This is a genomic window from Lentibacillus sp. L22 (assembly GCF_040812445.1).
In the GTDB taxonomy this organism is placed as follows: Bacteria; Bacillota; Bacilli; order Bacillales; family Amphibacillaceae; genus Lentibacillus_C; species Lentibacillus_C daqui.
Genome location: NZ_JBFNXI010000031.1, coordinates 1 through 40891, shown reverse-complemented (window position 1 = coordinate 40891; position 40891 = coordinate 1). Strand labels below are relative to the sequence as shown.

At 40.7% G+C, this 40891-nt stretch carries 39 protein-coding genes, 2 riboswitches and 1 other annotated feature; of the genes, 21 read left to right on the top strand and 18 right to left on the bottom strand.

The genetic code is table 11. The features are described 5' to 3' along the window. Nucleotides 1-327 precede the first annotated feature (327 nt). Both ABRT01_RS13030 and ABRT01_RS13025 read left to right on the top strand, forming a co-directional pair. Complete coding sequence (locus ABRT01_RS13030; protein WP_269411941.1) at nt 328-1095, top strand: hypothetical protein; 768 nt, start codon at nt 328-330, stop codon at nt 1093-1095. A gap of 121 nt (nt 1096-1216) precedes the next feature. Beyond that, nucleotides 1217-2332, top strand: coding sequence for an NAD(P)/FAD-dependent oxidoreductase (locus tag ABRT01_RS13025; RefSeq protein ID WP_367747704.1), 1116 nt, complete (start codon nt 1217-1219; stop codon nt 2330-2332). 310 nt (nt 2333-2642) lie between these two features. On the opposite strand, the gene leuS is transcribed toward ABRT01_RS13025, so the two are convergent. Continuing rightward, nucleotides 2643-5060, bottom strand: a complete 2418-nt coding sequence (gene leuS, locus ABRT01_RS13020) for a leucine--tRNA ligase (RefSeq protein ID WP_269411939.1) — start codon at nt 5058-5060, stop codon at nt 2643-2645. Between the two features lie 59 nt (nt 5061-5119). Then, nucleotides 5120-5336: a binding site (T-box leader), on the bottom strand. Nucleotides 5337-5674: 338 nt separating this feature from the next. Between leuS and mnmM the strand changes: the two genes are divergently transcribed. Further along, nucleotides 5675-6232 (top strand): tRNA 5-(aminomethyl)-2-thiouridylate-methyltransferase MnmM, encoded by a 558-nt coding sequence (mnmM, locus tag ABRT01_RS13015; protein WP_269411938.1) that lies wholly within the window; start codon nt 5675-5677, stop codon nt 6230-6232. A 51-nt stretch (nt 6233-6283) separates the two neighbouring features. Here mnmM and ABRT01_RS13010 read toward each other — a convergent pair whose 3' ends face one another. After that, complete coding sequence (locus ABRT01_RS13010) at nt 6284-7348, bottom strand: tetraprenyl-beta-curcumene synthase family protein (protein WP_367747700.1); 1065 nt, start codon at nt 7346-7348, stop codon at nt 6284-6286. A gap of 121 nt (nt 7349-7469) precedes the next feature. Here ABRT01_RS13010 and ABRT01_RS13005 point away from each other — a divergent pair, with 121 nt between their 5' ends. Together ABRT01_RS13005 and ABRT01_RS13000 are read left to right on the top strand one after the other, a co-directional pair. After that, the gene (locus tag ABRT01_RS13005) at nt 7470-7997 is read left to right on the top strand and encodes a gamma carbonic anhydrase (protein WP_269411936.1); all 528 of its coding nucleotides are present in this window, start codon (nt 7470-7472) and stop codon (nt 7995-7997) included. A 70-nt stretch (nt 7998-8067) separates the two neighbouring features. Further along, the gene (locus tag ABRT01_RS13000) at nt 8068-8916 is read left to right on the top strand and encodes a C39 family peptidase (protein WP_269412502.1); all 849 of its coding nucleotides are present in this window, start codon (nt 8068-8070) and stop codon (nt 8914-8916) included. A 25-nt stretch (nt 8917-8941) separates the two neighbouring features. On the opposite strand, the gene asnB is transcribed toward ABRT01_RS13000, so the two are convergent. From asnB to ABRT01_RS12985, 3 genes are all read right to left on the bottom strand, one after another. Continuing rightward, a complete protein-coding gene (gene asnB, locus ABRT01_RS12995) occupies nt 8942-10852 on the bottom strand; it encodes an asparagine synthase (glutamine-hydrolyzing) (protein WP_269411935.1) in 1911 nt (636 codons plus the stop codon). 129 nt (nt 10853-10981) lie between these two features. After that, entirely contained in the window at nt 10982-12181 is a 1200-nt protein-coding gene (gene metK, locus ABRT01_RS12990; RefSeq protein ID WP_269411934.1) for a methionine adenosyltransferase, read from the bottom strand. Between the two features lie 162 nt (nt 12182-12343). After that, nucleotides 12344-12452, bottom strand: a riboswitch (SAM riboswitch). A gap of 179 nt (nt 12453-12631) precedes the next feature. Beyond that, nucleotides 12632-14017 (bottom strand): hypothetical protein, encoded by a 1386-nt coding sequence (locus tag ABRT01_RS12985; protein ID WP_269411933.1) that lies wholly within the window; start codon nt 14015-14017, stop codon nt 12632-12634. Between the two features lie 887 nt (nt 14018-14904). Between ABRT01_RS12985 and pckA the strand changes: the two genes are divergently transcribed. The 4 genes from pckA (at nt 14905) to ABRT01_RS12965 (ending at nt 19367) form a co-directional block, all read left to right on the top strand. Continuing rightward, nucleotides 14905-16500 (top strand): phosphoenolpyruvate carboxykinase (ATP), encoded by a 1596-nt coding sequence (gene pckA, locus ABRT01_RS12980; protein WP_269411932.1) that lies wholly within the window; start codon nt 14905-14907, stop codon nt 16498-16500. Nucleotides 16501-16752: 252 nt separating this feature from the next. Next, the gene (locus ABRT01_RS12975) at nt 16753-17751 is read left to right on the top strand and encodes an ABC transporter substrate-binding protein (protein ID WP_269411931.1); all 999 of its coding nucleotides are present in this window, start codon (nt 16753-16755) and stop codon (nt 17749-17751) included. A gap of 13 nt (nt 17752-17764) precedes the next feature. After that, on the top strand, nt 17765-18571 hold the full coding sequence (locus ABRT01_RS12970; protein ID WP_269412501.1) for an ABC transporter ATP-binding protein: 807 nt from the start codon (nt 17765-17767) through the stop codon (nt 18569-18571). Further along, nucleotides 18561-19367 carry an ABC transporter permease gene (locus tag ABRT01_RS12965; RefSeq protein ID WP_269411930.1) on the top strand — a complete coding sequence of 269 codons (807 nt, stop codon included), beginning with the start codon at nt 18561-18563 and terminating at the stop codon, nt 19365-19367. Before ABRT01_RS12970 ends, ABRT01_RS12965 begins: the two co-directional genes overlap by 11 nt. A gap of 66 nt (nt 19368-19433) precedes the next feature. Here ABRT01_RS12965 and ytkD read toward each other — a convergent pair whose 3' ends face one another. The 7 genes from ytkD to ABRT01_RS12930 all read right to left on the bottom strand — a co-directional run bounded on the left by ytkD (nt 19434) and on the right by ABRT01_RS12930 (nt 27012). Next, the gene (ytkD, locus tag ABRT01_RS12960) at nt 19434-19907 is read right to left on the bottom strand and encodes an RNA deprotection pyrophosphohydrolase (protein ID WP_269411929.1); all 474 of its coding nucleotides are present in this window, start codon (nt 19905-19907) and stop codon (nt 19434-19436) included. Nucleotides 19908-20208: 301 nt separating this feature from the next. After that, the gene (locus ABRT01_RS12955) at nt 20209-20529 is read right to left on the bottom strand and encodes a hydrolase (protein WP_269411928.1); all 321 of its coding nucleotides are present in this window, start codon (nt 20527-20529) and stop codon (nt 20209-20211) included. A gap of 107 nt (nt 20530-20636) precedes the next feature. Continuing rightward, on the bottom strand, nt 20637-22088 hold the full coding sequence (locus ABRT01_RS12950; protein ID WP_269411927.1) for an o-succinylbenzoate--CoA ligase: 1452 nt from the start codon (nt 22086-22088) through the stop codon (nt 20637-20639). A 124-nt stretch (nt 22089-22212) separates the two neighbouring features. After that, nucleotides 22213-23031 (bottom strand): 1,4-dihydroxy-2-naphthoyl-CoA synthase, encoded by an 819-nt coding sequence (menB, locus tag ABRT01_RS12945; protein ID WP_269411926.1) that lies wholly within the window; start codon nt 23029-23031, stop codon nt 22213-22215. Between the two features lie 39 nt (nt 23032-23070). Continuing rightward, a complete protein-coding gene (gene menH, locus ABRT01_RS12940) occupies nt 23071-23877 on the bottom strand; it encodes a 2-succinyl-6-hydroxy-2,4-cyclohexadiene-1-carboxylate synthase (RefSeq protein ID WP_367747691.1) in 807 nt (268 codons plus the stop codon). A 4-nt stretch (nt 23878-23881) separates the two neighbouring features. Continuing rightward, nucleotides 23882-25624, bottom strand: a complete 1743-nt coding sequence (menD, locus tag ABRT01_RS12935) for a 2-succinyl-5-enolpyruvyl-6-hydroxy-3-cyclohexene-1-carboxylic-acid synthase (RefSeq protein WP_367747688.1) — start codon at nt 25622-25624, stop codon at nt 23882-23884. Beyond that, the gene (locus tag ABRT01_RS12930) at nt 25624-27012 is read right to left on the bottom strand and encodes an isochorismate synthase (RefSeq protein ID WP_269411923.1); all 1389 of its coding nucleotides are present in this window, start codon (nt 27010-27012) and stop codon (nt 25624-25626) included. Before ABRT01_RS12930 ends, menD begins: the two co-directional genes overlap by 1 nt. A 170-nt stretch (nt 27013-27182) precedes the next feature. Between ABRT01_RS12930 and ABRT01_RS12925 the strand changes: the two genes are divergently transcribed. The 9 genes from ABRT01_RS12925 to ABRT01_RS12885 all read left to right on the top strand — a co-directional run bounded on the left by ABRT01_RS12925 (nt 27183) and on the right by ABRT01_RS12885 (nt 35066). Next, nucleotides 27183-28118 (top strand): 1,4-dihydroxy-2-naphthoate polyprenyltransferase, encoded by a 936-nt coding sequence (locus ABRT01_RS12925; RefSeq protein WP_269411922.1) that lies wholly within the window; start codon nt 27183-27185, stop codon nt 28116-28118. A gap of 17 nt (nt 28119-28135) precedes the next feature. Next, nucleotides 28136-28555 (top strand): hotdog fold thioesterase, encoded by a 420-nt coding sequence (locus ABRT01_RS12920; protein ID WP_269411921.1) that lies wholly within the window; start codon nt 28136-28138, stop codon nt 28553-28555. Then, nucleotides 28530-28889 carry a TraR/DksA C4-type zinc finger protein gene (locus ABRT01_RS12915; protein ID WP_269411920.1) on the top strand — a complete coding sequence of 120 codons (360 nt, stop codon included), beginning with the start codon at nt 28530-28532 and terminating at the stop codon, nt 28887-28889. Before ABRT01_RS12920 ends, ABRT01_RS12915 begins: the two co-directional genes overlap by 26 nt. Nucleotides 28890-29031: 142 nt before the next feature. Further along, a riboswitch (FMN riboswitch) is annotated at nt 29032-29182 on the top strand. A gap of 165 nt (nt 29183-29347) precedes the next feature. Beyond that, nucleotides 29348-29935, top strand: a complete 588-nt coding sequence (locus tag ABRT01_RS12910; RefSeq protein WP_269412500.1) for an ECF transporter S component — start codon at nt 29348-29350, stop codon at nt 29933-29935. A gap of 144 nt (nt 29936-30079) precedes the next feature. After that, a complete protein-coding gene (locus ABRT01_RS12905; protein WP_269411919.1) occupies nt 30080-30652 on the top strand; it encodes a thioredoxin family protein in 573 nt (190 codons plus the stop codon). A 96-nt stretch (nt 30653-30748) separates the two neighbouring features. Then, on the top strand, nt 30749-31750 hold the full coding sequence (locus ABRT01_RS12900; protein WP_269411918.1) for a potassium channel family protein: 1002 nt from the start codon (nt 30749-30751) through the stop codon (nt 31748-31750). 104 nt (nt 31751-31854) lie between these two features. After that, nucleotides 31855-32250: a S1 domain-containing post-transcriptional regulator GSP13 gene (gene yugI / locus ABRT01_RS12895; RefSeq protein WP_269411917.1), complete on the top strand. Its 396-nt coding sequence runs from the start codon at nt 31855-31857 to the stop codon at nt 32248-32250. Nucleotides 32251-32366: 116 nt separating this feature from the next. Next, the gene (locus tag ABRT01_RS12890; RefSeq protein WP_269411916.1) at nt 32367-33710 is read left to right on the top strand and encodes a glucose-6-phosphate isomerase; all 1344 of its coding nucleotides are present in this window, start codon (nt 32367-32369) and stop codon (nt 33708-33710) included. A gap of 186 nt (nt 33711-33896) precedes the next feature. Beyond that, the gene (locus tag ABRT01_RS12885; RefSeq protein WP_269411915.1) at nt 33897-35066 is read left to right on the top strand and encodes a MalY/PatB family protein; all 1170 of its coding nucleotides are present in this window, start codon (nt 33897-33899) and stop codon (nt 35064-35066) included. 86 nt (nt 35067-35152) lie between these two features. Here the strand turns inward: ABRT01_RS12885 and ABRT01_RS12880 are convergent, their stop codons facing one another. Further along, nucleotides 35153-35719: a superoxide dismutase family protein gene (locus tag ABRT01_RS12880; protein ID WP_269411914.1), complete on the bottom strand. Its 567-nt coding sequence runs from the start codon at nt 35717-35719 to the stop codon at nt 35153-35155. 77 nt (nt 35720-35796) lie between these two features. Next, a complete protein-coding gene (locus ABRT01_RS12875) occupies nt 35797-35985 on the bottom strand; it encodes a hypothetical protein (RefSeq protein WP_269411913.1) in 189 nt (62 codons plus the stop codon). Between the two features lie 153 nt (nt 35986-36138). Between ABRT01_RS12875 and kapB the strand changes: the two genes are divergently transcribed. Then, nucleotides 36139-36534, top strand: a complete 396-nt coding sequence (gene kapB / locus ABRT01_RS12870; RefSeq protein ID WP_367747678.1) for a kinase-associated lipoprotein KapB — start codon at nt 36139-36141, stop codon at nt 36532-36534. Nucleotides 36535-36641: 107 nt separating this feature from the next. Here the strand turns inward: kapB and ABRT01_RS12865 are convergent, their stop codons facing one another. The 3 genes from ABRT01_RS12865 to ABRT01_RS12855 all read right to left on the bottom strand — a co-directional run bounded on the left by ABRT01_RS12865 (nt 36642) and on the right by ABRT01_RS12855 (nt 38776). Next, on the bottom strand, nt 36642-37820 hold the full coding sequence (locus ABRT01_RS12865; protein WP_269411912.1) for a cation:proton antiporter: 1179 nt from the start codon (nt 37818-37820) through the stop codon (nt 36642-36644). A 6-nt stretch (nt 37821-37826) separates the two neighbouring features. Then, on the bottom strand, nt 37827-38315 hold the full coding sequence (locus tag ABRT01_RS12860; protein WP_269411911.1) for a cation:proton antiporter regulatory subunit: 489 nt from the start codon (nt 38313-38315) through the stop codon (nt 37827-37829). A gap of 197 nt (nt 38316-38512) precedes the next feature. Further along, nucleotides 38513-38776, bottom strand: a complete 264-nt coding sequence (locus ABRT01_RS12855; protein WP_269411910.1) for a phosphocarrier protein HPr — start codon at nt 38774-38776, stop codon at nt 38513-38515. 237 nt (nt 38777-39013) lie between these two features. On the opposite strand from ABRT01_RS12855, the gene deoD reads away from it, so the two are divergent. Then, a complete protein-coding gene (gene deoD / locus ABRT01_RS12850) occupies nt 39014-39721 on the top strand; it encodes a purine-nucleoside phosphorylase (RefSeq protein ID WP_367747673.1) in 708 nt (235 codons plus the stop codon). 146 nt (nt 39722-39867) lie between these two features. Next, the gene (locus ABRT01_RS12845; RefSeq protein ID WP_367747670.1) at nt 39868-40476 is read left to right on the top strand and encodes a biotin transporter BioY; all 609 of its coding nucleotides are present in this window, start codon (nt 39868-39870) and stop codon (nt 40474-40476) included. Between the two features lie 41 nt (nt 40477-40517). Here ABRT01_RS12845 and ABRT01_RS12840 read toward each other — a convergent pair whose 3' ends face one another. Beyond that, entirely contained in the window at nt 40518-40712 is a 195-nt protein-coding gene (locus ABRT01_RS12840; RefSeq protein WP_269411907.1) for a hypothetical protein, read from the bottom strand. Between the last annotated feature and the right edge of the window lie 179 nt (nt 40713-40891).

Sequence of the window (40891 nt, the reverse complement as noted above, 5' to 3'; positions counted from 1 at the left end):
CATAAAAAATACCACAGTAACACTCACTGCGGTAGACCCAAATTTTATACTTTCCTATCTTTTTATAAAAAATATACATCCTTTCAAAAAAAATATTCCATCCATAAAACATAAACATATTATCAGTCAGTTTCTGAAAGCCTTTATACTTCTCCACACAACGATAGCACGCTAATTTCCAGTCCAACACACTAATTTGCCCCGAATCCTACACAAAAAAATCACAACCTTACCCAAATATGCCCTTGAACGATCTGCATAAGATAACAACCTGTATCGCACACTAAACATAGTTCAACCACTTACGATAAGGAATGGAGATATATCATGAAAGGATTTTTCCAGCTTCTGATCCTGTTAACATTAACTCTGACGTTTGCAATACCTCTTTCGGCAGCAAGCGAGCCAGACAACCAAAAGACAATAGAAATTGCCACTTATCATGAAGATGTAACAGGTGATGGTCAGAAAGAGGAAATAAAACTCAAAGGAATTCGTTTTGGCCAAGATAGTAATTACTTCCACAATGTTTGGGCAGACATAAAAGGACCGCAAACAAAGCAGTGGAAAATCGTATACGAGGGCGGTTATAATCCTAGCCTTCAATTTAAGGATTTAAATCATGATGGAGTTAACGATGTGCTGTATCAAAATACAGAGAATGAAACAAAAGCATTACATCATTATCAGTTCAATACGTTAAAAGATGAAAAGCTTGAAAAAATAGAGGTTCCTGAATCTTACACTATCACAGGGGAGTTCAAACAAAACTTTAAAGCATCATTACTGCTAGACCCAAGCAAGGATCCCATTATCATTGATATAAAGGATCATGCAGCAACACATATACAACAGGGAATATACGACAAAAGTGGAAAGTTGTTACGCCAAAAACAATTAACTGTTGATCCGATTACTTATTTTGAACCAACATTTATTAGTAAAAGTAAAGGGTTTGGATTAAAGAGTTACCAACAAGTTAACGGATATAATCACCAGGACAAATTGGGATCCATTCGCGCACTTTGGTATTATGAGGATGGAAAGTGGATTAAATTGAAACAAGAATTTAAATCAAGCAGCGAACCAAAATAAAAAGTCAGCGGAATTTACGCTGGCTTTTTTCTATCCTTTCGTCAACCCGCTTCATTTTACAACATGCACTATCTCCTCTATATTAAACCTTGTAAATCATTGAACCAAAGAAGGATTGAGTATGAGCAAATTTATTATTATTGGTGCAGGGATTCTTGGTGCGACAACCGCATATCAACTTGCCAGAGCAAATGTCGAGGTAATAGTTATTGATCGAAATGATGATGGTCAGGCAACGGATGCAGCAGCAGGGATTGTTTGTCCTTGGCTATCCCAACGCCGTAACAAAGTCTGGTACCGATTAGCAAAAGGCGGTGCCCGTTTTTATCCGGAATTAATCAATCTGCTGGCGGAAGATGGGGAGACGAATACAGGTTATGATAAGGTTGGGGCAATCTCGATCCATCATGATGAGGATAAACTAGCTGCTATGGAAAAAAGAGCTATTAAGCGACGAGAGGATGCACCGGAGATCGGTGAAATTCGCATGTTGGATGCTGAACAGACACATGCATTGTTTCCCCTTCTAGCAGATGGATACCGCTCTGTTCATGTAAGCGGTGCTGCCCGTGTTAATGGCCGTCAATTGCGAAATGCTTTATTGAATGGTGCTATAAAACATGGTGCAATCATACGTCATGGTGATGCGCAATTAATTCATGAAGGGAAGCATGTTACCGGCGTTATGGTAAATCGCAAAACTATTTATGCTGGCACGGTTATTGCAGCAAATGGCGTTTGGATGAGTGAGCTGCTTGAACCATTGGGTGTTAAATTTGCAGTCACTTCACAGAAAGCACAAATTATGCATTTTCAAGTTCCCGATTTCACTACGGCTGGCCGTCCTGTTGTGATGCCACCAAATGACCAATATTTGGTACCGCTTGATAACAATCGCATTATCGCTGGTGCGACCCATGAAAACGAGGCTGGCTTCGACTACCGGATAACGGCGGGTGGAATCAATGAAATCTTAACAAAAGCACTTGATGTTTCCCCAGGTTTGACGAATGCAACCGTATTGGAAACAAGGATTGGCTTTCGTCCGTTCACACCTGGATTTTTGCCTGTGATTGGCCCATTACCTGGTTACCAAGGAATAATTCTGGCAAATGGCTTGGGAGCTTCCGGACTTACCATGGGTCCGTTCATCGGTACAGAGCTGGCCAAAATGGCACTTGGCAAGGCACTTTTAATTGACACCGATGATTATCCCGTATCTGGCGCCATTAAATAAGAACAAAGGCGTAAGCGCCCGGTTAGCGGCGTACAAACTAGAAGGGTTCTGACGAGATAAAGGAAACATGCCCCTTCATAGGGGTATGCCGACGTTGGCCGCAAAGGCCGTTCTTAGTCGGCCTCCCTTTAACTACGAACCGATGTTGACTTATCGTAGGAAGAAACCTGAAGTTTGCTAGCCGCTGGGCGCTGGAGCCGGACGGGACCTATTCCGGCATAAGCTGAACGGAGGATGAATTTTTATACTTTATAACTTTCAAGAAACAAAAAGGATCCCCGCAGAATGAGCGGAGATCCTTTTTGAGCATTTAGTTAGCCACGATATTCACCAGTTTACCAGGTACAACGATAACTTTGCGAATGGTTTTTCCTTCTAGCCATTCCCGAACTTTTTCATCTTCGAGTGCTTGTTTTTCCAGTTCTTCCTTAGAGATGTCTTTGGCAACATTTATCTTTGATCGAACTTTTCCCATCACTTGTACCGCTACTTCAATTTCATCTTCTACCAGTTTTGCTTCATCAAAAGCTGGCCATGCTTCATAACTGATCGTGTCCGTGTGACCCAATTTATTCCACAATTCCTCGGCAATATGTGGTGCCACTGGAGAAAGCAATTTTACGAAGCCTTCCACATATTCTTTTGGTAGCTCATTAACCTTGTAGCCTTCGTTAACAAACACCATCATTTGTGAAATTCCCGTATTAAAATGCAGCTGTTCAAAATCCTCGGTCACTTTTTTCACCGTTTCATGATACACCTTATCCATTGATGTATCATTAGTTGATACGACAATACGTTCAGACAAATTTCCGTCATCATTTACGATTAAACGCCAAACCCGGTCAAGAAATCTACGCGCGCCATCTAATCCATTGGTTGACCAGGCAACTGCTGCATCAAGCGGCCCCATGAACATCTCATACAATCTTAGTGTATCCGCTCCGTGGGAAGTAATAATATCATCAGGATTAACCACATTCCCCTTCGATTTACTCATCTTTTCATTGCCTTCCCCAAGAATCATCCCTTGGTTAAACAGTTTCAAAAATGGCTCTTTGGTTGGTACCACGCCAATATCGTATAAAAATTTGTGCCAGAACCGGGCATACAACAGGTGTAATACTGCATGTTCCGCTCCGCCGATATAAACATTAACCGGCATCCATTCTGCCAATGCTTTTGGATCGGCAAGTTGTTGTGTGTTATTCGGGTCAACAAAGCGAAGGAAATACCAGCAACTTCCTGCCCACTGCGGCATCGTATTTGTCTCTCGGCGTCCTTTCATTCCGGTTTTGGGATCAGTAACATTAACCCATTCCTCACTATTTGCAAGCGGTGATTCACCAGTTCCGGACGGTTTTATTTCAGTCATTTCCGGCAATTCCAGCGGCAGATCCGCTTCAGGTACCGTACTCATGGTACCATCTTCCCAATGAATGATCGGAATCGGCTCACCCCAGTAGCGTTGTCGGGAAAATAGCCAGTCACGTAGACGATAGGTCACTTTTTTCGTTCCTAAGCCATTTTCCTCAAGCCAAGCAATCATTTTTGTAATGGCTGTTTCTTTGTCCAGTCCATTCAAAAAGTCAGAGTTTACGTGTTCCCCATCACCGGTGTACGCCTCTTTTGTTACATCTCCACCAGCAACAACCTCGACAATTGGCAATTCAAATTTCGAAGCAAATTCATAGTCACGTTCATCATGTGCCGGCACCGCCATGATTGCCCCCGTTCCGTAAGACATCAGCACATAATCCGCAATCCAAATCGGCATTTTTTGGTTATTTACTGGATTAATGACATAGGCACCGGTAAATACACCTGTTTTATCCTTGGCCAAATCCGTTCGTTCCAAATCTGATTTACTTTGCACATCATCTAAATATTTGCTAACCGCAGCCTGCTGTTCATCAGTGACGATTTTTTTCACTAATGGATGTTCTGGTGCAAGTACGGCATATGTTGCACCGAACAAAGTATCCGGACGGGTCGTAAATACAGTGATTGTTTCATCGTGCCCATCTACTGCAAATGTTACTTCTGCGCCTTCTGATCGGCCAATCCAATTACGCTGCATATCCTTTATGCTTTCTGACCAATCCAATTCTTCCAAATCATCCAGCAGCCGGTCAGCATATGCGGTGATTTTCAGCATCCATTGTTTCATTGGTTTGCGAATGACCGGATGTCCGCCGCGTTCACTCTTTCCATCAATTACTTCTTCATTGGCCAATACAGTGCCAAGCGCCGGACACCAATTCACCGCAACCTCATCCATATAGGCCAAGCCTTTTTCATACAGTTTTGTAAAAATCCATTGGGTCCATTTGTAGTAATTCGGATCGGTTGTATTGATTTCCCGATCCCAATCATAGGAAAAACCCAATTCCTTAATTTGCCGGCGAAATGTGTTGATATTGTGTTCTGTAAATTTGGCCGGACTATTTCCTGTATCAAGTGCATACTGTTCTGCCGGTAACCCAAATGCATCCCAGCCCATTGGGTGCAGAACTTCTTTTCCTTGCATTCGTTTCATACGGGAAAGAATATCTGTTGCGGTATAACCTTCCGGGTGTCCAACATGCAGACCGGCTCCCGATGGATAAGGAAACATATCCAATATGTATACCTTGTCTTTATCCGAAAAAGTGTCTGTTTTAAACGTTTTATGTTCTTGCCAATATGTTTGCCATTTCTTTTCAATTTCCCGATGATTAAAACTCATCTTTACTCCTCCTTCACTCTTGGGCTCAGACCCCCATAAAAAAAGCTGCCCATCCCATGTAAAGGGACGAGAAGCTTCTCCCGCGGTGCCACCCAAATTAACGCTACATTTTAAGCGTTCACTTTATATCCTTAACGCAGATGATACGACAGAACCTACTTGCTTCAATCCTGTAACTTAAAGGTGAGTTCACATAACATTCAGCAACAGTTTGCACCAACCACTGTTTCTCTAAACCCGAAATATTCTGTTACTATTCCTTCGCATTGTCGTTTTCCTATTCTAACGGCCGACCGAACACTGCAGTCCGTCTTCAACCCGCAAACTTGTCAATCTAGACTTCGTAATTACTATTATACCGGTTTGTTTCACCACTTAGGAAGAATATTTTATCATAGTACAGCAATGACTTTAATGGAACTATAGCCTTAACACTACTTTTATACTTATTATCGAATTTTAAGCAATGCTACATGCTTTGTCAAGTAAATTGTCAGACTATCGCGTATTAATGGAGGATTCGTTGTTACGTCCTATCCAAAATGCACCACAAAAACTTACTAAAATGTGCTAAAATAAGGATCGTACTATGACGAAAGGAACGATAAATCCATATGAAATCCGTTGTTGCATTTTCACATCAATTACTACAGGATGCGGTAATACCTGGTGATATCGTGATTGACGCCACTGCCGGTAATGGAAATGATACCATTTTCCTTAGTCAGCTTGTCGGCGAAAATGGTCAAGTTCTGGCTTTTGATATTCAAGATCAGGCAATTGCTGCAACAAACAAAAAATTAACTGAACACGCCATCCATAACACGAAAATCATTCAAGATTCGCATGAGCATGTGGCAGCATACTTAGATACAACTGACCAAATTAGTGGTGCTATTTTTAATTTAGGTTATTTGCCCGGAAGTGATAAAACTGTTATTACCCATGGTGCTTCCACCATTAAGGCCCTGAATTCCATGTTAGCCTTTCTTAGAAAACGTGGCGTTATCGTCTTGGTTATTTATCACGGTCACAAAGGTGGAACCGAAGAAAAAGAGACAATCTTGAATTATGCCAAAGCCCTTGACCAACAATCCTATAACGTATTGCAATATGGTTTTATCAACCAACGAAATCACCCGCCGTTTATCGTTGCCATTGATAAAAAATAACCAATAGAGCTCCCGGTGGCTAACGGGGCAGCTTCTGCTTTTCCTAATCATTTAACCAAACAGGCGGTGATATTGCCTGACATTCCAGTAAAAAAACTTTGCCTGTCTTCCACTTTTTCTTAATAAGACAGATGTCATCATATCCCCGCTATCCAAGCGCCTGACTTTTCCATCGGCAAGATACAACCCAACCAGCCCATGATGAATCATTTCATGAAATTTTCGATTGGGTAAAGACTGAACACAATGATTTGTTTGTTCAATAAAATAAATAAACCGCTCTAACATTTTTTCCCGCGACGGATAGTAACTGCAAAAATTCAAGTCCCCCTCCCGCTCATCCTCTTGTTGATCAATGTAATAATCAAGCAAAATATGTAATGCCTGCATATTAGGAAAGTAGCTGTAAAAAATATCTTTAGATAGAGCCGCTGTCATCTGTCCTCCAAGTGCATAGGATATAAAACAGAAGATACCGAGTGTGGAACCAGATGCAGCTACAAATTCATACCAGCTCAAAGCGTCATCATTACTGTATTTTTGGCTAAACCAGTTCATCAATCTGGGGATGCGCTCGTTTACCGCCACATGTTTATGAACTTGTAAATCTCCGTATAATTGTTCTAACTTTAGCAATTTCGGCTGAATGAAGTGATACGTTGGGATTTGCTTTACAACTTGCTGACAGGTACGAACAAGATCAGCTAGATACGCCCCATCCGCCTGTTCCGTCCGTAGTTTATAATAATTTTTCACTGTGTTATCCGGGGTCAATGCATCCGCCATCGCCTCGTGTAACAGACGAAAATCAGCGGGATCCAATGATGTACTGCGGTCACATAAATTATCCAAATAATCACTAATGGTCTGGTAAGCAACAATAAATCGAATCGCTTCCTTCCAGTTACCAGCTGCAAGTAACGCATAAACTGCCCCACCTTGACAATGAAACCGTTTTGTATGAATACTTGCCAGCGCCTGTGCACGTAATTCTTCATCGGGAATTTGCCGGGCACGTTTTGTCCAGTAAGCCAACTCTTGTTTAACGGCTGGGAATATTTTACGATACACTTTTATCATTAATGTAGCTGCAGTTTGTGGTACATGGTTTCCCAACTTGCTCCCTCCATTTAATGGCCGTGATACCAAACATCCAAAAATATTTGCTATACTAATTATATCATCATATTTTTCCCTTAGATTCAACTTTTAACATGAGTAACTGGAGGTTTTGAAATTGATAAGCCATTATAAAAATATCACTCCAAAAATTGATGAAACAGCCTTTATCGCTAAGGATGCCACTATTATCGGTGATGTAATCATTGGTGAGCAATCAAGCATTTGGTTTCATACAGTTATCCGCGGGGATGTCGCACCAACCCGGATCGGAAAACGAGTTAGCATCCAGGATCTTTCCATGATTCATCAAAGCCCCGGAAATCCAGTTATTGTTGAGGATGATGTAACAATTGGCCATCAGGTGACATTGCATGGGGCAACCATCCGAAAAAATGCGTTAATCGGCATGGGCTCCATTATTCTCGATGGAGCCGAGATTGGAGAACATGCATTTCTTGGAGCTGGAAGTCTGGTACCCCCAGGAAAAACGATCCCGCCGCAAACATTAGCTTTGGGAAGACCTGCCAAAGTGGTGCGAAAACTAACCGATGCCGATTATGCAGAAATGGAGCGTGTGCGTAAATCATATGTAGAGAAAGGTCAATACTATAAATATCATACAGAATTAAACCAGGAATTTTAAACTTAGTGGAATTATGCCGATATTAAGATTACTACAGCTCAGATTTTAGGAGTGTATCATTGTGCACATCATGCTAGCAGTTATTACCTTTGTCATCGCAGTCTATTTTATAATTTTTCGCCGCAGGATTTCCACAAGCTGGATTCGTCGCTCGTTTGTTTTATATAGTGTTATTTTTACTATTACAGCAATCGTCATTAGTGGCATGTACATAAAGGAACACAAAAACTTCATCATCGCATCAATCACACATGTATTGCCCAAATCATTCATTGACTCGGCCATAGCAAAAACGTCCAACCAAGAACAGCCAATAGACGAAAAAGAATCGGTTCAGTTAAAAGCACCCCAAATTAGCCAATTACCGGAATTACCACGCGGTTGTGAAGTGACAAGCCTTGCGATGTTGCTTGCATACCACAATATTCAGGCAGATAAAATGAAACTGGCACAACAAATTAAAATTGATCCGACGCCATACCAAAAGACAAAAGAAGGCATTTATTTCGGTCATCCAAATAATGGTTTTGTTGGTGACATGTATTCCTTTGCCACCCCGGGACTTGGGGTTTATCATCAACCGATTACTGAACTGGCGTCGATTTATGCAGGAAACCGTGTATTTAATTTTACCGGGCAGGATTTTGATGAAATAATCCACCAATTGAATCAGGATCGACCGGTTTTGGTGATTATCAATGCCACATTTAAAAAGCTACCCAAAGAACAATTTATCACATGGCAAACACCAGACGGTCCTATTGAAGTAACCATGAGGGAGCACGCGGTATTGGTAACAGGCTATGATGACAAGTATATTTATTTCAATGATCCACTGGAACAGAATAATAAAGCACCAAGAACGGAATTCAAAGCTGCATGGAAGCAAATGGGAAAGCAGGCGATAACGATTTTATAACGTTACCGCCTGCTTTATTCTATGCTTATTTATTAACTGTCGCTGGTTCCACGGATACATCCGGTTTGCTTAACTCAGTTATATCAAATTTGTTTTCGACAAAAATCTGGTGCCACAGCATGAACATCAACACCGTCCAAATTTTCCGGCTATAGTCGCCTTTACCCTGACAGTGTGCATCAAGCAAATCAAGGATATAACGCTTATGCAGCAAATGGTCCGTTTCACTCTCTTTGATTAATTGTTTGGCCCAGCCATTCAGTTCATTTTTCAACCAATGGCGAATTGGTACAGGAAACCCTAATTTTTTACGGTCAAGTACATGATCAGGAATAATCCCCCGTGATGCTTCACGTAGCAAATTCTTTGTTGTGCCATTGGCAATTTTTAATTCAACTGGAATTTGGCTGGCAACACGGAAGACTTCCTTGTCCAGAAACGGAACTCGTAGCTCCAACGAATTGGCCATTGTCGTCCGGTCTGCTTTGAGTAAAATATCTCCCCGCATCCAAGTATGAATATCGACATATTGCATTTGATTCACCAATTCATCATCTGCTACATGATCAAATAGTTTCTCAGTAATTTGCCGGTATGATAGATTTTCATTGTAGTTTTTCAGGATTTGCCGTTTCTCTTCCTCCTCAAACATTTTCGCATTACCTATATATCGTTCGCGAAGTGGTGTCGTACCACGTTCGAGGAAGCTTTTTCCTTTTACACCTTCTGGCAGTACTTCAGCTACTCGAGCCAACAGATTCTTAGCCGGCTTCGGTATGGAATGGAATAGTTTCAATGATTCTGGTTCACGATAAATATTGTAACCGCCAAATAACTCATCTGAACCTTCACCAGATAGCACAACTGTTACATGTTTTCGTGCCTCCCTGGCGACAAAATACAATGGTACACATGCAGGGTCTGCCAGTGGATCATCCATATGCCACATGATTTTTGGCAGTTTTTCCACATACTCCTCGGGCGAGATAATGTAAGAAATATTTTCCACATTTAGTTTATCTGCTGTTTCTTTAGCAACATCCACTTCAGAAAAACCTTCCCGTTCAAAGCCAACTGAGAATGTTTTAATGTTCGGATTAAACTCCCGTGCCATCGCGACAATTAATGTAGAATCAATGCCACCGGATAAAAACGATCCAACCGGTACATCACTTCGCATATGCACATTCACCGAATCATACATCACATCTTGAACCCGCTTAATCCAATCTTGTTTGTCCATTAAGACAGGGTTAAACGATGCATGCCAATATCTTGTAAAGTTGATTGATTGCCCTGGTTTTTTCACAAAATAATGTCCTGGTTCCGCTTTTTTAATGCCGGCTGTCATCGTATATGGTTCCGGTACAAACTGAAAGCTTAAATAATGTTGCAATGATTCATTATCAACTTGTTCCGTTTCCGACATCAATGAAATACTTTTCTTCTCAGAAGCAAAAATTGTACCTTCTTCTGTTTCTTTATAGAACATTGGTTTAATGCCAAACGGATCACGTGCACCATACAACGTTTCATTTTCCTTATCCCAGATCAATATGGAAAACATGCCACGTAAATATTGAAATGCCTGTTCTTTATGTTTGGTAAATAGTGCGGCAATGACTTCTGTATCTGATTCCGTTGTAAATGTATAGCCTTCTTGACGTAGATCTTCCCGAAGTTCAACATAATTATAGATTTCACCATTGAAAATAAGCCATATTTTTTCATTTTGATAGCTGAGTGGCTGCTGACCACTTTCGATATCGATAATGCTTAAACGTCTAAATCCAAACGATACATAATGATCGTGAAAATAACCCTCGTCATCGGGTCCACGATGGGTTATAATGTTATTTTGCCGCTCAAAGGCCTGTATTGCCGTTTCATTTGGCAACCCCGGCTTATTGCGAATCATTCCGATAAATCCACACATTGGCTTTAGCCTCACTCTCTTGCTCTCGTAATCATATCTTTTTGAGTATATCACAAACGATGACCTATTTCGATAAGAATATCGGCTCAAAAAATATATAATAATAACGAAAAGTCATACCAATTGTTCTTATATCTGTACCAATGCTTTTAATTCCTCAACTTTATCCGTCTTCTCCCATGGGAATAGGATGTCGGTTCGGCCAAAATGTCCGTAGGCAGCTGTTTTTTTGAAAATAGGCCGTTGTAAATCAAGCATACGAATAATGCCGGCTGGGCGTAAATCAAACAATTCTCGAACCGCTTCAACCAATCTTTCTTCATTAACTGTTCCCGTGTCAAACGTGTTAATGGCTATCGATACTGGTTCAGCGACACCAATTGCATACGCAAGCTGTACTTCACATGTTTTGGCAAGCCCGGAAGCAACTATATTTTTGGCAACATAACGGGCGGCATATGCTGCGGAGCGATCCACTTTGGTTGAATCTTTACCACTAAATGCACCGCCGCCATGACGGGCATATCCTCCGTATGTGTCAACAATAATTTTCCGTCCCGTTAATCCGGCATCCCCTTGTGGACCGCCAATAACAAAGCGGCCTGTTGGATTAATGAAATATTTCGTTGTTTCATCCAGCAGGTATGCCGGAACGACTGGGCGAACGACATACTCAAGCAAATCCCTTTCAATTCGTTCAGTTGAAATATCCTGGTGATGCTGGGTGGAAATAACGATTGTATCCACTTTTACCGGATTATCCTGGTCATCATATTCTACTGTTACCTGGGTTTTCCCATCCGGTCTCAAGTAATCAAGTGTGCCATCTTTTCGCACGTCCGCCAAACGTTTTGCCATTTTATGCGCCAACGAAATCGGCATTGGCATGAACTCTTCTGTTTCATCACAGGCAAACCCAAACATCAAGCCTTGGTCCCCGGCACCGATCGCCGCGATTTCCTCATCCGACATTCGGCCTTGCCGTGCTTCCCAGGCGGTATCTACACCCTCGGCAATATCGGGCGATTGTTCATCAATCGCTGTAAGTACAGCACATGTTTCCGCATCAAAACCATATTTTGCTCTGGTATAACCGATATCTTTAATCGTTTGCCTGACTATTGCCGGAATATCCACATATGTGCTCGTCGTTATCTCGCCAGAAACCAATACCAAACCGGTTGTTACAGTGGTTTCACAAGCGACACGGGCGTTTGGATCCTTTGCTAAAATTTCATCCAAAATCGCATCCGAAATCTGATCGCAAATTTTATCAGGATGCCCTTCCGTGACCGATTCGGATGTGAATAAACGTCGATTTGCAGCCATAGGCCAAATCTCTCCCTTTAATTTTGGTACGGAACTCATCATTATTGATTATCATACATGTTGTTCAAACATCTTGGATGATGCATGTTTTTAATTGAATACAATTTCCTTAAAAACAAAAAAAGCCTTTCCCGTATGGAGGAAAGGGTTCGTGGCCTTTCGCTCTTATTGTTCAAGGAATTATCCTTGCATCAGATTAGCACCTTTTCACACGTTTGTGATGGTTGCCGGGTTTCATCGGGCCTGTCCCTCCACCAACTCTGAATAAGAGAGTCCGTTCGTCATTTATCGTAACGAAAACACCTGTTTATGTCAATGTTTTTATCCGTTATTCTGTTGTATCATAGAAGCCCTATGAGCCTTTGGGATCTATTTATATTTAAGTCACCAACAATAATAGTGACAATTAAAAAATCTTACAAAGGGGCTTGATAGTAAAATATACGGTGTTTACATATATTTAATATCTACTGAGTCTAGGAACTCTGCCACTTTATCATCATCTAAAGGGGCTACATCCATCTTTTCAGTATTATCCGTTAAATACTGAGTGTATTCCTGCATATCCATTCCTTCCTCCTCTTGAATAAATTCCTCTGGAGGAAATTGTGAAGGAATTGGGTAAATATTAATGGTTCCATCTCCATTACTTGAATAAGTAATAATACCATTTGCTGTCATGTCTGAAGTTAGAATCACAACATCTTCTGGATAATTAGAACTTTTATCAACGTGAGGATTAATAGGCGTCCCCACTGATACCTTGTTAACATTTAGTTCTGTAATATCCTGTACTTCCATAAACTGCATCCAGACACGAGCATATTCAATTTCTTCTTCTGAATAACTGTCTAAAGAAGCTGTTTCTTTTTTATCGTTTTGATCTAGTTCTGAATCCTCCTCCTTATCATTGGACTTGTTACTATCTTCTTTCTGATCAGTTTCTTCACTAAAGTGCCCTTCTATAGCCTCTTCAACAGTTGAATCCTCCAAATAGTCACTTTCGTCTGCCTCTATCCCACCTACGTAAACTTCTACATGATCTATATTATCCATATTGAATGGGACTGAGTCTAATGCCTCGACATTTTTAACCTTTCCAGATTTAAGAACATGATCATCTTCTAGATCCTCTGTATCTAAAACTGTTCCCAGCAGTTCCCCATCTTCATCGTAAACACCAATACCTGCATAGTACTTGGCGTCTCTGTCATCTTTATTTTCAATATTAAAGGTAATATCTGCATCAGTAACAGGAATGTCTTCCCTCCCCTGAATCGTTCCTTCAGACATATCTTCTTTTTTCCATTCTTCCGGTTCCTGTAATTCTCCCATTGGATTAATAGAATCTTTATCAAGCTCAATGTTTACTAGTTTATCCGCTGATATTGGCTTAGCTTCATAATCAATTTCTACGTGGTCTAATTCTTTGTATTTGTCCTTGTAGTCTAAATATAAATTAATAAAGCTTTTTTCATCAACATCCATAACAACTGGAGCAATAGCCGTACTATTAAAAATATCTTCCTGACCAGTATTTACTTCTATAGCCTTATCTTCATCATTAAACAGTGTAATTTCCACATCAGAGATAATTACAGGTGTTTCACCCTCATTTTTTAAAGTCCCATATACCCCAAGTGCGTCCATACCAAAGCTATCATTGAAAAACTTTTTATGGAATAGATCCGCAGTTACTACTTTAATTTCTTTTTCATCTTCCTGTTTTTCTGTATCTGATTTTGTATCCTCTTTATCTTCTTCACTATTTCCACATGCAACTAATACCATTGACAACAACCCCGCTAACAACATCATCATTAATTTTTTATTCATTTTTCCTATCTCCCTTTATTTTACGCTTCGGTGAAACTCCTCCAGTACAATCCGGTCTTTATACTTTATCCTTATCATTGTAGGGAACATATGTCAATGATCCTGGTTAGAACTTTCAATAAATTATCTAGGCTTTGTTTTTATGTACATGCTTCTAGTTACCCTTGTTCTGGCATTCAATTTAGTAGCTTTTTACAAATGAATATAATCACTTAAACGTTCACAACATTATAGTCATGGCAATAACCAATAAATTCTCCTTACAAACCAATGTAATTTAGATATGGTTTTTCTCCATTGTCTTGTTTAATCTCCCATCTTCCAAAAAGTCTCAATAAGCAAATTTGAACAACAAAAACCAACTCCCTTTTTAATGGAGAATTGGTCTGAAGTTAACTAAATATATGTACGCGTAATTGAAACTAACTCTCAAGGATATTGACATCAAACAGGCATTTTACCTTTACAACCCTTTTTAATCCTGTCCCTCCGCCAAAACCGAAGAAAGGAGTTCATTTACCATTAAACGTTCTTTAACTTTTGGTCGATTCCCATCAGGTTGATATCCGCTTTTTTAGGTTGATACTCCCCCTGTTTTCGGTTGATTCCGTCTTTTTCAGGTTGATACACCCGCACTTTTGGTTGATATCCGCCTTCTGAGGTTGATATCCCACCACTTTTGGTCGATTCCCGCTTTCTAAGGTCGATATCCCTCCGATTCTAACCGACACTTGCTTTTCCTGGTTGATGTTCTTCCGCTAATTCAACATTTCAAAGAAAATTAATACATTAGTATGGACTATATGAATTAATGTGTTATACTAATAATCAAACTTGAAATTTGACATATCGTAAGTATAACTTACACCAAAAGGAAGGTGGCTCACATGAAAGCGATGGAACGATCAACACTGGCCGATAAACTATTGGCAGAAGGAAATATCCTGCAAAACCTGTCTGTTCCAAGACTTGTTGAAAAAATTCTTGCCAGACGTGAAGGTATCTTAACTGAAACCGGTGCCATCCAGGCGACAACCGGCAAATACACCGGGCGTTCTCCACAAGACAAGTTTATTGTAAAAGATGACACATGTAAACAATTTATTGACTGGGGCCTTGTAAACCAGGCAATTGATGAGGATAAATTTGAACAATTATATGAAAAAGTTATTGTCCATTTAAAAAACCGGGATGAATTATATTCTTTTAAAGGCTTTGCTGGTGCCGATAAAAAGTACCGCTTGCCCATTCAAGTGATTAATGAATATGCCTGGCATAACTTATTTTCCAGACAATTATTTATCACACCAACCGAAGAGGAACTTGCCACGCATCATGCTGAATTCACGATCATTTCTGCACCTGAATTCAAAGCGGATCCAGCAGTGGACGGGACAAGTTCGGAGGTGTTTGTTCTGATTTCATTTAAACGGCGTACCATTTTAATTGGTGGAACCGAGTATGCCGGGGAAATTAAAAAATCGGTATTTTCCATTATGAATTATTTGCTTCCTCAAAAGAATATTCTGTCAATGCACTGTTCAGCAAATGTTGGGCAGGAAGGTGATGTAGCCTTGTTCTTTGGGCTATCAGGCACAGGGAAAACCACCCTGTCTGCTGATCCCTATCGCCGGCTGATTGGTGATGATGAACATGGCTGGAGCCCAAATGGTATCTTTAATATCGAGGGCGGATGTTATGCCAAATGCATTAATCTCTCGCAAAAAAAGGAACCACAAATTTATAATGCCATTCGATTTGGAACAGTACTCGAGAATGTGATGGTTGATGCAGAATCAAGGATGCCAGATTATGATAATACGATCTTAACTGAAAATACACGGGCAGCCTATCCATTGGAAAACATCGATAATATTGTCACGCCAAGTGTTGCTGGTCATCCAAATACAATCATTTTTTTAACAGCTGACGCGTCTGGTACATTGCCACCCATTAGCAAATTAACCAAGGAACAGGCTATGTATCATTTTCTGAGCGGTTATACCAGCAAACTAGCTGGTACAGAACGCGGTGTAACCGAACCACAAGCAACATTTTCGGCATGTTTTGGTGCACCATTTTTACCATTGGCACCATCAACCTATGCAGAAATGCTTGGTGAAAAAATTGATCAGTTCCAGTCAAGTGTCTTCTTAATCAATACTGGCTGGACTGGAGGTTCGTACGGTGTCGGACAACGTATGAAGCTTTCTTATACAAGAGCAATGGTTCATTCCGCATTGGAAGGTGAACTGAATACTGTTGAAACAGTAAAGGATGATATTTTTGGTTTGGATATTCCAGTTAATGTCCCTGGAGTACCAGATGATGTACTTGTACCGAAAACGACCTGGACTGATCCATCCGCCTATGATAAAGCAGCAAAAGAGCTCGCCATGAAATTCCATGATAATTTCCGCAAGTTTACGGAGGCAAGTGATGAAATTGTTCAGGCAGGTCCATTATATAAAGCGGACAACTAAAATATTTTTCCCAATCCTGTGGAAGGAAAACTGTTACATTGGTTAGTGATGAACTTCAACTTGGGAGAGAATGAGTGTCATAAAAAGCATTTGTCAGCATGTACTGACAGCCGGTCTATCAATTAGAGACCGGCTTTTTTGTGCAGGACAACCCTCGACCGCGCTCCTTTGCCATCTAGGCATTCACACATTTTTCATTAAAACATACACTATTTTTGTAATACCCCATCTGAGCAGAAAGGAACGATCTGGATGAAAAAAATAATATATTGCCTGCTCTTTTCATGTATCCTATTTGTTTTTCTTTCGGCATGTGGTTCCAATGCTGAACAAGAGCAGACATCCATTAAATTAGGCGAAGTGACCAGATCCATTTTTTATGCACCGCAATATGTAGCAATTGAGAAAGGCTTTTTTGAAGAGGAAGGATTGGATGTTGATTTACAAACAACTTGGGGCGGTGACAAAACGATGACCGCATTATTATCCGACGGTATTGATGTCGCTCTTGTCGGGTCGGAAACATCCATGTATGTCTACGGGCAAGATTCCAAGGACTATGCTGTTAACTTTGCCCAGTTAACCCAAACGGATGGAACGTTTTTAGTCGCCAAAGGAGAACATCCTGATTTTTCCTGGGATGAATTAAAGGATAGTACCTTTTTGGGTCAACGAAAAGGCGGGATGCCACAAATGGTAGGTGAATATGTGTTAAAACAACACAATATTGACCCCCACGCTGATTTGAACCTACTGCAAAATGTTGAATTCGCCAATATACCAGGTGCCTTTACCTCCGGGGATGCGGAATATGTACAGCTATTTGAACCAACCGCAAGTATTTTTGAAAAGGAAGGAAAAGGACATATCATTGGTTCCTTTGGTGAGGAGTCCGGTCATGTTCCATATACCGTGTTTATGGCAAAGCGCGGGTTTATGAATGACAACGAAGAAACAATCCAACACTTTACCAATGCCATTTACAAAGCACAACAATGGGTGCAGGAAAACAGTGCTGAAGATATTGCAAAAGTTATTCAGCCTTATTTCGAGGATACTGACTTGGATATGATTGCTTCATCTGTCGACCGATATAAAAGTCAGGGTTCCTATGCTACTGATCCTTTGCTGGAAGAAGAGGAATGGAATAATTTACAGGAGATTATGGACGAAGCGGGCGAATTACCCGATGAAGTGCCATACAAAGATCTGGTTAATACCGAATTTGCCAAAGATACGATTGGTAAATAAGGAGGTGTAAATGGTGACATTTCTTACATTGGAGCATATCTCTCACCATTATTTTTCAAAAACTGGTTATACAAAAGCATTGGATGATATTTCATTCTCCATGGAAGAAGGCGAATTTGTAGCCTTGCTCGGTCCCAGTGGTTGTGGTAAATCTACACTTCTATCGATTATTGCCGGCATCATTCAACAAACAGCCGGTGACGTTCTTTTAGAAGGAAAGCCGTTACGTCCATCAGCTATGGCTATCGGGTATATGTTGCAACAAGATTACTTATTTCCATGGAAAACCATTATTGAAAACGTCTTGATCGGGCCGAAAATTAGCCGCAAGAATACAAATGAAGCAACAGGGAAGGCATTGGATTTACTAAATGAGGTCGGATTAACAAATGTTGCTAAAAGCTATCCGACTTCTCTCTCCGGTGGAATGCGTCAACGGGTTGCCCTGGTGCGGACATTAATGACCGATCCAAAAATTTTATTACTGGATGAACCTTTTTCCGCACTCGATTATCAAACAAAACTAAAATTGGAAGATATTGTTGCTGATTTACTACGGTCATACAAAAAAACGGCTGTATTGGTAACCCACGATATCGGTGAGGCCATTTCCATGAGTGACCGAATCCTGTTAATGAGGGCAAACCCGGGAGCAGTTGCCAATGTGTTTGAAGTTCCCATTGAATTGCGTAACGAAACACCATTTTATGTTCGCCGTCACCCTAAATACCAGCCATTGTTTGATAAAATTTGGGAGGCATTAAATCAAGGGGAGACTGCCGAAAAGGAAAAGGTGGTGACGAACTACCATGCAACCTAAATCGGATCAGCAACTATTTGCCGCATATAAGAATAAGTTAAAACGTGAAAAAAAGATTGTTTTCACATGGCAACTTATTATCCTGGTTGGTTTCCTCGCGCTATGGGAGGTTGCCAGCCGATTATATTGGATTGATCCACTCTTATTTAGTTCTCCGTCAAAAGTTGTGCACCAGCTGATCAATAAGTTTGCAGATGGATCGATTCTTCCCCATATTCAGGCAACCTTAATTGAAACTGTTCTGGGATTTATCATCGGAACAATTATGGGTATACTTATTGCAACTATCCTCTGGACATCATTACGATTATCCAAAATCATGGATCCCTATTTAGTTATTATGAATGCCATGCCTAAAGTCGCCCTTGGCCCTATTATCATTGTTGCACTCGGGCCAGGATATGTATCAATCATTGCGATGGGCGCGATTATTTCTGTAATTGTCACGGCTCTTGTTGTCTACTCGGGGTTTAGGGAAGTCGATCCGAACTATGAAAAGGTATTAAAAAGTTTTGGCGCCAGTCGCTGGCAATGCTTTAAGGAGGCTATTTTTCCGGCGACCATGCCCATTATGATATCCACGTTAAAGGTCAATGTTGGTCTGTCATGGGTTGGGGTCATTGTAGGTGAATTTCTGGTCTCGAAAGAAGGGCTCGGCTATTTAATTGTCTATGGTTTCCAGGTATTCGATTTCACCCTGGTGATGTCCAGTCTGATCGTCATCGCTATTGTTGCTGGAATTATGTATAAAATTGTCGAACGGATTGAAAAATGGCTTATCAAACATACAGCTTAAAAGAGACAGTTGAAAAAAGATGCATCCAAACGAATAACGCCTGTATACCTATCAAGCGTTATTCGTTCATATATCCGCATTTTTTCGCAAATATGCAAGACAGCATGGTAATACGTCATCTTTCATAATAAAACTATATTGGGCGTTATGTTTGACATCGTCTGGAATACTGTTTAGTAATACAGGACCTTGTGTTTCATAATAAGTGTGCTGCTGTTTTAATTCCTTAATGGTTGCAAAATAAACATTTTTGATAATCGTTTCTGCTTTTCCGGCAACTAGATATTGGCCAATATAGGTCATTTTCTCGACTGTTCCGCCGGTTTCCTCCATCACTTCACGAATGGCTGCCTCTTCGGCTGTTTCCCCTTTTTCCACTTTGCCACCAGGAAATTCGTAACCCCGGTCCTTATGATTGGTCAAAAGCCAATCGTTTTTGAATTTGCAAATCACCCACACATGTTTTGGGTGTTCGGAATAAGGATGGTCCGCAAAAGAAAGTTTTACTTGATTATTGTAATAATCTCTAAAAATATTCATTGTTCAACTGCCTTCATTTCAACATTATATTCAAAATCACTAACAGTCCTAATCGACCTAACTTATGTGCCATGGCCGGTTTATTTGGACTTGTTGTTAATCAATTGTATCACACCAGGGTCGATATTTTCACATGGCTCTATCCGAATCGTGAAGAAATAGTAACTCGAATAATTATTACTATTTCACGCTGGCTTAACGGTAATAAAAAGCCCCGGCCATTCTTTCACGAAGCCGGAGCTGCTTTTATCGTATAGCAATTTAACTTGCATATACTATACCAATTGCACAGTCATTGGTACTATAAAGGTCTGTCGCCTAAAACCCCCATATCTGTTATATGCCGCTTTGTCTCCTCATTACCAAGGTCATAGATCATTTTTAATGCTTCCGTTATTCCGCTATCATAATCATCATTGGCTTGATCGTGATGATAAGGCATTATTGGTACGTGCGCCCGCCAAAACGCACCTATATCCGCATCATTCATCCCTTCCATTTTCCCCCGTAATTCCCTGGCTTCATCCTCCGTGGCATAAATGACCAATTCCTCATTGTTACCATATTTAACTGATGAAATTTCTTGACTGCCCATATTTACAAAATACTTTTTCTTTTCCATACCGCAACACCTCCTGCTATTAATGTGGCTTAACCAATAAATTTTCATGTATTAAAAAAGCAGAAGTGTTGTTTTGTAAGTAAATGAAAGATTCCTATTATCCAGGCTTACTCCAGCAACTTTTTCAATTCACCGCGGACGAGTTTGTTGGATGCATTTCTTGGCAAGGAATCCACAAAATAAATTGCCTTAGGATGCTTATATTTCGCCAGATGCTGTGCCGCATAATCCATAATCTCAGCTTCTGTAATATGTCCTTCTCTAACCACAAACGCGACAGGTACTTGCCCCCATTTGTCATCCCGTTTTCCCACGACACCAATTTCGGCCACTTGTTCCATACCAGACAGAACACTCTCAACTTCGGAAGGATAAACATTCTCACCACCGGAAATAATTAAATCATTTCTTCGGTCCACTACATATAAGAACCCATCTTCATCCAAATAGCCAAGATCTCCGGTCGCAAGCCAGCCATTACGTATCTTCTGTTCGGTTGCGGCTTCATTGTTAAAATACCCATGGGTGACCATTGGACCTTTGACATAAATTTCACCAACAGGATTGTCATCCGGATGATCAATCTGTAATTGCGCAGGAACTAATGGCTTTCCAGCTGAGCCAATCTTCTTCAATGCATCAGGAGGACTTAAGGTCACAATTTGTGATGAAGTTTCTGTCATACCGTACGATTGAAACACCGGCACAGAGGAAGCTTTTGCTTTTTCTAACAGTGGTTTTGGAGCTGGTCCGCCACCAAGCAGCATACAGCGAAATGAATCAGGATACCTTTCCCCTTCCAGCATCTTTACCAGACGTTGCAACATAACCGTAACAACCGAAACAGCAGTTACCCCTCGGTTCATGATCGCATCATGGACAATACTTTCATTAAATTTATCCATAAAGTAGACAGGCATTCCATAGATCACACTTTTTATAAAGATAGACAGCCCACTCACATGAAATATGGGTAATGTACAAAGCCATTTATCATTTTCCTGCAACCCCAAGTTTAAAACCGAACCAATGGCACTCCACCAGTGGTTCCCATATGTATGCATGACACCTTTGGGGAAGCCGGTTGTACCTGATGTGTAAATGATCGTAAATGTATCATCTAAATCAAGCTCCGTTGCAAGGTTAACAGTGGCCTCCGGTAGTTCATCAATTTCCGCAAATGTTTTTGTTGGTACGGAAAATGCTTTCTGTTTTGTTTCAGCTAAATACTCAAGACTTGTTAATACAAGCGTTACCGCGGCATCATCCAATTGAAATGCTAATTCATCTGCAGTTAGACGGGTATTAAGCATAACGGAAACAGCGCCGAGATAACTTAATGCGTGGAGTGCAACAACCATTTTGGTATTATTGTTTGATAAAATTGCTACATGTGATCCCCGTTTAACCCCGGCATGTGCCAGTTGCTTGGCAAAACGTTGACTTTGTTCTTTCAATTGTCGAAAAGTTATTGTATCCCCATTTACTCGTTCGATAGCTGTTTGATCTGGTGCAATATTAGCTTGTTTTGTTAACCAATGTGGGATTGTTTCACTCATACATTAACCACCTTTGTTCAAGGATGTTCAAAAAGTCCAGTAAAATCACCTTTTTTAACGTCTCTATTTTACCGGAAAACCTTTGCCAACAATTGGCAAAGGTTTTCTATACCATTTTCTAAAATTAAGGAAAACGTGGAAATTGATCCCAATCCGGTTTCCTTTTTTCTTTAAATGCATCGCGACCTTCTTTTGCCTCATCGGTTGTATAATAAAGCAGAGTCGCGTCTCCACCCATTTGCTGCAGGCCAGCGAGACCATCTGTTGCAGCATTGAACGATGCTTTCATAAAGCGCAGTGCAGTTGGTGATTTTTCAAGAATTTCCTGACACCACTGCAATGTTTCGGATTCCAATTCTTCCAATGGTACGACCTTGTTAACCATGCCCATTTCATATGCTTCTTCTGCACTATATTGACGGCATAAATACCAAATTTCTCTTGCACGTTTTTGACCGACCATACTTGCCAGTAGTCCGGCACCATAACCGGCGTCAAAGCTGCCTACTTTAGGACCTGTTTGACCAAATCTGGCATTGTCAGCAGCAATGGTCAAATCGCAGCATATATGCAGAACGTGTCCGCCGCCAATCGCATATCCGGCTACCATCGCAATAACCGGTTTCGGAATCGTCCGCATTAACCGTTGTAAATCAAGAACATTTAGGCGTGGTACCTGGTCCTCGCCAACATATCCACCATGTCCGCGAACAGTCTGGTCACCGCCAGAACAAAATGCCTTATCCCCTGCACCGGTTAAAATGATGACACCAATTGATGAATCATCGCGGGCATCTGCAAACGCATCAATCATTTCATTCACTGTTAATGGTGTAAATGCATTGTGAACGCGCGGGCGGTTCATCGTTACTTTTGCGACACCATTATATTTTTCATAGATTATTTCTTTGTACTCTTTTGCTTGTTCCCATTGTACAGTCATGAATTTTCCTCCTTATATTTTTGCTATGATATGTAATTGTTAACGGCTCGTGGTTAACAAAAACTCCACTACTATTTTACCAAAAAAATCAGCTTGTTCCACGTGAATTGCATGTCCAGCTTGTTCAGCAATGACTAAATGGGCATTTTCCATTAGTTGTTCCATCCGCCGATTTAATTTGACAAACTTATCATCCTTGGCTCCTGCCAGCAATAAAACGGGAATGGATAGGTCATGAAGACGATCCCACCAGGACATTTGAGCGCCTGTTCCCATCAAACGAAGCGATTGGGCAAGGCCTGTTTTGTTCTGAGCAAGTCGTTCATTTCGTATTTTCTGTCTCACTTCTACCGGCAGATTTTTTTGCGTTTGAAAAAGTGGAATGTCCTCCCAAAAGTCGACGAATTTCGCGACACCTTCCTGCTCTATTTTTTCGGCCAACTGTTCATCACGGGTGATTCGTGCTTGCCGTTCGCTCTCGGTTGCCAGTCCTGGGGAAGTACTCTCCAACACAAGGGACTTAACCAGTTCCGGATACAGCATCGCAAACGATAGTGCTGTACGCCCCCCCATAGAGTACCCGATAAGCCGGATATCCGTTAACTCTAGCATTGAAAATAAGGCAAATAAGTCGCTGCAACACGTTTCCATGGAACGACCGGTTGCCATTTCGGTTTTTCCATGTCCTGGTAAATCAACGATCAGTACCTGAAATTCTTGCGCTAGGTTTTCGACAAACGGCTCCCATGTCGCTGAACTGCCGGTAAAACCATGCAACAATACAACCGTCGGCCCTTCACCCGTTAATTCATACCAATATGCTGCATCATTGATTGTATAGTACATACCATCATTCCTCATGATCATGAAGGATTTCAGTTTCAATGGCTTGCCATCTCTCACGGTGCCATTGCCTATTTTGCTCCCGATCCGTGTTCACTTCAATAACGGCCAGGCCTTTTTCCTGATAACTCTTCTCAAGTGCTCTTTGCAAATCGGTTTGTTGCGTTACCTGACAATAGTTCCCGCCATACATCTTGATGGCATGTTCAAATTCAATATCAACCGGGGTACCGAATAACGCTTCAAAATGATCTGGATGATTTACTTGTGGTAAAAAAGAAAAAATACCGCCACCATTATTATTGATCAATAAAATGGTAATGTTTACATGATATTGTTTGGCAGCAAGCAAGCCATTTAGATCATGGAAAAACGACAAATCTCCGAGCAATAGTGTAACTGGTGAACCATTGACTGCAGCAGCACCAAGCCCGCTTGACACCACGCCATCAATACCGTTTGCACCGCGATTTGCCAATACCCGGAGCTGTTTTGCCGTCGTCAGAAAAAATGTATCAACATCCCGAATCGCCATGCTATTGCCAACATACACCGTGTTGTTTTCCGGTAATACATCAAATAAACAACGAACGGCCTCCCCTTCTGTTAAACGTCCATTTGTCTTTGCCTGTAAATGCTTCTTGGTTATTTGGTTCATCTTCTCCCATTGCGCGAACCATGTTGCGTCCCGATCTCGATCCTCTAAAGCCAGTAGTAAATCTTCACACAGCAATGCCGGATCAGCATAAATAAATTCGGTCCTGTTCCCCGCTGGCTCCCGATGGCCCATATGTTCTTCGATGACAAATTGCTCCGCATCGTGGTGTTCCTTTGCATAAAATAAATAGGCTTTGGATACCGGCATCGCACCAAAGCGAATAATGTAGTCAGGTTTCAGTTGTTTACGTATGGTGTCATTGCGTAAAAATGCATCGTAGCCTTCAATCACATGTTTTTTACTGTGCATTCCAGATCTTAGTCCAGATAGTGGATCGGCTATAATAGGCATCTTCAATAATGATGCAAGGTGCACAATTCGCTCGGGTAAATCCTCCCGATCTTGCGGACCGCAAACAATAACGCCTTTCCCCTTTCCTTTGAGCCTGTTGCATAACGCTTGTATTTGCTCTGAGTCGAGGCGTTTTTTTCCGTCTGATACGGCATGATAACGTGTTGTTTGGCTTCCCCATAAATCCTTAATCTCAAAATCAGGAATCAGTGGTTCACGTAAAGGGAAATTCAAATGAACCGGACCACTATTCCCTTCCGTTGCCATATGGACAGCACGTGATGCTTTACTACGAACGTAAGCAAGCATGGTTTGGTCTGCTTCTGGTAACGCCATTTCATTAAACCACTTCACATAATCCCCGTACAATTTTAGCTGTTCGATTGCCTGCGGTGCACCAACATCCCTTAATTCGTGTGGTCGATCAGCAGTAAGAACAACCAGTGGTACCCGACTATAATGTGCCTCCACAATCGCCGGAAAATAATTAGCAGCTGCCGTTCCCGACGTACAAACAATAACAACCGGCCGCTTGTTTTTCTTGGCCATACCAAGCGCAAAAAAGGCAGCAGAACGTTCGTCAATAATCACCCATTGCCTGATATCCGGATGTTCCATGAATGTCATAGCCAGTGGTGTCGAACGCGAACCAGGTGAAATGACTACCTCTGTTAAACCACTCTTTACCAATTCATCGACAAAATTCGCAATATAGCGTGTTAGTGTCTCTGTATGTTCCATCAAGATCCCCCCAATACGGAAAGCATTGGTGTGAATTTAATTAACGTTTCTTCATACTCCGCTTCCGGGTCCGAATCTTTAACAACACCGCATCCAGCAAAAATTGATGCCTCATTGCCCTGAACAAGACCTGATCTAATTGCGACTGCAAATTCCCCATTTCGATTGCTGTCCAGCCAGCCGACAGGGGCACCATACCAACCACGTTCCAGTAATTCGTGTTCCCGGATAAATGTCAATGATTTTTCCCTTGGCACTCCACCTAATGCTGGTGTCGGATGAAGTGCTTTTACAATTTCAAAGATGCTGTGTCCCTGTTTCAAGGTTGCTTTTACAGGTGTGTACAGATGTTGCAAATTTTTCAGCGGATAGATAACCGGGTTGTTTGGAATATCGACCCTTGAACAATATGGTTTTATCGCATTTCCAATCATTTTTACGACAAAATCATGCTCCTCACGATTTTTCGTATCTTGAAGCAATGTCCTGCCAATCTCTTTGTCTTGTACTGGTGTTGTCCCTCGTGGTGCAGTGCCGGCCAGACAGGTGGAAAGCAACTGCTCTTGTTCCAGCTTGACCAGCCTTTCAGGCGTTGCCCCAACAAAACAATCATCACCATGTTCGAAAGCAAAGACATAACTGTTTGTTTGCGATGATAACAACTTGTCTAGTACAGGGGTGACCTCTACCTGTTTGGAAAAAGTTAAGCGCATTTCCCGGGCAAGCACAATTTTTTCAGCATGTTGTTGCTTAATTTCTTCCGTTGCTTGTCTCACCTGTTCCTTCCATTGCTGCGGAGCTATTTCCTCCCTTTTCAACAGGGTTGCTTCATCCGGGAATGGTTTAGTGTAATGGAGCAGGTTTTTTTCCGTTTCCTCTAGCATTTGTGCAAGTGTACGGGGACTATCATTCATCGTCACAAACGTGTTTATTGTTACATAGCTGGCTTGTTTTGTTTGCACCAATGTATACCGCGGAACTTGGAATTCACTATTTCTAAACTTGTCCCATAGTCCTGTTGTTTGCTTTTTCGGGTCAAAACACATGCCACCAAGTGCAACCAGCCCCGTACCTGGCACCTGATATGGGTTATGAACAGTAGCATTAGCCGTTAGTTCATTCCATTGCTGTTCTATATCTTTTAACCGATTTTCACCGGCGACGAGCGGATAAACAGTACCAATCCCGACTAAATAAAAGGCATCCGCTGTACTCGCCCAAAATGTCCGATTCATATCACACGTTTTGGCCGCTTCAAAAAATTGGAGCGGATTCACTTGATCTATCTTTTTGGTAAAACTGACAAGCTGCTTTGACTTTGTTTCATTTGCATGGTGAATTGCCTCATCCAACACAACTTCCAGCAGCTTTTCCTTCGTTTCAATCATTACTTGTTACCTCCGTTAAACGAACAATCATCACAACTATCCTCTCTATTTTATTCTCTTTTTATCCTTTTCACAAGGAATGGACTGTTTTAACCTATATTGATGATTGACACCCTATGACGATTTGCCTAAACTAAAGATGATATTGCCGTTGTAGGAGGACTTATATTATGCAAACATCTGATCAAACGAATATAAAACACGTCTTAAATGAAAAGAAAGGGATGCATATCTGGTGGCGTCTATTACGGCCGCATACACTGACAGCCTCCTTTATTCCTGTTTTTGTCGGAACCATGCTTGCTTATATTGATGGTTCGATAAGTATTTCATTGTTTATCGCGATGCTGATTGCTTCAATGTTGATTCAGTCAGCAACCAATATGTTCAATGAATACTACGATTTTGCTCGTGGACTGGATAACGAGGAGTCGGTAGGCATCGGCGGAACTATTGTACGCGATGGGATATCAGCGAAAACAGTATTACGGATGGCCTTATCATTTTTTGGGATCGCCATGTTGCTCGGCGTATACATTTGTATGGTATCAAGCTGGTGGATCGCAGTCATTGGTTTAGGCTGCATGCTTTTCGGTTATTTATATACTGGCGGACCATTACCAATCGCCTATACACCACTTGGCGAGTTATTTTCCGGATTCCTAATGGGCACTGTTATCATCGGAATCAGCTATTTCATTCAAACGTTGACCATAACAGCTTCAACCGTTTTAATATCGATTCCGGTTGCTATCCTTATTGGTTGTATTATGATGTCCAATAATATCCGGGATCTTGATGGGGACAAAGAGAATGGACGAAAAACCATTGCGATCCTGCTGGGAAGAAAGAATGCAATCCGCTTTTTAGGCTTCTTGTTTGTCGTTGCATTTGGATTGACTGCCTATTACATTATTGATGGATTATTACCCGTTTGGTCAATCATTGCGTTTTTCAGTGGCATCAAGGCAATCGATGTAATCAAGAAATTCCAGGGAAAATCCAAACCAATTGAAATGTTGCCGGCAATGGTAGCTACCGGAAAGACAAATACCATTTATGGATTGTTATTAGGGGTTTCGTTACTGTTAAGCAAAATATTTTAATTGAAAAGAGGGCAGCTATGGATTTTTCGCAAACATTAATCGATACGCTTGGGATGAAAGTGATAACACTTGAAAAAAATCTTGTGATCATGACCATGCCAGTTGACTATCGCACACACCAGCCAGCAGGATTTTTGCACGGTGGAGCAAACGTCGCCCTGGCTGAAACTGCTGCTAGTGCAGGTGCCTTTCTTCATGTTGATGGAGAACAATACAATGTATTTGGGATTGAAATTAATGCCAACCATATTAGGAGTAAACGTGAAGGCACAGTGACCGCTAAGGCTGTTCCCAAACATATTGGAAAAACAACTATGGTATGGGAAATTAATATCACAGATGAAGATGAAAAACTTATATGTATTTCTCGCTGCACCATTGGAATCGTCCCTAAGAAGAAAGGTGATGAACATGGGAAATCATACAAATCTGAGTGAAGAACAACTTTACTTTTTTAAAAATCAATTATTGGCAATGAAAAATGAATTGATTGCAAATAAGAAAAAGTACGAAGATCAAAGCCCAAATAATACGATCAGTGAATTGGCCGACTATGATAACCATCCTGCAGAAATGGCAACAGAACAATTTGAACAAGAGCGAGAAGCGGGATTTGAGCAAATGCGACGAGATCACCTGCAAGAGATTAATGATGCCTTGGCCCGCATTGAAAACGGTACTTATGGAGTCAGTGAATTATCTGGCAAACCTATCCCAATAGAACGTTTGGAAGCAAACCCAACTGCCAGGTATCTGGTAGAAGAGGAGTAACTGTTCAAAACGACTGCCTGAAAATGGAGGTAGTCGTTTTTTTTGGTTTAAACAAACTGTCCCTCTACTGCAAAAAAATAAAACAAACTACTTTTCAAATGAGTAAAATCATTGTATACTATATGCAACAATTACATATCGATTCCATCTTCGGGGCAGGGTGCAATTCCCGACCGACGGTAAGAAGCAGGTATATATGCTTTAAGTCCGTGACCCACCTGAGCAGATGTTCAGTGGTTGACCTGGTGTAAATCCGGGACCGACAGTTATAGTCTGGATGGGAGAAGATGTCGAGCCGTTTTCCTTGTGTAGAACATTACACATGTTTATTTCTGTTATAATAAAACACCCTAAAGCCCCGATTAGGCGCTTTAGGGTGTTTTTTGTGTCAAAACGAAAACGGACAGTTCCTTCATCAACGAGATGGGAATCGATAACAGATGAAGGAGGATACGATGATGCAAACAAAAAATCAATCATCATCACAATTGCTTAAACTGATTATTCTGGCCTTATTGGGAACGATCTCCCTTTTATTGCTTTTCCTGAATTTCCCGCTGCCATTTTTACCGGGGTATTTAAAGATTGATTTTAGCGAAGTACCGGCCTTAATTGCTGCACTTATTTTTTCACCAGTGGCTGGAGTTATTGTAGAAGCGATTAAGAATTTACTCTACCTGGTCGTTGGTGGCGGTGAACCTGTTGGCGTTACAGCAAATTTTATTGCAGGTGTTCTGTTTATTGTTCCGACTGCCATCCTTTACCATAAATATAAAGGAGTGAAGAGCATTATCTCGGGACTTGTTGCCGGAACATTGATTTCTGCAATTGCCATGAGTGTTTTAAATTATCTTGTCATTTTGCCTGTTTATGCCTGGTTTATGGGAATGGAAGATATGAAAATCGAAAGTGTTAAACGGTTCACAGCCATGTTCCTGGTTTTTCCATTTAATGTGATTAAAGGTGTCATTATTGGCTTATTATTTGTTCCATTGTTTGTCAAATTAAGAAGCTGGATCGAGCAAAAACAAACGAAGATGATATAAAAAACGTGTCAAATAAAGCGTGTAAAGGAACGATTTGTTCTTCTGCACGCTTTCCTTTTTCCATTCACCCGGAAGCACTTTTGTTTACGGATGCAGGTTTGTTGGGTACATTTAATGTAAATGAGCAAAGGAGTTGGAGTTGTTATGGTAGATTTAAATCAATGGTATGAACAGGGAATGTCACCAGATACATACATTGAATCCATGGAAAAACACAAGGAAAATCTATTACACATTTTTGATCATTTCACTGTTCCGGATGAGGATGAGGTATTTTTTGAAAAGCTAGCCGATAAAAATCTGCGTGTGATCGTTTTAACTGAAGATTGGTGCGGCGATGCGATGCTTAATGTGCCCATTTTATTAAGGCTTGCAGAAAAAACAAAAACACCAGTTAAAATCCTGCTGCGTGATCAGAATCTGGAACTGATGGATCAATATTTAACGAACGGGAAGTCAAGATCCATTCCCATTTTTATTTTTATTGATGAACAAGGAAATCAAGTTGCCAAATGGGGGCCACGGGCGGACAAAATTCAGCAATTTGTTGATCAGGCACGCGAACAATTACCAGACAAAGATGCCTCTAATTACCAGGAAAAATTTAACGAGATGCTATTATTTATGACCAAAACATATCGTGACAATTCCGATTTTTGGGATGATGTTTATTTCAGTCTGAAACAAACATTGCAATCCACTGTAAACTCACGCTAGTACAGATGAGTTTTCATTTTCACCTTGTATAAGCCTTGATGTTGTATGTCCATAATGGAAATATACTAATCTAATTTGGGGATATCAGGTGAAGATATGAATATCGAGCAGTTAAAACATATTTATTTCCGACTGCCTGTTTTTGTCAGGTTATTATTAACAATTTTTTTCGTCATGATTGTCTTCGGGATTGTCATTCATTTTGTGGAGCCGGAACAATTCCCTTCCATATTTATCGGCGTTTGGTGGGCGTTTGTTACCGGAGCAACGGTGGGCTATGGCGATGTCGTTCCAGTAACAACAATTGGAAGGGTGATTGGCATTCTGTTAATTCTGTCAGGTGGTGGACTGCTTACTTTCTATATTACCCATATTTCGGCGGCAACCATTCAGCATGAACAAGATTTGTCCAAGGGAAAGGTTGCATTTAAAGCACAACATCACGTCATCTTTGTCGGCTGGAATGAACGGACAAGGCGATTAATCCATTTGACCAAAGAAAATCATCCCATGCTGGAAATTGTTCTCATTGACCGGACATTAACAAATTTACCTTACAAACAGCTTCCAGTCCATTTTGTCCATGGTGATGCAACTGAAGATGTCACCCTTCATCAAGCAAATATCAAAGTTGCCAAAAGCGTGATCATTGCTGCCGATCACACCAAAAAAGAACGACAGGCTGATCATCATACCATTCTAACCACAGTCGCAGTGCGTGGTAATAATCACGATGTACCAATTATTGCTGAGATTCTCTCCAAAAGCCAGATTGAAAATGCTATTCGTGCTGGTGCGTCGACAATTATTCGTTCAAATGATTTTATGAGTGTGCTGTTGTACCATGAATTATTTAACCGAAAAGAAACGGAGCCATATGAAACTATTCTACATTTGTTATCGAGCCAGCATTTTGATCAGGTTAACTTGCCGGAAACACTTATCGGTAAATCCTATCAGCAAGCAATCGGTTACTTTCTCGTTGATGGACAGATGGCACTTGGGATCATTCGCAAGCAAAAATGGCAGATCAATCCCCCTGCCAATCTCAAATTACATCAAGGAGACATCGTATTAACAATGGCCGGTCAAAAATAGTTCACTCCCCCCTCCCCTTATTTTTTTTGCCAGGAAACACAATGTATGCTAAAATATGTTATTGTGTAAAAAAACTGAGAGAAAAGATATAGGAGTTGTTCAGCATGATAGACAAGTTTGAAAGCGGGCAAATATTACAGGGAAAAGTGACCGGGATACAGCCATATGGTGCATTTGTAGCGTTAGACGATGAAACACAGGGACTTGTTCATATTTCGGAAGTGACACACGGATTTGTTAAAGATATTCATGACTATTTGACAGTAGGTGATGACGTAACTGTCAAAGTATTGCATGTTGATGTGGATAATAATAAAGTATCCTTATCCATCCGGGCAACTGAAGAGGCTCCTCAAAAAGAAGACAAACCGAAAAAACCGATCAAAGAGCAGCCTAGTACAGAACAGGACAATACTACTGGCGGATTTAACACGCTAAAAGACAAGCTGCAAGAATGGATCAAACAATCAGAAGAACACGAAGGCACTTTAAAGAAATAATAACACAAAGACAGATTTCGATAACAATACGGAGTCTGTCTTTTTTAATTACATATTCTTGCTTTACACACTTCTTTTCGATAAAGTTATGATGAGTAATCACAAGGAGGAAGACTATGACACATGTGACGTTTTCATATGAAAAAGCTCTATCATTTATGAAGGAGGATGAATTGGAAAATTTAGTCCCCTTCGTAGCGTCTGCCCACCATGCGATACATAATCAAACAGGGGCAGGTAATGATTTTCTCGGATGGGTTGATTTACCAGAAAACTATGACAAAGTGGAGTTTTCCCGGATAAAGACCGCTGCTGATCAAATTAAGCAAGACTCCGACATTCTGCTTGTGATCGGTATTGGTGGGTCTTACCTAGGGGCCCGGGCTGCAATTGAAATGCTCAACCATTCATTTCGACATATGTTACCGAGTCAGCAGCAGCCACAAATCATTTTCGTTGGTCACCATTTAAGCTCAACATATATACAAGAGCTATTCGATGTCCTTGAGGGAAAGGACGTATCAATCAATGTCATATCCAAGAGTGGTACAACAACCGAACCGGCGATTGCTTTTCGCATTTTCCGAAACTATTTGGAAGAACGCTATGGCAAGGAAGAAGCAAAAAAACGCATCTATGCCACAACAGATAAAGCAAAAGGCGCTTTAAAGACCCTGGCCAATAATGAAGGTTATGAAACGTTTGTTATTCCAGATGATATTGGCGGGCGCTACTCTGTTTTAACCGCTGTCGGTTTATTGCCGATTGCAGTTAGTGGCGTGTCAATCGATACAATGATGGATGGTGCCAAAGCAGCACGTAATGATCTGAGTGAATCTGAACTTGATAAGAATCCGGCATATCAGTATGCTGCCGTCCGAAATATCCTTTATAACAAGGGAAAAACAATTGAAATGCTTATCAACTATGAACCACAACTGCAGTATTTTGCCGAATGGTGGAAACAATTATTTGGGGAAAGTGAAGGAAAAGATCACAAAGGTATTTTCCCGTCATCGGCCAATTTCACAACGGACCTTCACTCACTGGGGCAGTATATTCAGGAAGGCCGGCGCGACATGTTCGAAACCATTCTTTCCGTCACGAAAGCTACACATGATATCACTTTAGCAAAAGATGAACAAGATTTGGACTGTCTCAATTATTTGGCCGGCAAAACGGTTAGTGAAATCAACCAGAAGGCACTGCAAGGGACAATGTTGGCACACACGGATGGAGAAGTACCGAATTTGATTGTTGAACTGCCCGCACTTGATACTTACACATTTGGTTATCTTGTTTACTTTTTCGAAAAAGCGTGCGCCATGAGTGGATATTTATTAGGTGTCAATCCTTTTGATCAACCCGGTGTCGAAGCTTATAAGCAAAATATGTTTGCCCTGCTTGGAAAACAAGGCTATGAGCAGATGCGTGAAAACCTGGAAAAACGTTTGAAATAAGCTGATGTAAATCTGGCAAAACTTTTTCCAAAATCATGTTTACATTTTTGTAGGGGTGGTAATAATATAATTGTAAGACTTTCTCGTATTCCCCCTGTAAGCAAGGCGTAAAGACGCTTTGCTTTTTTTTCTATGTAATTTTAAGCTATAATGATGAAGAAGAACATAGAATTCAGGAGGGTTTATATGGGTAATTTTGATCTGATACATAATCGTAAACAAACACGATCGGTCAAATGGGATACGGCTGATGAATTGTTTCAGTCCACTGATGTGCTTCCCATGTGGGTTGCCGACATGGACTTTAAAGCACCACAGCCGGTAATTGACGCTATTGTAAAACGTGCGGAACATGGCATATTTGGATACACGATCATTGATGACGATGTGAAAGCATCCATTGTCAATTGGATCGAAAAACGTCATCAGTGGCACATTGAACCAAACTTTCTTTCATTTAGCCCGGGTGTTGTAACAAGTTTACATATGGCGGTAAAAACCTTTACAGAGCCAAATGACAAAATTTTAATTCAGACACCTGTTTATACTCCATTTTATAAAGTAATTGAGCAACATGATCGTATCGTCGTTAAGAATCCACTTGTACAAAAAGACAACTATTACACGATTGATTTCGCCGATTTTGAGGAAAAATTAAATACAGGTGTAAAAGCATTTATTCTCTGCTCACCACATAATCCGGTTGGCCGGGTATGGCGGAAAGAGGAATTACAGGAAATGGCCCGCCTTTGTTTAAAACATGATGTACTTATTATTGCGGATGAAATTCATGCGGACTTGGTTTACCCGGGATATCATCATATTCCAATCGCCTCCTTGTCAGACGAAATTGCGGAACAAACAATAACTTGTATGGCACCATCCAAAACATTTAACTTAGCTGGTCTACAGGGATCTTACGTTATAACAACAGATAAAGAAAAGCGAACAAAATTGGAGGAACAGTTTAATAGACAGGGACATAGCGGATTGAATACATTAGCCAACACCGCATTGGAGGCAGCATATAACCATGGAGAAGCCTGGTTGGATGAATTAATGGACATCTTACAGGAAAACTGTAATTATGTTACAAACATGTTTAAAGAACACGCAAACGAACTAACGGTTATCCAGCCTGAAGGGACATACCTGTTATGGATTGATTGTTCAGCACTGGAATTAGATAGTGACGCACTGAAGAAATTCATGTCCGAGCAGGCCAGAGTGGGTCTGAACGCAGGCATTTCATATGGTGATGAAGGAAAACTGTTTATGCGCATGAACATAGCCTGTCCAAAGGCGACTGTTGAAGAAGGTGTCAAGCGGATTATTAACGCGGTAAGGAATAGATAACACCTTTTAGATTGCTTTTCCTGGAAGTTAATAGCCGACATATTAAAGCGACAGCAAAGGAATGGGTGCTGTCGCTTTTACTATCCCTATTGTTTATTAGTTTCTGCTGGATCGGTTGGATTCTTTCCGTGAGAAGGTTTTGGGTTTGCTTTAATTTCTCCACAGGCAATTCTTGAACCTGACTTGCCGCTTGGTTGACTGACACCATCATCTTGATCTTCGTGGATAACAAGTGACGTGCCATCCTCTTTTATCAATGATTTTTTCCCTTCTAATAACGTAGCATCCGGAATCATAATTTCAGAATCTACCTTACCATCACCATTTGCCTCAATATTTGGCATATCACCCAGGTGAGCACCGTCCGGATTCATTAATCCATGTTCCTTCCCCTCCGGATTATAATGGCTTCCTGCACTCTTGAAATCCGGTCCCTTGCAGACTGGCATTTCGTGAACATGAATCCCATGCAATCCAGGTTTTAAACCTGCAAGTTTTAATTTTACATGCACCCCATCCGGACGTTCCGATAAAACCGCCGTACCAATTAAATCCGCCGACTTATTATACATATCTATAGTACGAACAGTCTTTTCACCTGTCCCCTGGCACGAGGCAACAAATAAAATAAGTAATAGTACGATATATCGCATATATGTATCCCCTTTTTGTCGCTTTTTTATCAAGTATCGACAAAAAAAATCCCTTCTATTCGGTAAGAAGGGATTCGTTACAAGTGGTCATCATTTTTGGTTTCCCGAAGCTGATCATACTGTTGCTCAAACCTGTGCTTTTCTTTTTTTGAATATTTCACAAAAAAGTACATGGTAACCGTTGCCAGAATCATAAAGATAACACATGCGATTATAGCCGGAATATATTCAGTTTTATCATCTGGAAAATAGAGAAATTCCATCATCGTTCCTCACGTCCTTTAACTAGATTATAGCAAACTTTGCCCAGGCATGAAAGCAAGGAAACGATTCCTTTATTTTAATCGGGGAAAGTTCCCACTAGCAACTCATTCTTATTTTTGGCACAATAGAAAGAGACGTATAAAGGAGATGGTATCATGACAGTCGATATTGGAGATATAGTACGTGCCCATTATAATTCAGGTGTTTACATAGGAAAAGTAAAAGAAGATCGTGGGGATCGTTTTTTGGTAGAAGTATTGGCCGTGATCAAGCATCCTATGCAAGGAGATTTGCACCATCCGGGAGTAGCTGAAGGTAATGTCTTCTTTCACGCACGAAAAGCATTGGCACACCACGAAAAAATGAATGTGGCCAAAGCTGTTGTTTATCCTTATGATGATTCAATACCTGATTATCACCAGTCATTACAGGCATCTGTGAACAACATGAAAGAAAAATTAATGCAAAAAGATACTGCTTTTAGTAAAGAAGCATTGAAAAAATTAATCGATCTGGAAAACAACGACTACCAAAAAAGCTATTATAAATAAAACAGGATGGCCCCCATACCATCCTGTTTTATTTAGACATAGCCTATACCCTCAGCCCAAGGAATAGAGAACTTGTGCGCTCTATACCTCACAGCACAAATGTAAACCTATGGAGTCGGTACTTTCAAATTTCGTTGTTTCTTTGTTGGCTTGCCATAAATTTTGGTAGTAATTTTCGGTGCGTAGTTAAACAGCAGCATCCCGATAAATGCGGATACTACAATGTAAATACCACCGAAAACCTTAATGGATCCCGTCGCAATGCCAGCGATGACAACCGAAAATTCCCCGCGTGCACAAATTTGCAGCCCAGCTCTTAATGAAACACGCTTGGTCAGACCATATAACTTACCGCCGATTACACCAGTAAGAATCTTGGCGAGCATGGACCAGATCACCAATACAGCCAACAATAATGGCATCGGAATCCCGGAACCAAAATCGATGGTGGTTCCAAAGTACACAAAAAACGTTGGTAAAATAAGATTTTTGATGGGAGTAACAACACCTTCAACACGTTCAATTTTATTGACCTCTGACAGAATGACACCTGCCAAAAATGCCCCCAATACTTCAGATAAACCTAAATAAATGGCAATCCCTGCATATGTAACCGCAAGACCAACCAGAAGAATAATCTTAAAATCTTCATCCTCAAATTTCTGCAAAAACTGTTCGAAGTTCTTAAACAATGTTTTACTAAGCAAAATGGCAACTGCAGCCAGGCCAATGATTTTTCCTAATAAAATAACTAAATCCCATCCGGAAAAGGCCTCTCCTGTACTTAGTGCAATTAATATAGCAACCACTACCGGCGCGATTAAATCCTCAAAAATTAACAGACCAAGCATATACTCCGTTTCCGCATTCGCCATTCTTCCTTTATCATCAAGCAGCTTTGCCGTGATGGATGAACTTGTTGCATAAACAAGTCCGCCTAACAGAAAAGAGGAGAAAAGATCCATGCCAAAACCAACAGCGATAACCATCGTAACCCCTAAACTGAGCACGATATCCAGGAGACCCGAACTCCAAATTTTCTTGGCAATCTCCCCAAGCCTTGATGTATTAAACTCCAAACCAAGCAAGAAGAATAACAAGACGATTGCTATCTCGCTGGAAAAATGCAAGATCACATTATGGTCCATGATTCCGGCGAGTGCAATACCAAAAAGGATATACAAAATGACATTGGGAAAGTTGGTTTTAAATCCAATATAGGCAAGGATAAAAATTCCAATTAATATTAAACCAGCATCTAATAAAGGTGGAAACTGACTAAACAAACGGCATCATTCCTCACCCCTACATAGAGCGGTTAGTGTAGCAATTTGTTCATCTTTTCCAACGGACATTAACACATCGCCAGGCTTTAATGTCGTATCCGCTTCAGGTACAGCTATCACATCTTCTCCATGGACAATCCCAATGATGGTTGCACCGGTTTTGTTGCGGATATCTGATTCCTCAATTGTCTTATTGGCAAGAATTGATTTTTCTTTTAACGTGATATAATCGACGATAATCTGGCTTTTGAACATACGAATTTTTTCAACATCAACAGGCTGGTAAGTTGCACCAAGTAATTGAGCTGCTAATTCCCTTGTTTCATCAGGTGTCAAGTCCATGGCAAAATCTGCCTCTTCACCATCCGCATTTTCAAAAAAATAAAGTTCACGCTTCCCCGTATGATGGACAATGATTACCAATAAATTGTCTTCAGATGTCTTAAACGAGATCTTCTGCCCAATTCCAGGAAGCTTTGAGACTGATACTTTCATTTTTTCACCCCAAATTCCCATTATTCTATAGAACTCACTTTAACCGGACTATGATTAATTGTAAAGCACAAAAATGCCAATTACCGAGCAAAAAAATCAAACATTATGATGCAATACAACTTTAGTCAATAGGAATCTTTTTCAGTATATAGGAAAAATAAAAAGCTAGAGCGTCACCTCTCTAGCCATATTGTTAACTATTCACCTAAATGTTCTTTAATAACCTCTTCAATGCCTTCAATTGCTTCGGATTCGTCGCTGCCGTTTGCGATGATTTTAATTTCAGCGCCTTTAGGAACCCCCAATGACATCACACCCATAATTGATTTTAAATTAACTGTCTTGCCATTGTAGGCCACTTCGACTTCGGATTTAAACTGTCCGGCCTTGTTTACCAATAATGTTGCCGGACGCGCATGTACTCCTGTATCCGCTGTAATTGTAAAAGTTTTTTCTTGCATTATATCTCATCCTTCCAATCAAATAGAATATTTTTCGTATGTAATGATTTCATACCATACTTTTTGGGCTTATAATCACCATCCTTATTATATACAATAATCCACTTTTATGAAACAAAAAACTGCTATGGGAATGAAATTTGTCATTCCATATCGGTTATGGTAATCTTGTGTTGTAATATTAAGAAACTTATCTGCTGAAGATCTGAACAGGTCATCTTATGGAGGAGGACAAAAATGAGCGTACATATTAACGCACAACAAGGGGAAATTGCTGACAAAATTCTCTTGCCTGGCGATCCTTTACGCGCCAAATTTATTGCCGAGACATATTTGCAGGATGTAACCCAATATAACCAGGTAAGAGGAATGTTTGGCTTTACTGGAACCTATCAAGGAGAAAGAGTATCGGTTCAAGGCACGGGAATGGGGGTTCCTTCCATTTCCATTTATGTGAATGAACTTATCCAGAGTTACGATGTACAAAAACTCATCCGTGTTGGTACATGTGGTGCGATTCAAAAGGATGTGCACGTACGTGATGTCATCCTTGCCCAAGGTTCCACCACCGACTCACAAATTAATCGGATGGTATTCAACGGAATTGATTATGCCCCGCTCGCCGACTTTTCCTTACTAAAAAATGCATATGATACAAGTATGGAAAAAGGCATCGAACCTAAAGTAGGAAATGTGTTTACAAGCGATACCTTTTATCGCGATAACGCAAAGGAAGTAAATGAATTGCTTGCGGCATATAAGGTGCTGGCCATTGAAATGGAAACATCGGCACTATATACGTTAGCAGCCAAATATGACCGTCAAGCTTTATCAATTTTAACAGTTTCCGATCATATTTTAACAGGCGAAGAAACCGCTGCAAAAGAGCGGCAAACAACATTTCATGAAATGATGGAAATTGCCTTGGATGCAGTCATCAAATAGAATCTTTGGGAAACGATCCTATCATAAAGCGAAACTCACCGTTCAGGTCATTAGACTTGAACGGTTTTGTAAACCTCATAAAAAAATAGTTGACATACATCGTTAATTGTCTTACTATTATAAAAAGAGAGAGGAGGAGCGTACATATGAAAGGATTACGACCTATCGATTTAACCTTTGGCGCGGTATTTGTTTGCTTAATGGCGATTGGAGCTAATATAGCTGTTTGGTTTCCTTGGCTTGCCGTTCCGATTGGTGGTGCATCAGTCCCCTTATCGTTGCAAACCTTCTTCGCCATTTTAGCTGGCTTGATGCTCGGGAAACGGTTGGGGACATTTTCCATGTTGACCTACATATTTGTCGGTGTTTGCGGGGTTCCTGTATTTGCAGGTATGAAGGCCGGACCTTTTATATTAGCCAGTCCAACCGGTGGATTTATTTTATCATTTATTGCTGTGGCTTTTTTTGTCGGGTTGCTTGTAGAACAAAGAGAACGACGTCCATCCGTTCCCTGGTATTCATTTTCTGCTGGAGTTGGCTTGCTGTGTAATTATGGGATAGGCGTCACTTATATGTATTTCATCATGCATTTACTGTTACATGTGGATATTTCCTATCTGGTTGCCTGGACAAGTATGGTTCCATTTATGGTAAAGGATATGGCGCTGGCTTTTCTGGCAAGTCTCTTCATGGTTACTATTGCCAAACAGATTCCCTTGCAACTGCTCCATCCGAAAGTATCCCACTTTAAATAAAAAACAACAGGTCTCCCTATTATCAGCGAGATCTGTTGTATTTAATATCTTAAAGATTTTTCCTCCAGGTTATCTTTGTGCTCGAGATTGGTTACTTTAGCTTTAGACGAATTTTGATCCATCCAGTTACGGACATCTGTAAACGTAACATTTGAAATGCTGGTAAGTGTCGTATAAAAAGCTCCTAGAAATAGTAACACCATGACAGGCCTGCGCAAAATCTTCAGTTTTTTCATGATAGCACCTCACTCGTGCTATCATTGCCAATCTACTAATTTTTTATTCATTTACCCAACCATTCGTCCTAATTAAATTAAAGAGGATGTTCAAAAAGTCCGGTAAAAATGACATGCCCCTGCAAAAGGGGTATGCCGACGCCTGAGCGCAAGCCCGTTTTTAGTCGGCCTTCCTTTGA

Bases quoted from the DNA above. Each gene is read 5' to 3' on its own strand.
- ABRT01_RS13030 (WP_269411941.1), top strand. From the start codon at position 328: ATGAAAGGATTTTTCCAGCTTCTGATCCTGTTAACATTAACTCTGACG.
- ABRT01_RS13025 (WP_367747704.1), top strand. From the start codon at position 1,217: ATGAGCAAATTTATTATTATTGGTGCAGGGATTCTTGGTGCGACAACC.
- leuS (WP_269411939.1), bottom strand. From the start codon at position 5,060: ATGAGTTTTAATCATCGGGAAATTGAAAAGAAATGGCAAACATATTGG.
- mnmM (WP_269411938.1), top strand. From the start codon at position 5,675: ATGAAATCCGTTGTTGCATTTTCACATCAATTACTACAGGATGCGGTA.
- ABRT01_RS13000 (WP_269412502.1), top strand. From the start codon at position 8,068: ATGCTAGCAGTTATTACCTTTGTCATCGCAGTCTATTTTATAATTTTT.
- asnB (WP_269411935.1), bottom strand. From the start codon at position 10,852: ATGTGTGGATTTATCGGAATGATTCGCAATAAGCCGGGGTTGCCAAAT.
- metK (WP_269411934.1), bottom strand. From the start codon at position 12,181: ATGGCTGCAAATCGACGTTTATTCACATCCGAATCGGTCACGGAAGGG.
- ABRT01_RS12985 (WP_269411933.1), bottom strand. From the start codon at position 14,017: ATGAATAAAAAATTAATGATGATGTTGTTAGCGGGGTTGTTGTCAATG.
- pckA (WP_269411932.1), top strand. From the start codon at position 14,905: ATGAAAGCGATGGAACGATCAACACTGGCCGATAAACTATTGGCAGAA.
- ABRT01_RS12975 (WP_269411931.1), top strand. From the start codon at position 16,753: ATGAAAAAAATAATATATTGCCTGCTCTTTTCATGTATCCTATTTGTT.
- ABRT01_RS12965 (WP_269411930.1), top strand. From the start codon at position 18,561: ATGCAACCTAAATCGGATCAGCAACTATTTGCCGCATATAAGAATAAG.
- ytkD (WP_269411929.1), bottom strand. From the start codon at position 19,907: ATGAATATTTTTAGAGATTATTACAATAATCAAGTAAAACTTTCTTTT.
- ABRT01_RS12955 (WP_269411928.1), bottom strand. From the start codon at position 20,529: ATGGAAAAGAAAAAGTATTTTGTAAATATGGGCAGTCAAGAAATTTCA.
- ABRT01_RS12950 (WP_269411927.1), bottom strand. From the start codon at position 22,088: ATGAGTGAAACAATCCCACATTGGTTAACAAAACAAGCTAATATTGCA.
- menB (WP_269411926.1), bottom strand. From the start codon at position 23,031: ATGACTGTACAATGGGAACAAGCAAAAGAGTACAAAGAAATAATCTAT.
- menH (WP_367747691.1), bottom strand. From the start codon at position 23,877: ATGTACTATACAATCAATGATGCAGCATATTGGTATGAATTAACGGGT.
- menD (WP_367747688.1), bottom strand. From the start codon at position 25,624: ATGGAACATACAGAGACACTAACACGCTATATTGCGAATTTTGTCGAT.
- ABRT01_RS12930 (WP_269411923.1), bottom strand. From the start codon at position 27,012: ATGATTGAAACGAAGGAAAAGCTGCTGGAAGTTGTGTTGGATGAGGCA.
- ABRT01_RS12925 (WP_269411922.1), top strand. From the start codon at position 27,183: ATGCAAACATCTGATCAAACGAATATAAAACACGTCTTAAATGAAAAG.
- ABRT01_RS12920 (WP_269411921.1), top strand. From the start codon at position 28,136: ATGGATTTTTCGCAAACATTAATCGATACGCTTGGGATGAAAGTGATA.
- ABRT01_RS12915 (WP_269411920.1), top strand. From the start codon at position 28,530: ATGGGAAATCATACAAATCTGAGTGAAGAACAACTTTACTTTTTTAAA.
- ABRT01_RS12910 (WP_269412500.1), top strand. From the start codon at position 29,348: ATGCAAACAAAAAATCAATCATCATCACAATTGCTTAAACTGATTATT.
- ABRT01_RS12905 (WP_269411919.1), top strand. From the start codon at position 30,080: ATGGTAGATTTAAATCAATGGTATGAACAGGGAATGTCACCAGATACA.
- ABRT01_RS12900 (WP_269411918.1), top strand. From the start codon at position 30,749: ATGAATATCGAGCAGTTAAAACATATTTATTTCCGACTGCCTGTTTTT.
- yugI (WP_269411917.1), top strand. From the start codon at position 31,855: ATGATAGACAAGTTTGAAAGCGGGCAAATATTACAGGGAAAAGTGACC.
- ABRT01_RS12890 (WP_269411916.1), top strand. From the start codon at position 32,367: ATGACACATGTGACGTTTTCATATGAAAAAGCTCTATCATTTATGAAG.
- ABRT01_RS12885 (WP_269411915.1), top strand. From the start codon at position 33,897: ATGGGTAATTTTGATCTGATACATAATCGTAAACAAACACGATCGGTC.
- ABRT01_RS12880 (WP_269411914.1), bottom strand. From the start codon at position 35,719: ATGCGATATATCGTACTATTACTTATTTTATTTGTTGCCTCGTGCCAG.
- ABRT01_RS12875 (WP_269411913.1), bottom strand. From the start codon at position 35,985: ATGATGGAATTTCTCTATTTTCCAGATGATAAAACTGAATATATTCCG.
- kapB (WP_367747678.1), top strand. From the start codon at position 36,139: ATGACAGTCGATATTGGAGATATAGTACGTGCCCATTATAATTCAGGT.
- ABRT01_RS12860 (WP_269411911.1), bottom strand. From the start codon at position 38,315: ATGAAAGTATCAGTCTCAAAGCTTCCTGGAATTGGGCAGAAGATCTCG.
- ABRT01_RS12855 (WP_269411910.1), bottom strand. From the start codon at position 38,776: ATGCAAGAAAAAACTTTTACAATTACAGCGGATACAGGAGTACATGCG.
- deoD (WP_367747673.1), top strand. From the start codon at position 39,014: ATGAGCGTACATATTAACGCACAACAAGGGGAAATTGCTGACAAAATT.
- ABRT01_RS12845 (WP_367747670.1), top strand. From the start codon at position 39,868: ATGAAAGGATTACGACCTATCGATTTAACCTTTGGCGCGGTATTTGTT.
- ABRT01_RS12840 (WP_269411907.1), bottom strand. From the start codon at position 40,712: ATGAAAAAACTGAAGATTTTGCGCAGGCCTGTCATGGTGTTACTATTT.